The organism is Streptomyces sp. NPDC052101 (assembly GCF_040680235.1).
Lineage (GTDB): Bacteria > Actinomycetota > Actinomycetes > Streptomycetales > Streptomycetaceae > Streptomyces.
In genome coordinates this window covers 1-45041 of the sequence record NZ_JBFAWH010000043.1, presented here as the reverse complement: position 1 = coordinate 45041, position 45041 = coordinate 1, and the positions used below count along the sequence as shown (strand labels likewise).

Annotated in this window: 30 protein-coding genes and 2 pseudogenes; 13 read left to right on the top strand and 19 right to left on the bottom strand. The window is 69.4% G+C overall.

All coding sequences use genetic code 11. From position 1 onward, the window contains the following. Window positions 1–174: 174 nt before the first annotated feature. From AB0L75_RS39160 to AB0L75_RS39105, 12 genes and pseudogenes are all read right to left on the bottom strand, one after another. Window positions 175–540, bottom strand: a complete 366-nt coding sequence (locus AB0L75_RS39160; protein ID WP_365190965.1) for an ASCH domain-containing protein — start codon at window positions 538–540, stop codon at window positions 175–177. A 582-nt stretch (window positions 541–1122) separates the two neighbouring features. Next, window positions 1123–1359, bottom strand: a pseudogene (locus AB0L75_RS39155) (transposase); the annotation flags it as partial. Between the two features lie 494 nt (window positions 1360–1853). Continuing rightward, window positions 1854–4409, bottom strand: a complete 2556-nt coding sequence (locus tag AB0L75_RS39150) for an FtsX-like permease family protein (RefSeq protein WP_365190961.1) — start codon at window positions 4407–4409, stop codon at window positions 1854–1856. Continuing rightward, window positions 4409–5161, bottom strand: coding sequence for an ABC transporter ATP-binding protein (locus tag AB0L75_RS39145; protein ID WP_365190959.1), 753 nt, complete (start codon window positions 5159–5161; stop codon window positions 4409–4411). The genes AB0L75_RS39150 and AB0L75_RS39145 overlap by 1 nt, the downstream gene beginning before the upstream one ends. After that, window positions 5154–5744, bottom strand: coding sequence for a helix-turn-helix domain-containing protein (locus tag AB0L75_RS39140; RefSeq protein ID WP_365190958.1), 591 nt, complete (start codon window positions 5742–5744; stop codon window positions 5154–5156). The genes AB0L75_RS39145 and AB0L75_RS39140 overlap by 8 nt, the downstream gene beginning before the upstream one ends. A 120-nt stretch (window positions 5745–5864) precedes the next feature. Next, on the bottom strand, window positions 5865–7157 hold the full coding sequence (locus tag AB0L75_RS39135) for a cation:proton antiporter (protein WP_365190956.1): 1293 nt from the start codon (window positions 7155–7157) through the stop codon (window positions 5865–5867). Window positions 7158–7302: 145 nt separating this feature from the next. Beyond that, a complete protein-coding gene (locus AB0L75_RS39130) occupies window positions 7303–8331 on the bottom strand; it encodes an ornithine cyclodeaminase (RefSeq protein ID WP_365190954.1) in 1029 nt (342 codons plus the stop codon). Further along, on the bottom strand, window positions 8328–9578 hold the full coding sequence (locus AB0L75_RS39125; protein WP_365190953.1) for a cytochrome P450: 1251 nt from the start codon (window positions 9576–9578) through the stop codon (window positions 8328–8330). The genes AB0L75_RS39130 and AB0L75_RS39125 overlap by 4 nt, the downstream gene beginning before the upstream one ends. 37 nt (window positions 9579–9615) lie before the next feature. Beyond that, a complete protein-coding gene (locus AB0L75_RS39120; RefSeq protein WP_365190951.1) occupies window positions 9616–11208 on the bottom strand; it encodes a tryptophan halogenase family protein in 1593 nt (530 codons plus the stop codon). Window positions 11209–11256: 48 nt separating this feature from the next. Beyond that, a complete protein-coding gene (locus tag AB0L75_RS39115; protein ID WP_365190949.1) occupies window positions 11257–11832 on the bottom strand; it encodes a flavin reductase family protein in 576 nt (191 codons plus the stop codon). A 91-nt stretch (window positions 11833–11923) separates the two neighbouring features. Beyond that, entirely contained in the window at window positions 11924–13525 is a 1602-nt protein-coding gene (locus tag AB0L75_RS39110) for a tryptophan halogenase family protein (RefSeq protein WP_365190948.1), read from the bottom strand. Window positions 13526–13616: 91 nt separating this feature from the next. After that, a complete protein-coding gene (locus AB0L75_RS39105) occupies window positions 13617–14600 on the bottom strand; it encodes a TauD/TfdA family dioxygenase (RefSeq protein ID WP_365190947.1) in 984 nt (327 codons plus the stop codon). A gap of 185 nt (window positions 14601–14785) precedes the next feature. Between AB0L75_RS39105 and AB0L75_RS39100 the strand changes: the two genes are divergently transcribed. From AB0L75_RS39100 to AB0L75_RS39050, 11 genes are all read left to right on the top strand, one after another. Then, window positions 14786–15061, top strand: a complete 276-nt coding sequence (locus AB0L75_RS39100) for an acyl carrier protein (RefSeq protein WP_365190945.1) — start codon at window positions 14786–14788, stop codon at window positions 15059–15061. Next, the gene (locus AB0L75_RS39095) at window positions 15061–16332 is read left to right on the top strand and encodes a beta-ketoacyl-[acyl-carrier-protein] synthase family protein (RefSeq protein ID WP_365190943.1); all 1272 of its coding nucleotides are present in this window, start codon (window positions 15061–15063) and stop codon (window positions 16330–16332) included. The genes AB0L75_RS39100 and AB0L75_RS39095 overlap by 1 nt, the downstream gene beginning before the upstream one ends. A gap of 9 nt (window positions 16333–16341) precedes the next feature. Continuing rightward, window positions 16342–17463, top strand: a complete 1122-nt coding sequence (locus AB0L75_RS39090; RefSeq protein WP_365190941.1) for a beta-ketoacyl synthase N-terminal-like domain-containing protein — start codon at window positions 16342–16344, stop codon at window positions 17461–17463. 17 nt (window positions 17464–17480) lie between these two features. Further along, window positions 17481–18878, top strand: coding sequence for a condensation domain-containing protein (locus AB0L75_RS39085; protein WP_365190940.1), 1398 nt, complete (start codon window positions 17481–17483; stop codon window positions 18876–18878). Between the two features lie 11 nt (window positions 18879–18889). Further along, window positions 18890–19918 carry a 2,3-diaminopropionate biosynthesis protein SbnA gene (gene sbnA, locus AB0L75_RS39080; protein ID WP_365190938.1) on the top strand — a complete coding sequence of 343 codons (1029 nt, stop codon included), beginning with the start codon at window positions 18890–18892 and terminating at the stop codon, window positions 19916–19918. A 56-nt stretch (window positions 19919–19974) separates the two neighbouring features. Next, window positions 19975–20199 carry an MbtH family NRPS accessory protein gene (locus AB0L75_RS39075; protein WP_365190936.1) on the top strand — a complete coding sequence of 75 codons (225 nt, stop codon included), beginning with the start codon at window positions 19975–19977 and terminating at the stop codon, window positions 20197–20199. A 105-nt stretch (window positions 20200–20304) separates the two neighbouring features. Then, on the top strand, window positions 20305–25374 hold the full coding sequence (locus tag AB0L75_RS39070) for an amino acid adenylation domain-containing protein (RefSeq protein WP_365190935.1): 5070 nt from the start codon (window positions 20305–20307) through the stop codon (window positions 25372–25374). Next, window positions 25371–31910: an amino acid adenylation domain-containing protein gene (locus AB0L75_RS39065; RefSeq protein ID WP_365190933.1), complete on the top strand. Its 6540-nt coding sequence runs from the start codon at window positions 25371–25373 to the stop codon at window positions 31908–31910. Before AB0L75_RS39070 ends, AB0L75_RS39065 begins: the two co-directional genes overlap by 4 nt. Continuing rightward, window positions 31910–32902: an ornithine carbamoyltransferase gene (locus AB0L75_RS39060; protein ID WP_365190963.1), complete on the top strand. Its 993-nt coding sequence runs from the start codon at window positions 31910–31912 to the stop codon at window positions 32900–32902. Before AB0L75_RS39065 ends, AB0L75_RS39060 begins: the two co-directional genes overlap by 1 nt. Next, on the top strand, window positions 32899–34143 hold the full coding sequence (locus AB0L75_RS39055) for an MFS transporter (RefSeq protein WP_365190931.1): 1245 nt from the start codon (window positions 32899–32901) through the stop codon (window positions 34141–34143). The genes AB0L75_RS39060 and AB0L75_RS39055 overlap by 4 nt, the downstream gene beginning before the upstream one ends. A 101-nt stretch (window positions 34144–34244) precedes the next feature. Continuing rightward, entirely contained in the window at window positions 34245–34886 is a 642-nt protein-coding gene (locus AB0L75_RS39050) for an EboA domain-containing protein (RefSeq protein ID WP_365190929.1), read from the top strand. A 29-nt stretch (window positions 34887–34915) separates the two neighbouring features. On the opposite strand, the gene AB0L75_RS39045 is transcribed toward AB0L75_RS39050, so the two are convergent. From AB0L75_RS39045 to AB0L75_RS39020, 6 genes are all read right to left on the bottom strand, one after another. Beyond that, window positions 34916–35695 carry an ABC transporter ATP-binding protein gene (locus AB0L75_RS39045; protein WP_365190927.1) on the bottom strand — a complete coding sequence of 260 codons (780 nt, stop codon included), beginning with the start codon at window positions 35693–35695 and terminating at the stop codon, window positions 34916–34918. A 59-nt stretch (window positions 35696–35754) separates the two neighbouring features. After that, window positions 35755–37500 carry an AMP-binding protein gene (locus AB0L75_RS39040; RefSeq protein WP_365190925.1) on the bottom strand — a complete coding sequence of 582 codons (1746 nt, stop codon included), beginning with the start codon at window positions 37498–37500 and terminating at the stop codon, window positions 35755–35757. 40 nt (window positions 37501–37540) lie between these two features. Beyond that, the gene (locus AB0L75_RS39035) at window positions 37541–39436 is read right to left on the bottom strand and encodes a BTAD domain-containing putative transcriptional regulator (protein ID WP_365190924.1); all 1896 of its coding nucleotides are present in this window, start codon (window positions 39434–39436) and stop codon (window positions 37541–37543) included. 924 nt (window positions 39437–40360) lie between these two features. Then, window positions 40361–41548 carry an MAB_1171c family putative transporter gene (locus tag AB0L75_RS39030; protein ID WP_365190922.1) on the bottom strand — a complete coding sequence of 396 codons (1188 nt, stop codon included), beginning with the start codon at window positions 41546–41548 and terminating at the stop codon, window positions 40361–40363. Continuing rightward, window positions 41541–41966 (bottom strand): regulator component, encoded by a 426-nt coding sequence (locus tag AB0L75_RS39025; RefSeq protein WP_365190920.1) that lies wholly within the window; start codon window positions 41964–41966, stop codon window positions 41541–41543. The genes AB0L75_RS39030 and AB0L75_RS39025 overlap by 8 nt, the downstream gene beginning before the upstream one ends. Before the next feature lie 138 nt (window positions 41967–42104). Then, window positions 42105–42581, bottom strand: a complete 477-nt coding sequence (locus tag AB0L75_RS39020; protein WP_365190918.1) for a hypothetical protein — start codon at window positions 42579–42581, stop codon at window positions 42105–42107. Between the two features lie 247 nt (window positions 42582–42828). Here AB0L75_RS39020 and AB0L75_RS39015 point away from each other — a divergent pair, with 247 nt between their 5' ends. Together AB0L75_RS39015 and AB0L75_RS39010 are read left to right on the top strand one after the other, a co-directional pair. Beyond that, window positions 42829–42996, top strand: a complete 168-nt coding sequence (locus AB0L75_RS39015) for a hypothetical protein (protein WP_365190916.1) — start codon at window positions 42829–42831, stop codon at window positions 42994–42996. 8 nt (window positions 42997–43004) lie between these two features. Next, window positions 43005–43160: pseudogene (locus tag AB0L75_RS39010) on the top strand (ISL3 family transposase); the annotation flags it as partial. Between the two features lie 201 nt (window positions 43161–43361). On the opposite strand, the gene AB0L75_RS39005 reads toward AB0L75_RS39010, so the two are convergent. Continuing rightward, complete coding sequence (locus AB0L75_RS39005) at window positions 43362–44372, bottom strand: hypothetical protein (protein ID WP_365190914.1); 1011 nt, start codon at window positions 44370–44372, stop codon at window positions 43362–43364. Between the last annotated feature and the right edge of the window lie 669 nt (window positions 44373–45041).

Here is a 45041-nt window from a genome sequence, read left to right as displayed (position 1 = left end):
CCGCCTGGTCATCGACGGTCACGGACTCGGTCACGGTGTCAGTCACTTGATGTCTCTTCCATGATCATCAATTACACCGGTGAGCGTACAGACCCCCACTGAGCCCTGCGACACTGAAAAGCGCCCCGTCCCCGGCAGCTGCAATGCCGGGGACGGGGCGCTTCTGTGTGCGGGTCAGGCCGTGACGCGTTCGATCTCGATGGCGAGGACGCCCAGGGCCTCTTTCTCCGGGCCGTAGATGCGGCGGATGTTCGTCAACTGCTGCTCGCGCGGGGAGTCGGGGTTGACGTTCTCCGGTCCCTCGGTGTCGAGCATCTCCTCGAAAGAGGCGTAGCGGGCTACGCGGGCGACGCGGACCAGGCATTCGTCCTTGCCGCAGGCGAACTTGATGTGCTGGCCGGCGGCGAGATTGCGCAGGTTGGCGTACTGAACCCGGACCTCGATCGTCTTGCGGCCGGAGGCCACCAAGTCGAAGTAGCGGCGGTAGAGGTTCATGTGCCGGGCGCGGGGCTGGGCGGGGGCTGCAGTGCGGCGGGTCATGAGGCGGTCGATCTCCTGGGTGGTGTAGGAGCGGTAGAAGTGCTTGGGGTCGGCGAGCATGACGCCGACCAGCCAGACCATGGCGTCGACGTAGTCGTCCACGCTGCCATCCCAGGCGGTGGCATCGAGCATCCACGGCCTGGCCCCGGTCGGGGGCGGGACGGTGCCCTCGCGGATCAGCGATTTCGACAGCTTGGCGCCAGTGTCGGTGAGCACCATCGGCGTGAAGATGCGCGGCGGGGCGCCTGGGCCGGGCAGGGAGGCGAAGGCCTCGTCGACCAGCTGGCAGCCGTAGGCCCAGTCGCCGCCCTTGACCATGACGTTGAGGGTGCGCGGTGGTGAGGGCAGGCGCTCTTTGACGAGGTTGCGGTAGAGGGTGGCGAGGTCGATGTACGGCTCGGGCCGGTCGGGGGTGACCAGGACCTCGTACGGGCCGTGGTCGGTGCACACACCTTGAACACGGCGCCGCCGACAAGCCGCACTCGGCCGGTTGACACCCGTCGAATTCGAGACCGTCATGACCACCCCGGCCCTCCAGGCCGCGTGACCGAACCTGTCACCTGAACCTGCACCAGACCGGAGCTTCTCGATCGTGCCGTCGGCGGTCCAGGCGCTGAAGTGTGAGAAGACGGTGGTGTGGGGCGGGAAGTCGTGCGGGAGGTAGCGCCAGGGGATGCCGGTTCGGTTGACGTAGAGGATCGCGTTCATGACTTCACGCAGGTCGGCGACTTTGCCGCCGAGGTTGAGTGAGGTCCTCTGTCTCTCGGCTCGCCACGCAGTGAGCGTCGGTTCCATCAGGGCCCAGCGGGCGTCGGACAGATCGCTCGGATAGGACTTGCGAGGCGGCTAAGTTGTCATAACAGCACTGATACGGCTGGGAGTTGGAGCCCATACATCGCTCGTCCGGGTGACCGACGAGGGCGTTCCGCTCATATTCGAACCGGACAGGAGCTGTTGGGGCAGAACGTGACAGCACGTCCGATCGGCAGCAGGCATCGCGCCTGCATATTCAGGGCGAAGAGTGTCAATTAACCGATCTGGGACGGCCGACAAAACAACCAAACCTGCACGTCAGCAGTGTGAACGTCCTCTCAGGGTTCAGCCAGCGTAATGGGCGGCAGACGGGACAGAGGGCTTTGACCGTCCGGGCGGTGCCTGGGGCCGTCGTACTTTCACATAGAGCGCAGTCAAGCGGTCCAAGAGGGCCTCCAAGTCAGGCCTCACAACCCGATCCTGAAGACCCTCACCCGAACAACAAGCCCGTGGGCCGCACCTTCGCCGGGCCCGCCTCATGCTTCTTCTCGCTTCGGGCTTCAGTCTGCGATCGTGTCGGTGGGGCTTGCGCGCAGGGTGATCCTGCCGGGGAGCACCGTCGCGATGAGGGCCAGCGCCGCGGCTGCCGCCACGATCGTCAGATAGATCACGGGGGACATGGCCGGAGCCGCCTCACCTGTCATGCCGATACTGAAGGACGTGAGCGTGGCCAACGAGATCATCGTACCGAGCACGATCGCGGTGAGCGCCACGGTCAGGGCCTCCAGGCGGAGCATCCGCAGGACCTGTCGCCGGGTCATGCCGGCCAGGCGCAGGAGGGCGAACTCGCGTGACCGGTCGGCGGTGGACATGGCCAGGGTGTTGACTGAGGCGATGGCGGTGAAGGCCACGATGAGCCCCATGGCCACGTAGTTGACCTCGGCGTTCTCCTCGTGCGTCGTCGCCTGACGGTCCGCCATACGCCCGCTGCCGGTGACCACCGCGCCGGGGAAGTCCTTCACGACCCCTGCCAGTTGCTCCCGTACCGTGTCCCGCTTGGCACCGCCGCCGGCCGCGACGAGCACGGAGTCGCTGAGCGGATTGTCGATGTGCCCGGCCACGAGATCATGTGCCATGGTCAGGTCTCCGAAGCCGAGACCCCGCTTGTACACCGCGACGACGCTCACGGTGGCGGGAGTGCCGTCGCCCAGCACCAGCTTCATCGTGTCGCCGGGATGAAGGCCCTTGCTGTTGGCGACCACATCACTGACGGCGACTGCGTGGCCGCCGAGTCGGTCCAATGAGCCCTCGGTGACCTTCAGGTCCATGGTCGAGGCAAGACCGCGGGGGGTTACGCCCTGGACGGAGTACTTGTCCAAGCCGGGCGTGCGGACGGACGTGTGCACGATCTCGGTCACGGCCCTCACGCCGGGCAGGCTCCGTATCCGGTCGGCTACGGCGCCGGGCACGCCGGGTCCTGTGGAGTCGACCACCCAGTCCGCTGTGACACCGTTGCGGACCTGATGCTCGGCCGCGTTGCCCAGGGTGGTCTGGACGAAGATGATGGTGGACGCCATGCCGACCAGGAGGGTGAGCGGTGTGATCACGGCGGCCAGCCGCTTGGCGTTGGCGCGGGCGTTGTGCGCCGCGAGGTACCCGGCGACCCTGGACAGCCGCAGCGGAACGCCCAGGACGGCCAGTGCGCCCTTGGCCGTCAGCGGGCCGAGCAGCGCGAGCCCGATCGAGATCACGAGGACCACGAGGTAGGTCACCGGCATCGAGGTCGGTTCCGTGTGCAGTGCGGCCAGGACCACGAGCAGGACGATCCCGCCGGCCAGTGCGATTGCCCCGGCCGCGAGCCGCCCCCAGGGCAGGCGGTCGCCCTCGATGGCGGCTTCGGACATCGCCTCGGCCGGACGGATCCGGGAGATGCGGCGCGCCGAGATACGCGCCGCCGCCCAGGCGGCGAACAGTGTCGCGGCCATCGCCGCCAACACCGGGAAGGGGCTGCGGACGAGCTTGAGGGTCTCCGGGATCGTCCCGAAGTCCACGAACTTTCCGTGCAGCCAGGACGCCAGCGGCAGACCGGCCGCCGCGCCGAGCAGACCGGCGGCGAAGCCGACGCACACCGCCTCCCGGCCGATCAGCCGGCGCACTTGCTTGGGGGTTGCCGCCACGGCCCGCAACAGGGCGATCTCCTGGCGGCGTTGCTGGATGGACAGGGCGAACGTGCCGGACACGACCAGGACCGCCACGAGCAGCCCGATGGCGCCGATCGCGCCTCCCATGCTGATCAGCTTGACCCGGGCCTTGGCTGCCCCGAGGAACTCCACCCGGCCGCGGTCACCGCCGGTGGACACCTGCTCGTGGGGCGAGTCACCGAGGGCCGTCCGCACCGCCTTGGCCAACTCCGCTGTGCTCACACCCTCCTTGGGCAGCACGCCGATCACGGCTTCCTGGCCTAAGTGGCCGGCCAGTCGGCGGGCCTCGTCCGAGGAGAAGAAGACCGCGGCCTGTTCCTTCAGATCACCGCCTGGGGTGGTGGCGATCCCCGTCACCGTGTACGTCGAAGGCGAGCCGGTGGCCTGAACGGTCACCTTGTCGCCGGGGGCCAGGCCTGCGCGGGAGGCCAGCCCCCGGTCGATGACGATCTCATGGGCGGTCCGCGGAGGCGCCCCCTTGTCGATGCGGAACGGTGTCAGCTGGGCAGACGCCCACGCGTGCCCCGACGACTCCTTGCCGTCCGGGCCGCTGAGGATCCTGCCGTTCGATCCGACCACGTACGCGGGGAAGTCGAGTTCCGGCACTACCGCCCGCACCCCGGGGGCCGTCTCGATCCGCTCTCGGGTGGCGGAGGGCAGCCACACCCTTTCGTCGAGTGGCTTGGCCTTGTCCTTGGTCTTGCCCTTCTTCTTCGTGACGTGGTGGACGTTCTGGTCTGCCGCCACGATGACGGGCGTGCCGGAGTACCGCTCGGTACCGATCTCGCCGCGCAGTCCGGTCTCCAGCAGATCACCGCAGGCGGTCACCAGAGCCGCGGCGCACATCAGCGCCAGGAACGCCCCGATGAACCCCGCCTTGCGGGCCTTCAAGGACTGCAGTGCGTAACGCAGCATCAGGCCCACGCTCCGAGGTGTGTCATGCGGTCGGCGACGCGGTCGGCGGACGGCGACTGCATCCGGTCGGCGATGCGGCCGTCCGCGAGGAAGAGCACCGTGTCCGCGTAGGACGCCGCGACCGGATCATGGGTGACCATCACCACCGTCTGGCCGGTGGCGTCAACGCACGAGCGCAGCAGGGTGAGGATGTCCCTGGCGGTGACCGTGTCCAGCGCGCCGGTCGGCTCGTCACCGAAGATGACATGAGGGCGCGTGATCAACGCGCGAGCGATGGCGACCCGCTGCTGCTGGCCGCCGGAGAGCTGGGACGGCCGCGTGTTGGCCTTTCCCGTGAGACCTACCCGGGCCAGCACCTCCTCCAGCCAGCGCCTGTCGACCCGTTCACCGGACAGCCTCAGTGGCAGGATGATGTTGTCCCGGACTGTCAGTGACGGCACGAGGTTGTATGCCTGGAAGACGAATCCGACGTGCTTGCGGCGCAGCTTCGTCAGCTGGGTCTCGTTCATGCCGCTGAGCGCGATGCCGCCGATCCAGCATGCGCCGGAGGTGAGGCTGTCCAGGCCCGCCGCGCAGTGCAGAAACGTGCTCTTGCCCGATCCCGACGGGCCCATGACCGCGGTGAAGGTGCCGGGTGGGATGGCGACGGACACCGTGTCGAGCGCCCGGACGTCACGCCCTCTGCGGTCTGCGCTGCCGTAGATCTTGGTCACCGAATCGAGCCGGACGGCCTGGGGCGTGCCGCTAAGCAACGTCTTCTCCTGACTGGTTCGGGGCCGGAAAGGCCAGGAATCGGGTGAGCACGGTCCGTGCCCCCGCCGGGGCTCCCTCAGGCCGCTTGTACCGGTTGAGGAGCGCGATGTACTCCTCGAAGAGGTCGTGCAGCTCTGTGAGGGTCACCTGGACGGTTCCGCGTGAGTAGGGGAAGGCGTCCAGCCACTCCCCCAGGTCGTCGTCTTGCTGCTGCAGTTGTTCGAACAGCCGTAGATCCGCGGTGTAGGCGAGCCGGTTCATCTCGTCGACGACGACACGGGTCTGCGGATCCTGCGCGCTGCGCGTCGGTAGCCGTAGGTCGCCCGAGACCGCACGCCACCAGCGCTCGCGACCGCGTCCCTTGCCCTTGCTCCCGGATGCGGCGTCGGCCCGGATCTCCTCGACGAAACCGTGCCGGGCGAGTTCTCGCAGGTGGTAGCTGGTCGCGCCGGTGTTGAGATCGAGGGCACGGGCGAGGGTGGCGGACGTGGCCGGGCCGTGCATGGCCAGCTGTTCGAGCATCTGCTGGCGTCTGGGATGTGCGAGAGCCTTCAGCCCGCTGAGGGAGGGGGTGAACGTCATGTCCACAGATTGCTGTGCACAGACCTTTGTGCACGATCCTGCAGGCACCCCGGGCCATGGTGGGGATATCCCTACCATGGCCCGGGGCCACCGGCCGGCCCGGCACTGCCACGGCGCCGGTCACCTTTCCGCCACGGTGCTCGGCTGCCGCCTCGATGGTGGTTGCGCTGCGCGGAGGCGGGCTCGTGCCCGGTCGAGCAGGGACAGGAGAGGGCCCGTCAGGGTGGTGGTGGCGAGGGCCATCACCACCAGTGCCAGGAACATGGACGGTGTCACCATTCCGGCGCTGTAGCCGACCTGAAGGACGATCAACTCGGTAAGACCCCGCGTGTTCAGCAGGACACCGAGGCGTGCCGCTGTCCATCGGGACTCCCCGCCCAGGAGGGCCCCGAGACAGCCGCCGCCGATCTTGCCCAGGGTGCCCAGTACGGTGGTGAGGATCAGCAGTGTCCAGGGCGCCGAGCTGAGGCTCTTGGTGAACACGGTGACACCGGTGACCACGAAGAACACCGGTACGAGTTGCCGGCCCAATCCTGTCACGGAGGTCACGGCCGTGGTCCAGGCCGACGACGTGCCCGTGGGCATCGCAAGGCCGAAGAGTACTGCTCCGAAGATCATCGACAGGCCGAGTGATTCCGATATCAGTGCCGCCGCGATGGCACCGGCACCGACCGCGGCGGCTCCCGAGCGCGGGAACCGGGTGACCCACGCTCGGGCGGGCTCGGTGTGCAGGAGAGGTCCGAGCAGCAGCATGGTCACAGCCACTGCGGCCGTGATCGTCAGCACCCGCAGCGTGCCGGTCACGCTGCCCTTGTCGAGTCCGACCGCGACGGACAGCAGGATCCAGCCCACGCCGTCGAGAATGATCGCGCAGGTGAGGGCGAGCTGTCCCTCACGTGAGGTCGTCAGGCCACGGTCCGACAGGAGGCGCGCCAGCACCGGCACCGCTGTGATCGACATGGCCACCGCGGTGAACAGCGCGAACGCGGGCAGGGGGGAGGTGCCGCGCAGCGTCGGGTCGTCGACCAGCAGCACCCAACCGACCAGCAGCGCGCCCGTGCACAACGGGGGTACCAACGCACCGAAGACGATCCAGGACATCGTGCGGCGGCCGGGTCCAAAGGCTCCTGTGCGCAATTCGTGGGTGAGACCGACCAGGAGCAGCGCGAGCCCGGCCTCGCCGATCGTTTTCAGCGCGTGCAACACGTCGCCGGGCAGTAGCCGCCCGAATACGTCCGTGCCGACCAGTGCCTTGACGGCCGGCCCGGCGAGCAGGCCACCGGTGATCTCGCCGATCACCTCCGGCTGCCGTAGTCGCCGGGCCGCGCCGCGGCCGAGCCAGGCCAGTGCCAGCACGGCTACCAGGCATACGGCTACGTGCGTCAGGAACAGCGGTGCGTCTCCCACACTCATGGGGGGTGTCCTTCACTTAGGGCACTTGCGTCGAATTCGGCAGACGGCCGCAGAGCCGGAGGGGATGGGCGGGCTCCCGGTTCGGACGAATGAGCTGCCGGACACCCGACACCCCTCAGGCCGCCTTCACGGTGCGGCCGCGGTGTCAGCGGGCCAGCAGGGTGCCGGTCCCGTTCGTCCGTGCGGCCGCGTACACCAGCGCGGCGAGCGCGACATCATGGACGCCCATGCCGAAGGGGTTGACGACGATGCGGTCCGCGGCGCTGACGGGCCGCCTGTAACCGCCGGAGAACAACGTGGCGAGATCGGCATCGACCTGTCGCCCACCCCGGGGCGGCGCCACATCCGGCCCGGTCACCCGGCCCGCGTGCGCGAGCCTGCCCAGCAGGCGGGACTCGTCCTCGGCGACCAGCGGCCAGTCGTCGACCAGCAGGTGGTCGCAGCCCAGCAGGAGTTCCTCGGTCGCGTCGTCCAGCGAGACGTTCACGAACACCGCGCCGCTGGGCAGCCACTCCAGGGGAACGTACGCGGTCGTGGTCGTTGTCGCGGCAATGGTCACGTCCCCGGCGCGTACCGCGTCCCGTGGGGTGACCGCGACCTCGACGGCGGCGTCCGGCAGCGCCCGCACCACCCGGTCGGCGAAAGCCGCCGCACGCCCGGCGTCCCTGTCGTGGACGGTGACCGCGACCGGGTGGGCGCGGGCGGCGAACAGTTCCAGATGGGTGTATGCCTGCCGACCCGCGCCGAGGAACGCCAGGTGACGGATGTCGGCGAGGTCACGGACCCCGCGCACCGCGGCCAGCGAGACCGCGGCGGTACGCAGGGCGCTGAGCCGACCGCCCTCCATGACGCACACCGGCATGGCGGTGTCCGGGTCGAACAGGAGGATCAGCCCGTGGGCGCGGGGAAGGCCACGGTCCGGGTTGCCCACACAGGCGTTGATGATCTTGCAGCCGTAGGAGTCACCGTGCCAGGCAGGCAGCACCAGGCTCCGCGCGCCGGTGCCGTCGGATGCCCTCCAGCGCAGGGCGGCCTCGGGAGTGATCCCGGCCTTCCCCGCGTGCACAGCGAGGAAGCTGTCCGTGACGACCTGGAGTGGGTCGATCGTCCGGCTCAGATCGGCAACCTGCGCGGCGTCCAGGTACAGCAGTTCTTCCGGGTGGGGAACGGTCATCGGTACTGCCTTCCGCGCGTCGGTTCGGGTGTGAGCGTGACCCGAAGCCCGCTGTAGCCGTGGACGAAGTTGGAGAACAGGCGCTGGGGCGCCTCCTGGAGCCGGATCTCGCTCACCTGGGTGCGTAATGCCTCGGCCATGGCGCTGACATGGGCCCGGCCCAGGAACGCGCCGAGGCAGAAGTGCGGGCCGTGTCCGAAGGCGATGTGCTTGTTCGGCGTACGCGCCGGATCGAAGGCATACGGGTCGGTGAACACGTCCTCGTCGAAGTTGGCGGAGCTGTTCCACAGGCTCACCACATCGCCCGCCCGGATCATCCGGTCGCGTATCCGGACGTCGACGAGGGCGCGCCGGCCGAAGTGCATCGCGGGTGTCGTCCAGCGAAGCACCTCCTCGGTGGTGCTCTCCACACTCACCTCGCCTTCCTTGAACCGGCGCCACTGCTCAGGGTGCTGGCTGAAGGCGATGAGACCACCGACCGACGAGAACCTGCTGGATTCGTCGCCTCCCAGGATGAGGCTGTAGCAGTTGAAAACGATCTCCTCTTCGGAGAGCGGCTCTCCGTCGATGGTGGCCGTCGCCAGAGCGCTGATGACATCGTCGCCGGGGTTGCGGCGCCGACGGGCGGCGAGTTGGGAGAAGTAGAGCAGGATCTCGTTGCGCGCCAGCGTCTCGTCCAGTTCGCTGCTGTCGGAGCTGTGGCGGGAGAGGGTCATGGTGTTCCACTCGACCAGCTGCTCCCGGTCGGCGGTCGGGATGTCCATCAGGTCGCCGATGGTGTTGATGGGGATGCGGTCGGCGACGTCCGCGACGAAGTCCAGGTCGCCGCGGTCCACTGCGTACGCGACCAGCTCGTCGGTACGTCGCCGTATGCCCTCCACGACAGGTTCGAGCACGCGCGGCGCGAACATTTTGAGCATCAGGTTGCGGATCTCGCGGTGCCGGGGTCCGTCGGTGACGGCCAGCATCTTCCGGGATGCGGAGTCCTCGCCCTTGAGCAGGGTCGTCAGGACGTTGCCCTGTTCGGACGTGAACCGCTCGTTGTCCCGGTACGCGGCGACGATGTCGCCGTACTTGGACAACACCCAGAAGCCGGGCGCCCGCCGCGTCGCGGGGTGCCAGTGCACGGGGCTGTGCTCGCGGTAGACCCGCCACATCTGATGCGGGTCGTGGTCAAGAAACGTCTGCGGGTCGGTGAGATCCAGGGCTTCGGGATCGACCGCCGCCGACTGCGACTGGAGGGGCATGGTGTGTTCTTCTCCGGGCGGAAGGGCCAAGACGACGTCACTTGCCGTGGAGTTTGCAGAGGTACTCGTACGTTGAGGGCAAGGTGCCCAGCAGTTCGTCTCGCCTGCGCCGGATGTCCGCGAAAACCGTCTCGGCCGACTCGATCGACGACGGCCGGTGGTTCAGTGCGGGCAGCGAGTGGTCTGGCAGCAGCCCGAGCCCGGCGAACACGCAGTAGTAGTTCGCGTTGCTCCAGAAGTTGCGGAACTCGGCTTCGAAGTTGCCGTAGTAGTTGCTCTCGTCGGTGACGGGCAGGCTCACCCCCAGACCCGACTTGTATACGGCGACCTTCTCCTGAAAGTCGCTCGCGAGTTCCAGCTCCTTGCATGCCTGCCAGAACGGTGTGTCGTTGCGCGGTGCGAAGCTGAAGTGAGCTTGGATGAAGTCCCGGGTGTCGTCGAACATCGTCTCGATCTCACGGTTGAACTGGCCGATCAGGACCGGATCGAAGCGCTTGTCCGGAAAGTGCTTGACCAGCTGGTAGAGCGCCGCGTAGACGAAGTAGATGCCGGTGGACTCCAACGGTTCCAGGAAACACGAGGAGAGGCCGATACCGACGCAGTTCTTCACCCAGGCGCGGCGGTTGCGGCCGACCCGGAACTTGATGTGGTTCAGCGGCTGCTGCTCCGGGTCGAGGTTCCACATCCGGCAGAACTCCTCCGTCGCCTCGTCCTGTGAGGCGAAGCGGCTGGAGTACACGTAGCCGGTTCCGAACCGGCCGAGCATGGGAATCTTCCAGGCCCAGCCCGAGGACATCGCGATAGCCGAGGTGAAGGGCTCGACCCCCTGGGTCGCGTCGTCGTGCGGCACCTGCGTGGCGACGGCCCGGTCGTTCAGCAGGTGGTCGCTCATGTCCAGGAACGGCTCTTTCATCACCTGGTTGATGAGCAGGCTGCGAAAGCCGGAGCAGTCGACGAACAGGTCGGCCTCGATCCTGCGTCCGGCTTCCGTGCTGACCGCGACGATGTGACCGGACTGGTCGATCTCCGCCCCGGTGAACCTGTCCTCGATGTGCACCGCGCCCTGCTTCTCGGTGGAGAACCGGCGCAGGAAGTCCGCTACCAGATTGGCGTCGAAATGCCATGCGTAACTGGCCCACCTGGTCCCGTCGAGGTAGCGGGGGGACAGGTTCTGGTCGAATACCGCCGGCTGCGGGTAGCACGCGCGGTCGAAGGGTTCGTCTGTGGCGCCGCTCAGCCTCTTGTGTGTCCAGTAGTGCGACAGCGGCAGGCTGTCATGGGCCGGCAGCAGCCCGAAGAGGTGGTCGAAGTGGTCCACGCCGTTGCCGAATGGCCGCGCCTTGGCCGCACCCGTGCCGGGCGTCCGCCAATTGACGAACCGTATGCCCATCTTGAAGCTGGCGTTGCACTCGGTCATCCACTCCTCCTCGGACAGGCCGAGGAAGTCGAAGAAGACCTTTTGGAGGTTCGGGATCGTGGCCTCGCCGACGCCGATCTTCGGAACGCCCGGCGCTTCCAGGACCGTGATCGAAACCGTCGGCCCGAGTGCTCTTCCCAGGTACGAGGCGGCCATCCAGCCGGCCGTACCGCCCCCAAGTACGAGTATTTTCTTGATGCCGTTGTCATCCATGGCGGTCAGGTCTCCAAGCAGTCGGTGGACGGGGCCCCGGTCCGGTCTTCATCTCTGTTCTTCGGTCACCGCATCGGCCGATGCCGACCAACTGGCGTATCGGCGCAGCCCATACAGGAGGGGAGTCGGTGTCAGATCGCGCGAGACGACGTTCTCGACCTCGGCGAAGACGGCGGTGTGGTCTCCGATCGGGGTGGTGCTCGACACGGCGCAGTCGGCCGTGGCGTGGGCGTCGGTGCCCAGGTGCGGGCCTCTGGCCCGCACCGGAAGATGCCAGTCGACGGCGTCGAACCGATGGGGGTCCCCGCGGCTGAAGAAGCGCGAGACGGCCTCGGCCCCGTCGTGGAGCAGATTGAGCGCGAAGCCGCCGTGCTGTCGCACGGCGGCCAGGGTCGGACTGGCGCTGCGCAGGCACACGACGAGAGTGGGCGGTTCGAGTGCGACGCTGCACAGCGACGTGCAGGTCATGCCCCACGGCCGCAGATCGGCGTCGAGGGAGGTGATGATGGCGACGCCGGTGGGAAAGGCGGCCATGAAGGGACGCAGATCCGCGAGCGTCTTGGCCTCGGCCGGCTGCTCGGCGGAGGCGGCCCCCGGCATGGAGGCAGGTACCAAGCGGGACATTCAGGGCTCCTCCCGTCGGTGGGATGTCATGAGGAACAGCGGCGAACGCACCGGCCGCACGACCGGGAGGGGGCCGGCCACCGTCGGCGGCTCAGCGCTCGTGCAGCCGGCACAGGTACTCGTACATGCTGGGCAGGGTCTCCAGGAGGTGCTGCTGCCGCTTCCTGACCTCGTCGAACAGCGGCTCCGCGGTCTCGACGGACCGGGTCCGGTGCGCCAGCGACGGCAGCGGGGCGTCCGGGAGGAAGCCCAGACCCGCGAACATGCAGTAGTAGCTGCCGTTGGTCCAGAAGTTGCGGAACTCGGCTTCGAAGTTGCCGTAGTAGGTGCTCTCGTCGGTGATCGGCGGATTGACCGGCAGTCCGGCCTGATAGGCCGCGATCTTCTCCCGGATGCTGTCGGCGAGCGTCAGCTCCTTGTTGGCCTTCCAGAACTCGGTGTCCGACCTGGGGGCGAAGTAGAAGTGCGTCTGGACGAAGTCCCGGCAGTCGTCGAACATCACCTCGATCTCGCGGTTGAAGCCGTCGATCAGGGCCTCGTTGAACGAACGGTCCGGGAAGTGCTTGGCGAGCTGGTAGAGCGCGGCGGTGATGAAGTAGATCCCGGTCGACTCCAGCGGCTCCAGGAAACACGATGAGAGGCCTACGCTGACGACGTTCTTCACCCAGGCGCGGCGGTTGCGGCCGACCCGGAACCTGATGTGGTTCAGCGGCTGCTGCTGCGGGTCCAGGTTCCACATCCGGCAGAACTCCTCCGTCGCCTCGTCCTGTGAGGCGAAGCGACTGGAGTACACATAGCCGGTCCCGAACCGCCCGAGCATGGGAATCTTCCACGTCCAGCCGGAGGACATGGCGATGGCCGAGGTGTACGGTTCGATGCCCTCCGACTGATCGTCGTACGGCAGCGCGGTGGCCACCGCACTGTCGCAGAGCAGGTGGTCGCTCATGTCGATGAAGGGCTCCGCCATCGCCTTGTTGATCAGCAGGCCGCGGAAGCCGGAGCAGTCGATGAACAGGTCGCCGTCGATCCGCTCACCGCCCTTGGTACGCAGTGCCTCGACGAAACCGCGCTCGTCCGTGACCACCTCCGTCATCTCGTCTGCCACGCGCCGCACCCCCAGCCGCTGAGTCGCGAGGCGGCACAGGAAGTCGGCGACCAGCTGCGCGTCGAAGTGCCAGGCGTACCGTGTGGAGGGTGTGCCGTCCGACCAGCGTGGTGACTTCTTGGCATCCATCACCGCAGGCTCGGGGAAGCACGCGTAGTCGAAGGGTTCGTCGGTCCGGCCGTGATGGAAGTCGTTGTACCAGTAGTGGGACAACGGCACCTGATCGTGATCCGGAAGCAGCCCGAAGGTGTGGTAAAAGCTGTCATCGCCGCCGCCGGGCAGCGGACGCGGCTCGGGTCGGCCGCTGCCGTCCGTACGCCAGTTGATGAACCGGATCCCCATCTTGAAGCTCGCGTTGCACTCGCGCATCCACTCTTCCTCGCCGACGCCGAGGAAGTCGAAGAACACCTTCTGGAGATTGGGAATGGTGGCCTCGCCGACCCCGATGCGGGGGATCGACGGCGCCTCCAGCACGGTGATGTCGGCCGTACCCTCCAGGGCTTTGCCGAGGTAGGCGGCGGTCATCCAGCCGGCGGTGCCGCCGCCGAGAATGACGACGCTCCGAATGCGATTGCCGTGGTTCTCCATAGGGGTTCCTCGTCTCGCTTCGGCCGACGGAAGGTGTCCCGCGTGCGGCCGGTGGCGGTAGTGGTGTCGGTGATGGGGTCGCCGTCCTGAATCAGCGCAGGACGGCCCCGTCGGCCTCTCGGGCGGGCCGGGAGCGGCGGTAGTCCAGGCAGGCGTAGACCCGGTGCAGCCACCGGTCGCTGCCGTCGTAGCGGGGCGTGAAGGGGGTCCGTCCGTGTACGGCGAGCCGGTTGTCGACCACCGCGAGGTCACCGGCGCGCAGGGGGTGCGCGACGGTGGTGCGCGAGAGCGCCTCGCTCAACTCGGTCATGGCGGCCGCGGCCTGCTCGTCGAGGGGATGGGTGGCGGCGAAGTCCACTACCAGATCCGGGTCTTCCGCGGCTCCGTTGAGCAGCGCGTGGTTCGGGGTGACGGTTCCCAACTCGCCGAAGGACGGGGGTGGTTCGGTCATGAAGCGCTCCTCGGACAGGACACGGCGCGTGGCTTGGGCCAGCAGTGGCAGAGCGCGGCGGATGGACGCGGTGCACAGCCGCGCGGCCCCGGAGGGGTCCTCTCGTACGCCCAACAGACCTACGTAGTCGGGGCGGTCGGGGTGGAAGGCGTTCTCCGAGTGCATCTCGAGCCGGACGGATCCGGCGTTGCTCTGCTGCCGTTCCCTGCCGGGCACCGGGACGACGTTCTGCACCAGGGCGCCCCCCTTCTCGTTGCGGTAGGCGATCACCTCGCCGAGCTGGAGCATGGCGAGGGTGATGACCGCGGCGGACGTGGTGGGGCTGCGCTCGACGGAGTCGGCTTCCGTGGGGGTGGGGGGCAGGGCCGGACCGACGGGGAGGTTGCCGATCAGGAGCAGGGCGTCGGGGCCGGCGTCGTGCCGGAACGAGCGCAGTGCGGTGAGGAGTTCGCCGGGGAGGCGAGTGGACGCCGCGCGCGCCGCGTCCAGCCACTTGGCGCTGTCCAACGGCTCTCGCGTGGTCTCCACAAGCTCCTTGGCTACGGCGGCGACCTGGGCACGCTGGATGTCGTCCAGTCTCAGCGTCGTCGCGTGCAGAGGTGGAAGTATGTCGGTGTCAGCCATGATGACCTACCTCTTTTTCATCCGCATATCCGCGCTCGCATTCCGATGTGCTGTCAGGTTGCCGGGCCCGGCTATAAAGCATCTATAACTGATGCGGAATCGCCGCCGCCGTAGAAAATGTATAGAACCGCTGTGCACACTCCGCTGAGCAGCCCCACCACGCACCCACTCAGCGGGAGAGACGCATGGCAACCTCCGAGACGGCGAGGCTCCTGGACGAGAAACGCCGACGTATCAAGGAACTGGTTTGCGGCATTCTGGAGCTGAATCCCGAAGACATCACCGATGACAGCCTCTTCAAGGCCGAACACGGTGCGGATTCGCTGGGCCTGCTGGAGGTTCATGCCGGCCTGGAGCAGGAGTACGGCATCTCGCTGGAACACCTGGAACTGGCCGACATGACGAACCTTGAGGCGCTCTACGTGGCTGTGGCCACGGCCCGGGGACCGGTCGAGCAGTGATGCGCCCCACGCGAGGGCCCCGGCGTCGAGTGGTGATCACCGGCATGGGGGTCATCAGCTGCATCGGCACCGGAGTCGACGCGTTCGCCGAGGGCCTGAAGGCCGGCCGCAGCGGTGCCAAGCCGATCACGGCCTTCGACACCTCGGGCTTCGCCCACTCCATCGGCTGTGAGATCACCGACGCGGATCCCGCCGACTGGTTGCGCACCCTGCCCGCCGACGAACTCGGGCGGGCGGCGCGGTTCGCCGCGGCCGCGAGCCGTATGGCGGTGGCCGACGCCGGACTCACCGAGGAGGACGTGCAGGCCCGTCGCGCGCTGGTTGCCGTGGGAACCAGTGACGGCGAGAGCAGGGACCTGGACCACTTGGTCGCCGCCCAGATCGCCGGGGGTACCGACACGATGGATCCGACGGTGGCCGGCAGGGTCTCCCTGAGCCGTCTGTCCGTGGGAGTGGCGCGCGAACTCGGCCTGGAGGACGTGGAGGCTGTCACGGTGCCGACGGCCTGCGCCGCCGGAAACTACGCCATCGGAGCCGGTTACGACGGCATCAGCGCGGGTGATGTGGAGATGGCGCTGTGCGGTGGCACCGACGCTGTCTGCCGCAAGACCTTCACGGGGTTCTACCGGCTGCGCACCATCGCGCCGCAGGTGTGCCGTCCCTTCGACCTCCACCGTGAGGGGATGCTGGTCGGTGAGGGCTCCGGCGTGCTGCTGATGGAGAGCCTGGAGTCCGCGCTGGCGCGCGGAGCGCACGTGTACGCGGAGGTCCTGGGCTACGGGCTCTCCTGCGACGCCCGCCACCCGGTGGCCCCGGACCGCGACAGCATCGCCCGCAGCATCCGGGCCGCACACCGGCAGGCCGGCATCACTGCGGCGGATGTGGACCTCATCTCGGCGCACGGCACGGGGACCCGGGCCAACGACGCGACCGAAGTCAGTGCGATTCGCGAGGTGTTCGGCGAGGACATGCCGCGGACCGTGTCCATCAAGTCGATGGTCGGCCACGCTATGGGCGCCGCCAGCGCGCTGGCGGCGGTCGCGTGCGCCATCGCCCTGCGGCAGGGCTTCATCCCGCCCACCATCAACCACGTCGAGACCGACCCGGAATGCGCCGTGGACTGCGTGCCCAACAAGGCCGTCGAGGCGGACCTGAGAGTCGCGGAGAACCACGGGCTCGCGTTCGGCGGCAACAACGCCGTCCTCGTCCTCGCCAGATACGACGAGCGGGACATGCCGGCGCTCACGCGCACGGCTCTCGCGGACGACTGAGGAGCAGCAATGGCTGACATCCTGGGCGGATGGGTCATCTCCGAGATGGCTGTGGCCTCGCCGTACGGGCTCGGGGAGGACGCGTTCGCCGAAGGCATCCTCGCCGGACGGCGGGCACCGGCTCCCCTCGACGCCGGTGACTGGCCGGTCCCGTACACCGAGGCGGGGCTGATTCCCGGGTTCGACGTGGTGAAAGCGCTCGGCCCCAAGGGCACCCGTTCCATGGACCGGCTCACCGGCATCGTCGTCGCGACTACGGGGCTGCTGCTGGAGAGGTGCGGCACCGCGGTCGCGGATGCCGCGGAGGAGACCGGGCTGGTGCTGGGAACCCCGGGGAGTGTTCAGAGCGTCATGGCCTTCACACACGACGCCCTCTCCGGGGAACGGCCCTTCAACGTCAATCCGGCCCATTTCCCCAATACCGTGCTGAACCACCCCGCCGGACGCAGTGCCATCTGGCACGGCCTCAAAGGCCCGAACGTGAGCGTCTCCGGTGGTGCCGCGAGCGGACTGCACGCCCTCAACTACGCGTCCCGGCTGCTGCGCGGGAGCCATGCCGGCACGGTGCTGTGCGGCGCCGCGGAGGAGTTCTCCGTGCAGCGGGCCCGCTTGGAGCACGTGCTCACCGAGGGCGCGGGCGCGCCACTCGGCGAGGGTGCCGCGTTCTTCCTCCTGGAGTCCGTCCGCAGCGCGCGGCGCGGGGGACGCACTCCCCGGGCGGAACTGCTCGGATGCCGGTTCCGGGTCTTCACCCGGCCTGAGCTGGCCGGCAAGGCACTGGTCGCATGCGTCACCGACCTGCTCCAGGAGACGGGCACGGACGCCGAGGAGATCGGCGCGGTCGCGCCGACGGGGGCACCCGGATTCCCGGGAGAGCAGGAGGCGACGGCCCTGGAGGAGGTCCTGGGCCCGAGAGGCACCGACGGGCGGGCCCGCCTGGAGTTGCACGGCCTGCTCGGTGGCACCGGAGCGGCCTCGGCGGCCCTCCAGTTCGCCGGGCTGCTCACTCTCGCCGCCCATGCACCGTGGGGCACCCGGCGCCTGGCGCTGGTGACGGCCGTCGACGGGGAGGGCATCGCTGCCTGCGCGCTGTTCCGGTCAGCCACGGCAGACGGGAACGGTCCGCGATGACCTTGACGACACCGCCCATGCCCCTTTCCGCGGTCCAGGAAGCCCTGTGGGCCGCGTACCGGATCGCACCGCGCAGTCCGGCCTACAACACCGTGCTGCGGCTGCGCGTGCGCGGGGGCGTCGACATCGATCTCCTCAAGCGGGCGGTCCGGGCAGTGCAGGAACGTCACGAACAGCTGCGCTCGCTGTTCACCGAGGTCGAGGGCCGGCCCTGCCGGATCCTGCTGGAGGAGGCCCCCGGGTGCTTCGCGCTGCACGACCTCACCGGAGTCGGCGAAGGCCAGTTGCTCACCGCATCCCGGCAGGCCTGCCTGGCGCCGTTCCAGCTGGAGACCTCGGGACCGCTGCGCGTCGTGCTGGTGCGCCGAAGCCCGCATGACGGCGTCCTGGTGATCGCGGTCCACCACATCGTCAACGACTTCGTCTCACGCGCCTTGATCGTGCGTGACCTCCTCGGTGCCTACACCGACCTGGCTGCGGGCGCAGATCCGCAACTGCCGCCCCCGACGGCCTCCTACGCCGACCACGTCGAACAGGAACGCCGATACGTGGGGTCCGCCGCCGGGCAGGAGACGGCTGCTCGGTGGGGCCGGCTCCTCGCCGGCGCGGTCCCGGCGGAGTTCCCCCTGGACCGTCCGCGGCCTGCGGTGCGTTCCTATGAGGGCGACACGGTGCAGCGACAACTGCCCGCCGACCTCGTGTCCTCGCTGACGCGCTGCGCCGAATCCGTGGGGGTGACGCCCTTCGCGTTCGTGCTGGCCGCCTTCCAGGCGCTGTTCCATCGCTGGACGGGGCAGGACGACTTCCTGCTGGGTGTCCCCGCCACCACGCGGGTCGGCCGCCGTGTCAGTGAGGTCGTGGGCTGCTTCACCAACACCTTGCCCGTGCGGGCGAGATGTCACCCAGGTCTCACGTTCGACGACCTGGCGGTGGCGGCCGACCGTGAGGTGCTGCGCGGGCTGAGGGACGGCCGTTATCCCAGCGCTCTTCTGAGCCTTCCCACCGGTGCCGGACGAGACGCGGGGCGGGCGCCCCTTTACCACATGGCGTTGTTCATGGTGGACCTGGAGAAGATGTACAGGTCGGTGCCGCGCCCCCCGGAAGGCGTCATGGAGGGGCCTTCGGCCCACTACGCGGGGCTTCGGGTCGCCATGATCGACACACCGCAACAGGAAGGGCAGATGGATCTCATGATCCGTCTGGAGCGGGGCAGGACGACGATATCCGCGGCGTACTCCTACAGCACGGATGTTTTCGACCGAGGGTCCGTCGAACGCCTCGCGGACGGATTCGAGCGGATTCTGCGCGCGGTTGTCCGGACCCCGGGGATGCCGGTGGCCGAGATTCCGCTGACGGACGCGGACGACCTGGCGGAGCTGCTGGAGCTGGGCATCAGCGACGGGCATCGGATGTGAAAGGGGGGAGTATGGCGGTGACGGGACTCAGAGGAATCCTTTCAGCCGTGGGCAATACACCACTGGTCGAGCTGGAAAGGCTGTTGGACGGATATCCACTTCGGGTGTTCGCCAAGATTGAGCGCGGCAACCCTGGTGGCAGTGTCAAGGACCGCTCCGCACTCGGCATGCTCATGCACGCCATTCAGGCGGGTGAACTCGTACCCGGAAAGTCCACGGTCATCGAGTCGAGTTCCGGGAACCTGGCCATCGGAATAGCCCAGATCTGCCGCTACTTCGGCATCCGGTTCATCTGTGTCGTGGACGCGCGGACCACCGAGCAGAATCTGGCGATCCTGCGCGCGTACCAGGCCGAGATCGAGATCGTCACCGAACCGGACCCCGTCTCGGGTGAGTACCTGCCGCAGCGGCTGCGCCGGGTCGAGGAGCTGATGGGCACGGTGCCGTCCGCATACCGGCCCGATCAGTATGCCAACCCGGCCAACCGGCGGGCGCACCTGGAGACCATGCGGGAGATCGATCAGGCCCTGGACGGTGCCGTCGACTATGTCTTCTGCGCAGTGGGCACGGCCGGGACCCTGGGTGGGTGTGCGGACTACGTGCGGTACCACTCCCTCCCCACCACAGTCGTGGCTGTGGACGCCGTCGGAAGCGTGCTGTTCGACTCCCCGGTCAGATGCCAGCGCCTCATCCCCGGGCACGGTGCCTCGGTCGTGCCGGCTCTGCTCGCGGTTTCGGACGCCGACCGGGTGGTCCACGTCGACGACCTGGGAGCGGTGGTGGGCTGCCGCCGGCTGATGCAGCGGGAAGCCGTGCTCGCCGGCGGGTCATCGGGAGCCGTCGCCACGGCGCTGGAGAAGATCGCCCCTGACATCCCGGCGGGCTCCACGTGCGTTCTGGTGCTGCCGGACGGTGGCGATCGCTATCTGGACACCGTGTACTCCGACACCTGGGTACACAGCCACTTCGGTGACGTCGCGCACCTGTGGCAGGACTTCGACCCCGCGAACCCGCGACCTCGGGAAACCGTCCGCTGCTGATCACCGCTCAGCGCGTACCGGACCGCAGAACCCCACACCGACTCAGGAGTCAACTCATGAACGACGGCACCGCCGCCGCTGCCGAGCGAACCCACTGCGTGGTCCGCAATGACGAGGAGCAGTACTCGATCTGGTGGGCCGACCGGGCGCTGCCCGACGGGTGGCACCCGGAGGGAACCGAGGGCAGCCGGGAGCAGTGCCTGGCCCGGATCGAAGAAGTGTGGACCGACATGCGGCCGCTGAGCCTGCGGCGCCGCATGGAAGCAGAGACCGCCGGATAAGGCGCCGCCCCGCCGCTCCCCTCGTCATGCCCGCTGGGGCGATCTTCTCAAGGAGTACCTGTGAACGACTGTGCCTTGTCGAGGCAATCACCTGCGGAGAGCGGCGTGCCGAGTGCACCGGACACCCGACCGCTGCACGAGTTGTTCGCCGCTCAGGCGGCCCGCACTCCTGACGCGATCGCGGTCGAGACCGCCGCTCCCGGCGCGCTGGGCGCCCTCACGTACAGCGCCCTGGAGCAGCGGGCCGAACGCGTGGCGCATCGGCTTCACGCGCTCGGCGTCGGCCCCGGCGCTGTCGTCGGCGTGTGCCTGCGGCGCGGACCGGACCTGCTCGCGGCTCTCCTGGGCGTGTGGAAGGCGGGAGCGGCCTATCTGCCGCTGGATCCCGGCCACCCCGCCGAGCGGCTGCGCTGGTGCGTCTTGGACACCCGGGCCTCGGTGGTCCTCACCCTCGGAGACGCTGCGGAGGCTCTGCCGAGCCTGGACGGCACCCCTGTCGTCGCGCTGGACGATGCCGGTGCGGAGGAGGGCAGGCAGGGGGGCCTTGGCTTCGCGTCCCAGGCGGGTCCCGCGGATCCGGCCCGGCCGGCGTACGTGCTCTACACCTCGGGGTCCACCGGCCGTCCCAAAGGCGTCGTGGTGCCGCACGCGGGCATCGCCAACCGTGTGCGCTGGCTGGTGGACCGCCACGGGCTGGGCACCGGTGACCGCGTGCTGCAGAAGACCACGATCGGTTTCGACGCGGCCGCACTGGAGCTGTTCGCCCCGCTGATCAGCGGAGGCCGCGTCGTGCTCGCCCCCGAGGGCGCCGAAGGCGACCCGGCCGCGCTGGTCCGCGCCGTAGCCGACGGGCGAATAACGGTTCTGCAGGCGGTTCCCTCGGTGTTGCGAGCCCTCGCGGACGCGCCCGGTTGGGCCGACTGCGGCGCGCTGAGGCTGATCTTCAGCGCCGGCGAACCGCTGCAGGCGGAACTCTGCCACCGCCTGCTGGCGCGCGCCGCTCAGGCACGGATCTGGAACACCTACGGCCCGACGGAGTGCTCGGTCGACATCACCGAGCACGAGTTCGACCCGGCCCAGGCCACGGGTCCGGTGCCCATCGGCCGCCCCCTCGCGCACCTGCGGGTGCTGATCCTCGATCCGCGCGGCCTGCCGGCACCGCGAGGCGGCGTCGGCGAACTGCACGTGGGCGGCGTCGGCCTCGCGCACGGCTACCTCGGTCGCCCCGGGCTGACCGCCGAGCGTTTCGTTCCCGACCCCTACGGGCCTCCCGGCTCCCGGCTGTACCGCACCGGCGACCGCGCGCGGTGGCGCGCGGACGGCGCGTTGGAGTACCTGGGGCGCCTGGACCAGCAGGTGAAGGTCAACGGTGTGCGCATCGAGCCGGGCGAGGTGGAGGCCGCGCTGGCCGCCCATCCCCGGCTGGAGGCCGCCGTGGTGGCGGCCCTCCCGGGCCGCGAGGGCGGCCAGCGGCTCGCCGCCTGGGTACAGGCGCGCGGCACCCGGCCCCTTCCCCAGGAGCTGCGTGCCTTCCTCCGCCGCACTCTGCCGGAACCGCTCATCCCGTCCCTCTTCATAGCCGTCGACGCCTTCCCGCGGACCCTCAACGGGAAGATCGACCGGTCGGCGCTGCCCGAACCCCGGCACGGTGAACCGCTGCACGCCGAGCACATCGCCGCACGCGACGAGGGCGAGCGGGCGGTCGTCCAGGTGTGGGCGCAGATGCTGGACATCCCGGGCGACACGATCGGCGTGCACGACGACTTCTTCCAGCATGGCGGCTCGTCACTGCTGCTCACCCAGCTCGCCGAACGGCTCTTCACGGCCACCGGCCGGCGGGTCGCACTGCGCGCCCTGCTGACCGCGTCGACGGTCGAGCAACAAGCGGCTCTGCTGGCAGCGGCTTCCACGGCAGGCCCCGACGGCGCCGACGCGACGCTCTCGGCAAGCTCCGCGGCGATCACGCCGGTCCCGCGTGACCAGCCGCTACCGCTCTCGTACGGCCAGGAGGGGATGTGGCTGTCCGAGCAGATGCAGCCCGGCAGCCCCGAATGGGTCGCGCCGCTGTGGATCCGCCTGCCCGCGGGCTGGACCGAGGAGACCGTCCGCGCGGCCCTGGCGGCACTCGTCGAGCGCCACGAGGCCCTGCGCACGCGCTACGCCGTGCGCGACGGCGATCCCGTCCAGATCATCGACCCGGCCGACGACAGGCCCGAGCTGCGCGTCGTCGACGCGGCAGGGTCCCACGAGGTACGCACGGCGCTGGAGGCGGAGTTCGCCCGCGGCTTCGACCTGGAGCGGGGACCGGTGTGGCGGGCACTGCTGGTGCGTACCCCCGGCAACGAGCCCGCACTCGTTCTGAGCATCCATCACATCGCCTGCGACGGCTGGTCGTCGGTGGTCCTGGAGCGCGACCTGCTGGCCCTGGGCGAGGCCGTACGCGGCGGTGCGCCCGCGGACCTGCCACCGGTGCCGGTGCAGTACGCCGACCACGCGGTCTGGCAGCGCCGCCGCCTGGACGCGGACGTCCTCGACGAGGAGTTCGCCCACTGGCGTGCCGTACTCGACGGCAGCCCGGCGCTGGACCTGCCCGCCGACCGCCCCCGCCCCAGCGAACGCGACGCACGGGGTGCCGCGCACACCTTCACCGTGCCGGCCCGCGTCGTCGAACAGGCCGAGGCGCTCGGCCGCGGCGTCGACGCCACGCTGCACCAGACGTTGCTCACCGCGTACGCCGTCCTGCTGGCGCGTCTCACCGGCTGCATGGACCTGGCCATCGGCATCTCGGTCGCCGGTCGGCATCGCCCAGAAGTAGCGCAGACCGTGGGTGTCTTCCTCAACACCCTCGTCCTGCGCTGCAGACTGGACGGCGACGACACCGCCGCCGAGGCCGTGGCGAAGGTCAGGGAGACCACCCGGGACGCCCTCGCCCACCAGGAGATGCCGTTCAGCCGGCTCGTACAGGAGCTGGTACCGGAACGCGATCCGTCGCGCACCCCCCTCTACCAGGTGATGTTCAACTTCCAGGAGGAGGGCCGCACCTCCACCAACGCCTCCGGAACCGATCTGGACACCGTCCGTGACGCCTGGCAGAGCGCCCGTACCGACCTCACCCTCGTGGTCCAGCGCGAGAGCGACGGCGGCCTGCTGTGTGTGATGGAGTACGCGACCGCGCTGTTCGACGCGACCACAGTGGAGCGGTTCGCCGCCTACTGGGCGCAGCTCCTGGAGTCGTTGGCGGCCGCTCCCCGCGCGAACCTGACCGAGGCGAGGCTGCTCCCTCCTGGCGAATCCGCCCGGCTGCTGGCCCTCGGCGCCCCCGAACCGCGTGGCGAGGGTGCGCTCGTACCGGACATCTGCGTTCACACGGCGTTCGAAGAGACCGTACGCAGGATGCCGGACGCCGTCGCCGTCGTCCACGACTCGGCGGTGTGGTCGTACGCCGATCTGGAAGCCCGCGCCAACCGGATCGCGCACCGGCTGCTCGAACTGGGCGCCGGACCGGAGACCACCGTGGCCACCATGCTCGACCGGGTCCCGGACCTGATCGCCTGCCTGCTGGGAGTCTGGAAGGCCGGAGCCGTCCACGTTCCCCTCGATACGACGGTCCCCGACGAGCGCCTGGCCCACATCATGGCCGACGCGGGCGTCGGCGTCGTCGTGTCGGACCTCCAGGGCACCGGGCGCCTCGGCCGGCTCCGGAACGTCCCGGCGCTGGCCTTGGACGACGACACCGCCCTGGCCGCGGCCGGCACCACCCCGCCGGTGTCCGACCTGACCTCCTGCCACCTGGCGTACATCCTCTACACCTCGGGCTCCACGGGCCGGCCCAAGGGGGTCGAGGTCCAGCACGGCTCCCTGCTGCGGATGCTGCTGGCCTCACAGGACCATCTGGACTTCGGTCGAAGGCCGGACGACGCGTGGCTCGCCTTGGCCCAGCCCACGTACGACATCTCCTTCACCGAGCTGGTCATGCCGCTCGTCGCAGGGGGCCGTGTCGTCCTCGCCGACCAGGAGCAGAGCGCCGACCCGGCGGCCCAGCTGGAGCTGATCGAAAAGCACCGGGTGACCCACCTGCAGGTCTCCCCGTCGCACTGGCGCATGCTCATCGACGCCGGTCTGGAGGAACGCTCACTGGTCGGCCTGACCGGGGGCGAGCCGTGCCCACCCGCGCTCGCCCGCGAGCTGGCCCGCCGCCTCACCCGCTTCATCAACGAATACGGCCTCACCGAGACCACCATCGCCACCACCCGCTGCGACGTGGGCACCGACGCGCGCGCCGTCCCGATCGGGCGCCCCTACCCGCACACCACCGCTCGCGTGCTCGACTCCCATCTGGGCCTGGTGCCCGTGGGGGTGATCGGCGAGCTGTGCATCGGAGGCGCCGGGGTGGCCCGCGGCTACACCGGACAACCGCGGTTGACGGCCGAGCGGTTCGTGCCCGATCCGTTCGGGCCGACGGGTGCCCGGCTCTACCGCACCGGTGACCTCGCCCGCGTACTGCCCGACGGCACGCTGGCCTTCGCCGGACGCACCGACGACCAGGTCAAGATCCGCGGCCGGCGGGTGGAGACCGGGGAGGTGCAGTCCGTACTGGCCGAACACCCCGGCCTCGCCGACGTCGCCGTCACCGTCCACGGCACCGGCGACGAGGCGCGGCTCATCGCCTACTGCGTACCCGCCGGTGACCGGCTCCCTCCTGAGGCCGAACTGATCGAGCACTGTGCCCGGTACGTGCCGGAGCACATGCTGCCCGCGCTGGTCGTACAACTGGAAGCGTTGCCGCTGACCCGGCACAACAAGGTCGACGCCGCCGCGCTTCCGGCTCCGGAGATGGCCGATATGTCGCACGATGTTCCCTACGTCGCTCCACGAGGACCGGCGGAGGAGACGATCGCCAGGGTCTGGGCCGACGTACTGGCCGGGCCGGACGGACACACGCCGCGCATCGGCGCCCAGCACGACTTCTTCCGGATCGGCGGCGACTCGATGGGAGCCGCCCGCGTCGTCGCCAGCCTGCGTGAGGAGTTCGATATCGACCTGCCGCTGCGTGTCCTGTTCACGCAGTCGACGGTGGCCGAACTCGCCGTGGCGGTCGAGGAGGCGCTACGGGCCGACATCGCGGCACTCAGCGAGGCCGAAGTGGCCGACGCCTACAGGGAGTACCACCCGTGACCACACCCTCCGAACACGACGCGGTCCCCGACCGCGGCACCGACCGGCGTGAAGAGCTCCTCCGACGCCGCCTCAGCGGCGGCGGACCCCGCCGCGTCATCCCGCGCGTCTCCCGCCGCACCACGCTCGCCCTGTCCCCCGGCCAGCGCCAGCTGTGGTTCCTGCACCAACTCGACCCGGCCTCCCCCGCCTACCTGCTGCCCCTCGTCCACCGGTTGCGTGGACCGCTGGACACCGACGCGCTGGACCACGCCCTTCGAGCCCTCACCGAACGACACGAGATCCTGCGCACCCGTTTCGGCCTCGTCGGCACCGAACCCCACCAGATCATCGATCCGCCGGGGCGCGTGGACTTCCACCGTACGGAGCGCATCGGACTCGACGACGACGAGCGCGACCGCGTGGCGGCGGAGTTCGCGGAGCGGGAATCGCTGACCCCCGTCGATCTGGCCGCCTGTCCGCCACTGCGCGTGCGCCAGGTCGCCTTCGCCCCGGACGACCACCTGCTGGTGATGGTCTTCCACCACATCGCGTGCGACGCGTCCACCCGCCCACTGCTCATGGCCGAACTCGCCGAGCTCTACCGCGCGCGGATCGAGCACCGGGCCCCTGCGCTGCCCGCGCCCACCCAGTACGCCGACTACGCGGCCTGGCTGAACACACGGCAGGACAGCCCCGAGGCACGCCGAGACCTCGACTGGTGGGTCGAGCAGCTGGGCGGAGCCGCCCCGCTCGATCTGCCGGTCGACCGCCCCCGGCCGGCCGTACCCTCGTGGGAGGGTAGGGAGGACCGGTTCACCGTGTCGGCCGCGACCACGGGGCGGCTGCGCGAGTTCGCCCGTGATCGCGGCGCTTCCCTGTTCATGGTGACGCTGACCGCCTTCCAGGTCCTGCTGTCCCGCTACACGGGCACACGGGACGTCACCGTGGGCACCGCCGTGTCCCTGCGAGACCGGCCGGAGCTGGTGGCCATGGCCGGTTACGCCTACAACAGCCTGGCCCTGCGGGCGCATTGGGACGGACACGCCTCCTTCGCGCAGCTCGTCGACGACAACCGGGAACGGCTCCTGACCGCCTTCGACCGCCGGAGCACCGCCTTGGACCGGCTCGCCGAAGAGCTGGCACCCGAACGTGCCCCCGGAGCCACACCGCTGTTCCAGGTGATGTTCGACCTCGCGGCCGAGGACGGCGCAGACGCGCTCGGGCTGCCACACATCGAGGCAGTGCCCATCCGCCCGATCTGCCGCATCTCCCGCTTCGACCTCACCATGCACCTGGAGGAGCGCTCGGACGGCTCCCTGGAAGGCTTCGTGGAGTACCCCACGGCCCTCTTCGACGCGTCGACCATCCGCCGCATGACGGGCCACTACACGCGGCTGCTGACCGCCGCCGTCGCCACGCCCGGGCTACCCGTCGCCGCTGTGGACATCTTCGATCAGCAAGAGCGCGCACTGCTCCTGGACGGGCCGCGCCAACCCGTGGGAACCCGGGCCGCCCTCGATGCCGGCGCGCTGCGCCCGATCCACGAGGAGATCACCCGTCAGGCGCTGGCTACGCCCGAGGCGGTCGCCGTGGTACACGGGGAGCGCCGGGTCACCTACCGGGAACTGGACGCCTTGGCCGGCCGCATGGCCGGGCGGCTGCGTGCGCTCGGTGCGGGACCCGAGGAGGCCGTCGGTGTCCTGCTGGACCGGACACCGGAGATGGTCGCCTGCCTCCTGGGCATCTGGCGGGCCGGTGCCGCCTATGTGCCACTGGACCCCGGATATCCGGACGAGCGGCTGGCGTACATCCTGGCCGACACCGCCACCCGGGTCGTCGTGACCGAACGCCGCCACACCGACCGGACGAACGGCGTCGACGCCCAGGTCGTCGTGATCGACGACCCGGCCGAACAGGGTGCCCTGCGTCGCTGCGCGGCCCCGCCACCTCCGGCGGGCGGCTTCGACCTCGACAGCCTGGCGTACGTCATCTACACCTCGGGGTCCACCGGTCGACCCAAGGGCGTGTTGGTCTCCCACCGGGGCCTGGCCAACTACGTGGGGTGGACGGTGGACGCGTACGCGAGCGCGGGGGAAGGCGGTGCCCCGCTGTTCTCCTCCATCGCCTTCGACCTGGGCGTACCCAATCTCTACACCCCGCTGATGGTCGGTCAGCCGGTCCACCTGATCGACCAGGACTTCGACGTCGCCGATCTGGGCCGCCTGCTCCTGGCGGGGGCGCCGTACGCGTTCGTCAAACTCACCCCCGGCCACCTCGACCTGCTGCTTCAGCAGCTGCCGCCGGACCGGGTCTCCCGGCTGGCCGGCCTCGTCATCGCCGCGGGCGACTCCTTCACGAGTCGGCTCGCCGAACGCTGGGCGCGGGCCGCGGGACCGCAGGGGACCGCGCTCGCGGCCGAATACGGCCCCACCGAGATCACCGTGGGCAACTCGGCCTACTTCATCGAAGGGCCGCCGCAGACCGAACTGGTCTCCATCGGCCGTGCGATCCCGCATACGACCATGCTCGTCCTCGACGACGACCTGCGGCCGGTGCCGGTCGGCTGCGTGGGCGAGGTCTGCATCGGGGGTGTCGGCCTGGCCCGGGGTTACGTCGGCAGGCCCGGGCAGACGGCGCAGCGGTTCGTACCGGACCCGTACGGGCCCGCGGGGTCCCGGCTCTACCGCACCGGTGACCTCGCCCGCGTGCTGCCCGACGGCAATGTGGACTTCGTCTCCCGGACGGACCATCAGGTCAAGTTGCGCGGCTACCGGGTGGAGCTCGGCGAGGTCGAGAGCGTGCTCGCCGGCGACCCCTCGGTAGCCGAGGCGGTGGCCGTCATACGGGAGGACCAGCCAGGCGACAGGAGGCTCGTCAGCTACCTGGTGCCCACCCACGACGCCGATCCGTCCGCACTGGAGCCGGCCCGCTTGCAGGCCCGCCTCGCCGAGTCGCTGCCCTCCTACATGGTTCCCGCGGCCTTCGTCATCCTCCAGGCCCTGCCGCTGACCTCCAACGGGAAGCTGGACCGCGGCGCGCTGCCGGCGCCGGGCCGCGGCGCCACGGCCGTGGGGGACCACGTGGCGCCCCGCTCGGCGGCGGAACGCGCGATGGCGGAGGTGTGGACGCGGACCCTGGGGGTGGAGGACATCGGGGTCCACGACAACTTCTTCGATCTCGGTGGTGACTCCCTTCGCGCCGTCGCCCTGGCCGGAGCGCTCCGCGAAGGGGGGCTGGCGGTGACGGTCCGGGACATCATCGAACACCGCACGGTGGCACGGTTGTGTGAAGCCCTCGACCACGGGCAGGGCCGACAGGCCGCGGCCCCGCTGCAGCAAGTGGCCCCCTTCGCCCTGATCGGGCAGGACGATCGGCGCGCCCTGCCCGCCGACGCCGTCGACGCGTACCCCCTTTCCCGCGTCCAGGCCGGGATGTTCGTGGAGATGTTCGGCGGCAGCGGGCAGAACCACTACCACAACGTCACGTCATTCCGGATCCGCGACAAGATCCCGTTCGATCCCCACGCCTTCCGCTCGGCCGCCGACGTCGTTGTGGCGCGCCACGAGGTGATGCGAACCTCCTTCGCCCTCACGGGTTTCTCCCAGCCACTGCAGATCGTGCACGGGCACGCGAGGATGCCGGTCGTCCACCACGACGTGACGCATCTGCCGGAGCCCCAACGGCAGCAGGCCCTGGTGGACTTCTGCGACCGGGACCGACGGGAACTGTTCGACATCTCCGTCGCGCCCCTGATGCGGATGGCCGTACACGTCGTCGACGACGAGAGCTGGTGGCTGTCGATCACCGAGTGCCACCCCATCATCGAGGGCTGGAGCTACCACTCCCAGCTCATGGAGATGCTCCGCGCCTACGAACGGATCCGCGACGGGCAGGAGCCGGCCCTCGCACCGGTGCCGCACACGGTCCGCTTCGCGGACTTCATCGCCGCGGAGCTGCGCTCCCTGGCGTCGGACGAGGACCGCGCCTTCTGGCACCGCCTCATCGACGGCCACGAGCAGTTCCGGATCCCCCGGGAGTGGACGGGCGGCTCCGGCTCGGACCGCGAGCGGTACCGCATCGACATCCCGCTGCACGAACTCGAACCCGGCCTGCGTTCCCTCGCCTCGGCGACCGGAACCTCGTACAAGAGTGTCCTGCACGCCGCGCACGCCAAGGTGCTCGGTCTGCTCACCCGGGCCGGGACATTCCGCGGGGGCATGGTCATCGATGCCAGGCCCGAGGCGTCCGGTGCCGATCAGGTGTCGGGCATGTACCTGAACTCGGTGCCCTTCCCCTACGACCGCACGGCCCGCACCTGGGGCGAACTGGTCCAGCAGGTCTTCGACCGGGAGGTCGGGCTGTGGCAGCACCGCCGCTTCCCGATGCCCTCCATGCGCCGCGCCGCCGACGAGGGGCACCTCGTCGACGTGCTCTTCCACTACCTGGACTTCCACCAGATCGACACCGACCTCGTCGACATCGCGGCCAGCCGTGACGACAGCCCGAACGAGTTCCCCCTCGTGGTCGGCACACCCTCGGCAGGTCACCTCAGCATCGCCTCGGACACCCGCACCCTGCGCCGTGAACACGGCGAGCGACTCGCCCGCCTCTATCGCGCGGTGCTGTCGGACATGGCCGCCGAAGGCCCCGCCGGTGAGGCGCTGAAGGGATACGCGTACGGCCTGGAGGCGGACTCGGCGACCGGCACCGCGCGCACGGGCCCCGAACCGGTCGACGCGCTGGCCGCATTCGAGGCACAGGCCCGGCGGACCCCCGACGCCATCGCCGTTGTCGCAGGGGGCGAGCGGCTGACGTTCGGCCAAGTCGACGTCCGTGCCAATCGACTGGCCCGCCGGTTGATCGCGCTGGGCGTCGGCGTGGAGAGCAGGGTCGGTGTCCTGCTGGACCGGGGACCGGACCTCGTGGTGGCCATGCTGGCGGCATGGAAAGCGGCCGCGGCCTACGTTCCGATCGACCCGTGTGCCCCGCAGCCGCGCCTGCACACCCAGCTCGCCTCCGGCGAATGCGGCATCGTCATCACCGAGAGCGCTCACGCCATGCGCGTTGAGCCGCTGCGGTCACTGGTCCTCGACACGCAGGAAGAACGGGCGGCACAGCAGGCAGAGCCACCGGATCCGCCCGCCCGCGACGGCGCGGCGCGCGACGGCCGACGGCTCGCCTACATCCTGCACACCTCCGGCTCGACGGGAACGCCGAAGGCCGTCATGGTCAGCCACCATGCCCTCGCCCACTATCTGGACTGGGCCACCGATGCCTATCTCACCGGCCACCCGGGAGGCGCGCCGGCCTTCACCTCCGTCGGCTCCGACCTGGGCGTGACCGCCCTGTTCGCGCCGCTGATGAGGGGGCGGCCGGTCCACCTGCTCCCGCAGCGGTTCGACCTGGCGCAGCTGGGACAGCTGCTCACCGAGCATGCCCCCTACGCGTATGTCGGACTCACCCCCGGCCACCTCGCCCTGCTGGAGGAGCAACTGAGCGACGCGCAGCTGGCCGGGCTGACCGCGGTGCTCGCCTGTGCGGGCGACGCCTATCCGAGCGCCCAGGCCAACCGGGTGCGGGCACGACTGGCCCGTCAGGGCAGCCGGACCCGGCTCGTGTCCGAGTACGGGCCCGCCGAGGCCACCGTGGCCGCCGCCGCCCACTTCCTCGACGGGCCCTCGCGGCGTCCCCTGGTGCGGCTGGGGCACGCACTGCCCGGCACGACGCTGCGGGTTCTGGACGAGAACGCCACGCCCGTCCCCCTCGGGGTCGTCGGGGAGGTGCACATCGGCGGCCCCGGCCTGGCCCGCGGCTACGCCGGGCAGCCCGCGCTGACCGCGGAACGCTTCCTGCCCGATCCGTACGGTCCGCCGGGAGCACGGCTGTACCGCACCGGGGACCTCGCGCGCGTGCTGCCCGACGGTGAACTGGAGTTCTGCGGCCGCGCCGATGACCAGATCAAGGTGCGCGGACACCGGGTGGAACCCGCGGAGATCGAGGCCGCACTCCGCGCCGACCCGACCGTGCACGACGCGCTGGTCGCCTCCGTGCCCTCGCCGTCCGGGGCCCCGCGCCTCGTCGCGTGGGTGGTCCCCGCCGAGGGGCCGGCCGTGCCGCCGGCGCCTGCCCGGCTCCGCGACCGGCTGCGGGCAGTGCTGCCGGCACCACTGGTCCCAGCGTCCTTCGAGACGGTCGCCGCACTGCCGCTGACCGAGCACGGCAAGCGGGACCGCCGGGCCATGACGCCCCCCGCCTCGGGGTCCCGAGCGGACACCGCGGTCAGCCCGCCCTTCCGGGCCCCGCGCACACCCACACAGCGGCAGCTGGCCAAGGCGTGGGAGCAGACGCTCGGCATCGACCGGGTCGGCCTCGACGACGCGTTCCTCGATCTCGGCGGCGACTCGCTGATGGTGCTGTCCGTCCTGTCCGCCGCCCGTCGGCTCGGGCTGGACGTGGACTTGGCCACCGCCCTGAAACACCCGACGATCGCCGCGCTCGCCGCGGCCCTGGACGGCGCCCGGGCTGCGGTCGGTGGCGCCCCTACGGAAGGCTGATTCCTGTGGAAGAGCGCCCAGCGCGCCATCTGATCTCCCTCGAAGACCTGAGCGATGCGGATCTGCGCGCGCTGGTGGAACGCGGAGTGCGCTATGCCGTGGAGGGCGCGGGGGCACAGCACCCGCTTGAGGGACTGGTGGCGGGCATCTACTTCACCAAGACGTCGACCCGGACGCGCACGGCGTTCTCCACGGCGGTGCTCCGGCTGGGGGGATCCGTCGTCACCTACGGTCCCGGCGACCTCCAGACCAACACGGGCGAGACCGCCGAGGACACCGGCCGGATCATGTCCCGGATGCTGGACCTGCTGGTGACCCGCACCGCCGGTGACCCGCAGGAGATGCGGATGTGGGCCCGCCAGAGCCGGATGGCGGTGGTCAACGCCATGAGCGCCGAAGAGCACCCCACACAGGCGCTGGCCGATCTGACCACGCTGACCCGGCACTTCGGGCGCGTGGAGGGACTTCGAGTCCTGTACGTGGGCGAGGGCAACAACACGGCGGCCGCACTCGCCCTGGCTCTCAGCCGCTATCCGGATGTACGACTCGAACTGCGCACCCCGCCTGGTTACGGGCTGTCGGCCACGATCGCGCAGACGGCTCGGCGGCAGGCGTCCCGAAGCGGGGCAGCGGTGCAGGAGCGGCACGACATGGATGCGCTCCCGCCCGGTTTCGACGTCATCTACACCACGCGGTGGCAGACCACGGGCACCACCAAACCGGATCCGCGTTGGCACGAGACCTTCGCGCCGTTCCGGGTCGGTCAGGAGCTGTGGCACGGCAGCCCGCAAGCCGTCTTCATGCACGACCTACCGGCCCACCGGGGGGAGGAAGTCACCGCCGACGTCCTGGACGGGCCGATGAGTATCGCGTTCGACCAGGCGGAGAACAAGGCGTACAGCGCGATGGCCGTCCTCGACTGGTGCCGCCCTGTCCGGCCGCGCCATGCGGACGGGGAGCCGCGCACGGCCATAGGTACGGGGAGGACATGACACTCGCCGAGACACCGACCGATCCTCCCGTCCCGCTCCGGCACAACCGTGACTTCCACATGCTGTGGGGCGGGGCCGGGCTCGTGGTCCTCGGCGGCCGGACCACTGCTTTCGCCTATCCCCTGACGGTCCTGTGGACCACCGGCTCCGCCCGGACGGCCGGGCTGGTCGGGTTCGCCCTGCTGCTGCCCTACCTGCTGATCCAGCTCCCGGGGGGAGCAGTGGTGGACCGCTGCGACCGCAGACGGCTGATGCTGCTGTGCGCCACCGGCTCGGCGCTGGTGGCAGCGGGGGTCGCGGCGGCGCTGTTGTCGGGCGCTGTGTGGCTTCCGCACCTGCTGGCGTCGGCGTTTGCGGAGGGCTGTCTGCTGACGCTGTACCAGCTGGCGGAGCGGGCCGCCGTACCCGCGGTGGTAACGCCGGAGCAGCTTCCCTCCGCCCTGGTGCGCAACGAGGCGCGGACCAGGGCCGCATCGGTGCTGGGCCAGCCGGTGGGAAGTGGACTGGCCGGTGTGGCCGCCGGTCTGCCGTTCGTCTTCGCCTCCGTCGCACACGCCGCCTCGCTGGGGTTCCTGGCCCGAGCGCGCGGACCGTTCCAGGAGGTGAGCGAGGTTCCGCGGCGCACCATCGCCTCCGAGGTGAGGGAGGGGCTGAGGTGGCTGTGGGGGCAGCACTTCCTGCGCGCGGTGATCGCGGCCATCGCCGTGACCAACGTGCTGTTCCAGGGGCTCAATCTCTCGGTGATGGCCGCCATGAAGGGCGACGGGCGGTCGGCCCTGTCCATCGGACTGGTGACCATGCTCAGCGGCGCCGGCGGACTGGTGGGGTCGCTGAGCGCCGGCAGGTGGATGCGGCGGTGCACCCTGCGCACGCTGGTGGTGGGCGGGCTGGTGGCCTGGACGGCCCTGATGGTTCCCGTGGCAGGCCTTCACCAACCGGTGGTGCTCGGCGCCCTGTTCGCAGCCAGTGGATACGTGGGCGGCGTCTTCAACGTCGTCGCCGGGGTCCTGCTGACCGGCACCGCGCCCAGCCACATGCAGGGGCGGGCCAACAGCGTGGTCATCCTGGTCAGTTCCGGGGCCATGGCGACGGGACCGCTGATCGCCGGAAACCTCCTGGAAGCCGTCGGCTCCGCCCGTACGATCCTGATCTTCAGCGTGGTCATGGGCATCACCGCCCTGCTGACCGCGCTCTCCCCCGGGGTTCGCGCCGGCGCGGCCCTTCCGGTGCCGAAAGAGTGACAGCGCACGGCGGGTGCGTTTCCGGCGTGGCCACCGAGAAGAAACGCACCCGTGCGGGGAGGACGGCCCCACCCCCGGACAAGCGCAGGAGGTGACGTCACGTGGAGGCGACCACCGCCAGCCCCGTACACGACCCTCTCGTCATCCATACCCTGAACGCCACGCTCCGCTCCACGCTCACGCCCGGCGCGCTCGACTGGCTGGAGGAGTCCAGCACCCTCGTCGCCAAGGACATCACGCTGCTCGGCGACCACTACCGCCAGGCCGACCCTCGGTGCGGCCGACGACCACTGCCCGGCTGGAGAGGCTGGAGCCGCACCGACGGCGCTCGCGCCCGGCTCCTGATGAGTGCCGAGCCGGACGGCCCTGAACTGGTCGCCACGGCCGGCTCGCTCTACCTGCGCGGAGACCCGGCCGAGCGGCGTGGCATCCTGCACGCCTTACCGTTCCTCGCCATCGGAAACAGAGCACTGCCCATCGTCGACGACGCGCTGGACACCGACGACAGCCGCCTGGTCCGCGCCGCGCTGGGCCCCTACGCGGGAGCGTACCTGGACCAGACCCGTTGGCGGCAGGCCGTTGTCAAGTGCCTGACCATGGGCATTCCCCTGATCGGTGTCGCTGGACTCGACAAGCGCCGCGATGCCGAACTGGCCCGGATGGGGGAGGCGTTCGCCCGACGGCAGCGCACCGCGGGCAGACCCGTCCCCCCTGACGTCTGGCTCATCACCCGCCCCCGTTGAACTCCACCGAGCGACGACACGGCTCCGTGCTACGCCCAGGCCCCAAGGCGTGTCATCCGCTCTGCGACACCGTCCGCGGTCGGCGCGTCCGTGCGGCCTACGAAACAGCCGTCGACCAGGAAGAGGACGGTGTCGGCGAAGGAGGCGGCGACGGGGTCATGGGTGACCATCACCACGGTCTGGCCGGTTTCGTCGACGCAGGTCCGAAGGAGGTCCAGTGTCTGCCTGGCCATGATGGTGTCGAGCGAACCGGTGGGCTCGTCACCGAGGACGACGTCGGGCCGCGTGACCAGTGCCCGCGCGATGGCGACGCGCTGCTGTTGTCCACCGGAGAGCTGGGCCGGACGATGATCCGCCCGGTCGCCCAGGCCGACTCGGTGCAGGACGTCCGTCACCCACGTCCGGTCATGCCGTGTCCCGGCCAACCGCAGAGGCAGTGTCACGTTGTCCCAGACACTCAGGGCGGGGATCAGGTTGAACGACTGGAACACAAAGCCGACGCGCTGTCGGCGTAGGCGTGTGAGCTGCTTCTCGTCCAGGCGGTCGAGCCGCGCGTCGCCGATCCATGAGGACCCCGACGTCGGGGTGTCCAGCCCGGCCGCACACCGCAGAAGGCAGCTCTTGCCCGATCCCGACGGCCCCATGATGGCCGTGAAGGTCGAGCGCGGAATACGGACGGAGACATTGTCGAGTGCGCGTACCTCATGCCCGGCGTGCCCGTAGATCTTGCTGACACCTTCCAGACGAAGGGCATGGGTGGAGGCGAAACCCTCCGCAGTCCCCCGCTGGTCGCCGCGATGTGTCCTCATGGACCCCTGCTCCTGACTTCGTCATCGACATGTCGAACGCCGGACGTGCTGTGCGAACTTCACAGGACGTCATGGGGACGGAACGTGCGGCGGAGGTCGGGATGCAGGTCTTCATACAGCGGTTCCAAGGCGTCATGGATGAACAACTCGCGCACACGTGCCCGTGACACACCTCCGGTGTCCGTCCTCGGCACATCGCCCGGGCGGACGAGGACGAGGCCGCCCATGGCGATCCCATGGGAACCGGCGATGGCCTCCCGGATGGTGACGGCCAGGTCGGACAGGTTCTCCATGGAGGAGGCGGCGGGTTCGCACTCGTGCACGGCGACGACCTCCTGGCCTGGCACCGCGACGGTGAACACACTGCCGGCCAAACCGCTGAGGCCCTTGTCCAGGGACTCGATGAAATGCTCAAGATGCTGCGGGTACAGACGTCGCCCCTGCAGAACGAGAACGTCCTCCAGGCGCCCGGACATGAAGATCTCTCCGTCCAGCACCGCTCCCAGGTCCCCGGTCCGCAGAAAGCCCCCCTGCCCGTCTGCGGTGACCGCCCGGAAGGTGGCTACGGTGGCGTCCTGCTTGTTCCAGAACCCTCGGCCCAGGCTCCTTCCCCGTAACCAGATCTCGCCGATCCTCCCGTCGGGCACGACGCGGAACGTGTGCGGGTCAACGACGCGCACATCGACGCCGGCGGGCGAGCCCAGGCCGACGAGGCGCGGTGCATCGGCGTCGGTACCCCTGGTGAGAACATCGGCCTCCAACGCCCGCCGGTCGGCCTTCATGATCGACGCGGTCGTTCCGGGGGCCGACACCGCCACGAGGCCCGTCGTCCCCGCAGATCCATAGCCCGCCCGCCACGCCGAGGGCCGAAAGCCCGAAGAAGCGAAGCGCTCCTCGAACCGGGTCCGTGTGCCTGCCCCGGCCGGTGTGTCCAGGGTGCAGGCGTGCCGCCAACCTGACAGGTCCAGCGCCGCGGCCTGTTCCAAGGTCACCTCCGCCGCGCACAGGTCGTACGCGAATCCCGGTGCGATGCCGACCTCGGCGCGCCATCGGCTCATGGTCCGCAGCCACAGGAACGGCTCACGCAAGAACGTCTCCGGAGACATCAAGACCGCGGTGGTGCCCGCATAGAGGGCGGTCAGCAACGACTCGACGAGTCCTGTTCCCCGCTGTATCGGCAACCAGTTGGCGAACACGCTGTCCGGGGTCAGCCCAAGGGCCCGACTGTGGCTGTCCAGTGCGTGGACCAGGTTGTCGTGACCGATCATCACCCCGTACGGCTCGGCGCCGGCTCCCCACGAGTTGCGCAGCAGAGCGAACGGTTCGCGGGAGATCAGCGGTCGGCACCATTGGTCGGGCGATCCGGTGACGGTGTCTGTGGCGGTGCACAGTATCCGGTCCAGTCCCTGCTGGCCCGCCCAGTCCGCCACCGTCCCGAGGTGACTGCTCTGTGTGAGAACCATGCGCGGGTCGACGTCGAGGGCGATGCCGGTCGCTTCTTTCAGATGGTGCGGCCGACCGTCCGGCATCGGAGCGGGTACCGGGACCACCCCCGCGTACAGGCAGCCCAACAGGCTCCTGATGAATTCCAGACCGCTCGGGTACAGCAGGAGCGCGCGATCCCCGCTCGAACAGCGCTCCCGGAGCCATGCGGCCCGTGCACGCGCCGCCCGATCGAGCTCCCCGTAGGTGATGGATGTCTCGTGCGCCCGGTCCCCATCGTCGTCGTGCACGAAGACGGCCGCCGTGCGGCCGGGGCTCCTGCTGGCGTGGCCCATGACGACGTCCACCATGTTGTCTCGCATATCCGCCCTTCTCACCGGTCGGCTCCGTCCAGTCGTCCGGCTACCGATGCCGACCGCCCGCGTACTCCCGTCGCCCGTAGGTGACACAGGTGGGTCCGTTCAGCCGCTCCAGCGCCTCCCGGCGTTCCCTGACGGTCCCGTCGGCTGCCGCGCGTTCGCGGACGTAGCAGCGCATGAGACCGTGCAGGGTGTAGGCGAACTGTCCGGTGCTGTCGTCCTTGACCAGATCCACCACATGGGCGTCCACCAGCTGGTCGATGGCGTCATCCGCGGCATCCAGGGGAAGGTCGAGGAGCAGGGCCGCCGTCCATGTGGAGAAGGTGGCGGACTCCACGAGGGACAGCAGGCGCAAAGCGCGCCGGGCCGAAGGCGTCAGCCGCTCATAGCTGGAGGCGAGGACCTCGCTCAGCGCCAGGTCCGCGATCCGCAGTTCGCTGACGCGGCGGAACGTTTCGGCCAGCCGCTTGGTCAACCGGTCCAGTGGCCACTGCGGGCGGGCCGCCAAGCGCGAGCCGGCGATCCGAAGAGCGAGCGGCAGCCGAGCACAGCATTCGATGAGGGCCTGAGTCTGCTGCGGGCAGGCCGCCAAGCGCTCCGCGCCGACAATGCTCTGCAGCAGCTGTTGGGCTTCGGCCGATGAGAACGCTCCCAGCGTGACGGGCCGGACTCCCGGCAGGGCGGACAGACGTGTCCGGCTGGTCAGCAGCACACCGCACCCGGCAACACCCGGCAACAGCGGGCGAACCTGTGCGTCGTCGGCCACGTCGTCGAGGATGAGCATGGCCCTGCGGCCGAGGAGTCGGCTGCGGTACAGCTCGCTGCGTCTTTCCTCGTCGACGGTGGGGTCGGTTCCGCCCATCCCGAGGAGCACAAGGACCTTGTCCATCGCCTCCGCGGGCGTCAGGGGGTTCGGGCTGCTGCCGCGCAGGTCCACGAACAGCTGGCCGTCGGGATAGTGGCCCGAGAGCAGTTGGGCGACCTGAAGGGCGACCGCCGTCTTGCCCACTCCCGGCATGCCGACGACGGCCCCCACCGCGGGCGGGCTCGTTCTGCTCGCAGGGGCTGACATCAACTCCCTGAGTTCCGACACCTGTGCCTGCCTGCCGGTGAAGTCAGCCGGCGCCGCGGGCGGCGGGCCGGGTGCGCCGCCGTTCCTCGTGCTGAGGTGCTGGCGCTGCGCGGGGTGGGCGAGCGCCGGATCGTTCACCAGAATGGACTGGTGGAGATTGCGCAGGCCAGGCCCGGGATCAACGCCCAGCGACTTCGCGAGTACATGCCGCGTCTCATGGAAGACCGCAAGCGCCTCGCCCTGCCTGTCGCACCGGTACAGCGCGGTCATCAACTGGCAGCGGAGACGTTCTCGCAGGGGATGTGCCGTGATCAGTTCGATGAGTTCGGCGATGAGTTCGGCGTGGCGGCCTAACGCGAGATCCGCGTCGATACGCTCCTCAAGCACCGCGAGGCGTAGTTCCTCCAGGTGCGGACGCTCGCTGTCGGCGAGGGGGGCGGTGACGCCGCCCAGCACCGGTCCCCTCCATGTCGTCTGCGCGGCCCGCAGGAGTTGGGCCGCGGAGGCGGCGTCGCCGGCTTTGGCGGCCAGTCGGCCCTGCGCGGCAAGCCGCTCGAACTCCAGGAAATCAACGGTCACCTGGTGGTCGAAGGCGTCCTCGTTCGCCGGCGTCTCCGAGGGCGTGCTCAGCAGGTATCCGGGAGGCTGCCGGATCACCTGCGCAGCAGGCCCGATGAGGTTCCTCAGCCGCGACATATACGTATGGATCTGGGCGGTGAGCGTGGCAGGCGGCATCTCGCCCCATAACCACGAAGCCAGCTGCGAGTCGCTGACCACGCGGCCCCGGGCCAGCACCAGCGCAGCGAAGGCCGTACGGAGTTTGGGGCCGCCGAGCGCGACCCTCCTCTGGCCTTCCCACACCTCCACCGGACCAAGAATCTGAAACCTCATATTCCGCCCCCGTCATACTCCACGCGCGGTCATGCGGGGCCGGTTCGTCTCATCGGCGCCACTGAAGCGTTGACACCGAGAGTCAAACGATCACCTCACCTACCCCAACTGGCGCTGTCTACAACTCTTCCCGTACGTCATGTCTGCCGCCTCCCGATGTGAGGTCTCGGGAGACGCTCGAACGTCTGCGCTTCGGGCATGGTCGACACATTCGGCGGAAGGTCCGCCCTGTCCCGGTCCCCCGGTCAGGCAGGCTCCGGTCCGTTCTCCGATCGGTGAGGTCGCGGCCCGTACGGAACCTCACGTCAGGAGTCGGCACGTTGATGGGCCGTCGACCATCTGGGGTTCGCCGGCTGCCATGGGGCCGGATTTGGGTCCCTGGTTCAGGCCACAAACGCTACCCAGCGGATGACTCTGCGTCAATTGATCCGCTGAGGTGGTCCCGGCGGCCCGAGAATCCCCTGTGCTCGGTCCGGCCTTCGCCAGGGTGGAGACATGGGCCGGCAGGAGATGACGAAGGGAGGCCGCAGACGCAAGACCCCGATGCCGCCAGGACGGGATGTGTATCGAATGTGCTGGTCACAGCCATCGTTCAGGGCCAGTGCGAGGACGGCCGCCGGGTAGCGGACTGCGACTTGATACCCGTCGACGTCCACACGCCGACCTCGCAGTGCACGTCGCTGGGCCGACCGTCTGAGGGATCCCTCGTGCGATGTGACGCTTGAAGCAGCGGATGGCTTCACGGCAGGTCCCTGTGGTCGCCTCCGGCCGACGGTCCGAGTCTTTGCAGCGCGTCGAACGGGAGACCGGGGCGCTCGCGTATCCGCCCGCGTCGGTGACCCGGTTGCCGCATGGCTCGCTTCGCCGAGGAAGCGAATCCGCAAGGTGGCCGTTCGACTCTCAATTCGCGCCACGCCGCGACGGGCGCTCCGCTGATTCGCGTTGAGGGGCCGGTTCGTGACACACAAGCGCTTTGGCCATGGAAGGCCACATCCGGGCGACCTCCAGTAGCGTCGCCGGGCTGCCATGGATCACACCAGGCAGTGGGCAGGGGTCGGACGGTGACGCACCGGTGAGTTTGGCACGCCGGGCCTGGCCTAGTGTGCCGGCGAGTGCGGCTGCGGCAAGCCGGTCGCTGCGGACTCCTGCCTGCCGGGCGTGCCGGTGCGCCTGCTGGTAGGCGCCGGGCTGGACGTATCGCTGCAGCTCCAAGAGCGCGTCATACGTCTCGATGGTCTGTCTGTGCGCCTGCAGCGCCAGCGGCGAACGCGGTCGCAGTACCTCCTGCAGGCGCGTCCGCTGCGGTTCGGCGAGAGCCACCTGCGGCACCGCCGTCACAAGGTCGCGCCATAGCGGCCACAACTGCCAGGTGGTCCGCAGCACGGCCGTTGAGCGGACGGTCGCCCTCACGATGGGAACCACGAGCGATGCCGCCCGGAACATGCCGTGGAAGCCCATGATCACCGATAGGTACGGGAGCATGGAGGTTGTGTGGCCACACAGTCCCCAGAAGTAGCCGCACCAGAAGACGACGGATAGCAGGCTTCCCACCGCGAACAGCCGCAGCGACCAGGCGAAATCGCGGTCGTCCGTCCGCAGGCTGAACCGCCAGCAGACCACGAGTGCGACAGCGTCGCTGGCAAGATGGGCAAGGATGAGGATCAGCCAGTAGACGAAGAACGGATCCGCGGGTCCGAGTAAGCGCATCGTCGATTCGCGCGAGTGATGCATGACTGGTAGCAGGTCCAAGGCCGGCAGCGAGCTGAGGGCCCCCGTCAGCCCCACCACTACGGAGATGTACAGACCGCGCGTACGCCTAGGATCGATCATGAAAAGCAGGACCAGGCCGGCGCTGAGGACGCCGAGCTCATTGCGGGCCAGGCTGGCCATGTGCAAGTCGATGCCAAGGGCTTGCAGGAACCTGAGAATCCCGGGCTGGAACAAGGTGATGGCGATGGTCGCAGTCAGGACCGCGAGCCACAGCCCTCGCTGGCGGGGCTGACGCAGCGCGGGCACAGCCCGCAGGGCGAGGGCGCCCCACAGGGCGAACACACTGCAGAGGCCGACCTGATCCGCCAGCTCACTCACGGTCATCGGTTATCAGTCCCAGAAAGGAGCCGATGCGTTCCAGGGGACCAGCCGACCGACGGGGGTTGCCAGCGCTCTGTATCAGACTGGCGATCATCTCTGCTTCCTGTTCTTCGGCAGTCGTGTAACTGGTGCGGGCCATCAGCCGCTTGACGAGATGTGACTGCAGATCGTTGAACACAGGACCGGCGAATGCGCCGCCCATGTCCATGACGCCTCCGTGGTCACACAGCACATGGGCGAGTTCGTGCAGGATGATGTGTTGCTGGTGGAAGGGTACGGTCCGGGTCTCGTAGAACACGTAATCCGCGTCGTCGGTGCCCAGCCACAGCCCGCACGCTCCGGCGGACGCCACTTGGTCGGGTAACTCCCTCAGAATGAGCGGACGCCCTCTGAGTTCCTCCACCCGCTCCCGCACCGCGTCCAGGGTGAGCGAACGATGTACACGGAGATCACGCAGGATCGCCGTACAGCGACCTTGTAAATCGCTGTACTCGTCCCTTCTCCTCACCCGGCGTCTCTCTTGACCGCGCCGGCCGTGGCTGCCACGACGCACTCAGCTGTCCTGTTCGGCAGAAGCGGGTCGGGCTTCTCCGCCACCGGATTCGCCGGACATCGCGTTCACCAGTGCCAGCAGGGCGTCGAGCCCTGCCTCCGACAGTCCGTCAGCGCGAAAGGCCAGCTTGCGTACCTTGTTGTTTCCCAGGGCCACGGCAAACTCCATCTGGCGTCTGACTCTGTCGGAGACCTCCTCATCGGTGAAGTAGTCCGGGGTGACCCCGAAGTGCTCTGCCAGCACCCGCAGATGCTCCCGAGTCACGTTGTGCTTTCGGCCTGTCGCGAGTTCCCAGAGGTAGGTCGCCGAAAAAGTACGTCCGGTACTCTCGTGAATCTCCGCGGCGATCTTGCTGTAGGGAGGCCTGCTGCCCCGATAGTACGCGTTGATGATGTCTTCGAGCCGTCGAGCCAACGACGACGGATCGGTGGCGCCGCTGCCAGCGCTGCTACTCCGGGCCAAGTCTTCCAACTCCACGCGAGGGTACTCAGGGTGGACAGTGCGTACCCCAATCGTAAGCCGCTGCCTGCGACCTGACCAGAAGGGACCGAGCGTTGAACGCCCCGGAAGCGGCTCGGTCCTGTACCGCGTTCCCCGCCGTCTACGGCCGCGAAAGGGCCTCGTCGTGTCCCGCGTCTCGCCTGCCCCGCACGCTGGCTCATCGACTTGGAGAGCCGTCCCGCCAGGCGGTGGCGGCGTGAAGGCTGACTGCATGAGGAACGGCATGGCTCTGGCTGTCGTGCGGGATCTGCGGCCGGAGCTTCGGCTGGAGACCGCCGAGGAGATCGCCGCCTTCGAGCAGGACCTGCTGGCCGAGTTCGTCCTCGCCCGCGCGGATACCTGCTGCTGGAGCGGATCCGGCAGGCCGAGCAGGACGCACCGAAGCCCATGAAAGGCTTCGCCAGCTTCCTCCGCCAGGACCTCGACACCGTCACCGCCGGCCTCACCCGTCCATGGAGCTCCGGCGTCGTCGAAGGACACGTGAACCGGGTGAAAACACTCGAGCGAGCCATGTACGGCAGGGCCTCGTTCGAACTGCTCCGGACCCGCATCCTTATTCAGCCGTGGCTGTCGGAAGTGCGACCAACCATCACACCGAGTTCTCACGGATCAGTTCGATCCAGGCCGAAGGCAGGTGCTCCCCTTCAGCCCGGCCGTAAACCGCCGGCCAGACACAATCAGCAGGCGCACAGGGGTTGGCGAGGCTCAGCCCACGTGCGGCGGACAAGGACACCGCACTGCGATATCCGGTCTCGATCAGCGTGCCGTGCGTACCGGAAGACCAGACGTGGCCGAGACACTGGGGGTACCGGTGCCCGTGTCGCGGCAGTCCTTCGGGACCGCCGGGAACGCTGTGACCGTCTCCGGCGCACCCTTGCCGCCCTCGACACGGGTGACAAGCTTGGGTGCCGTCGTGTTCGCACCCGTTATCCGCGCCAGGATGCCGGCGTCAGCGGGCAGCGCGGGGTGGTCTTTGTCCAGCGGCATCAGCACCGTCCTCTCCTTGCCGTCGTCGTAGACCGACGTGAAGGAGACCCGGGGCCCGCTGGGGCGGTTGCTCATGTGCGCCAGGGTGCCCGCCCCGATGGACTGCACGCGGGTCGCGGTGCACTTGTCCGCCGGGGGCTCACCGCCCGTGGCGGCCTGCGGGTCGAAGGAGGTGATGATGCCGTCCGCGCTCAGGACGACGTAGATTGCCTTTCCGCCCGGGTCGACGATCTCCTCCCCGGCGTAGACGTGGGACAGCCTGCCGTGGCCGTCGTCGACCGCGTGCGTCTGAAGGGTCAGGAAGGCACCGCCCGCAGGCCGCTTCAGTTTCGCCCGCCACTGGTTCTTGCCGGTCTGCTCGACGATCGCGGTGTAGCCGCGGGCGATCGTGAACGTGCCGGGCCCGCGGAACTGGTTCTTGCCCGAGACTGCGATCCAGTCCCCGAAGTGCCCCTGCGGGGTGAGGAATGTGTACTCGCCGTTGTCCTGGAGCGCCGCGGTCTCACCGTTCGCGTCGATGACGCTGGTGCCGTAGTAGGTGACGATCCGGCCCCAGTAGTGGGAGGCCGAGACACGGTAGATCTCCACGTATCCGCCACCGGAGGCGAGCTGCTCGGTACGGACCATGGTGCCGCCTGGGTTCTGCCCGGCCACGACACCCTGGTGCGCGGCGGGTGCGGCCATGGCGGCAGGCACAGCGCCCACGACCGGGACGAGGACGGCGACCGTGGCGGCGCACAGCAGGCCGAGGCGCCGAGCGCTCGGACGAGTCAAGGACATGATTCCCCCTGGAATGTGTAACGGTCGGTGGTTCATCCCCTCGCGCGCTGTGCCTTCCGGCGCCGGAGCGGGCCATCCGGTCACGATGTCCCTCGGTCGCCGCAACACTGGTCAGGCGCGCGATGTGATCATCCTCGCCTGCCATCTTGTGATGGCCTGTGCCGGAATCGTCACTGCCGCGTCACAGGCGGGCGGATGCTCGACCGCCGGCCGCGGCTTCAGTGGTGGCGGGAAGCGCCTGGCATGGTGCGGCGTCGTCGTGTGTGCAACTGCAGGATCCCGGTCCATGTCCCGGCCACTGCAGAGAACACCCTGCTGAAACGATCCCGCGTTCCCGCCGCTGACCTGGGGATTGACGGAACTGCGGCCAGAGCCAGATTCAAATATCCCCATCAACGGCACACCCCCGGACCGCAAGTGCTTCACGAACGCCGACGAAAACGTGCTACGCATCCTCGTCGACACAGCCGAGCGAGCTGGCCGGGCACAGGCCCAGGTGTGGGCGCTGGTCGAAGCGACCGCCGACCCCGAACCGCCCCTGGTGATCTGGCCGGCCCGTACGCTCGATGACTGCTCAGAGGTCGTTTTCTCCCGATGTTTCATCCCGGGATGCGGATTTGATCCGGTGATGTCGGGTCGCGCCAGGAGATGGTGGCCTCGCCGGTCAGA

Excerpts from the sequence above, each read along its gene's own strand:
- AB0L75_RS39160 (WP_365190965.1), bottom strand. The coding sequence starts at position 540 with ATGACCCGCCGCACTGCAGCCCCCGCCCAGCCCCGCGCCCGGCACATG.
- AB0L75_RS39150 (WP_365190961.1), bottom strand. The coding sequence starts at position 4,409 with ATGCTGCGTTACGCACTGCAGTCCTTGAAGGCCCGCAAGGCGGGGTTC.
- AB0L75_RS39140 (WP_365190958.1), bottom strand. The coding sequence starts at position 5,744 with ATGACGTTCACCCCCTCCCTCAGCGGGCTGAAGGCTCTCGCACATCCC.
- AB0L75_RS39135 (WP_365190956.1), bottom strand. The coding sequence starts at position 7,157 with ATGAGTGTGGGAGACGCACCGCTGTTCCTGACGCACGTAGCCGTATGC.
- AB0L75_RS39130 (WP_365190954.1), bottom strand. The coding sequence starts at position 8,331 with ATGACCGTTCCCCACCCGGAAGAACTGCTGTACCTGGACGCCGCGCAG.
- AB0L75_RS39125 (WP_365190953.1), bottom strand. The coding sequence starts at position 9,578 with ATGCCCCTCCAGTCGCAGTCGGCGGCGGTCGATCCCGAAGCCCTGGAT.
- AB0L75_RS39120 (WP_365190951.1), bottom strand. The coding sequence starts at position 11,208 with ATGGATGACAACGGCATCAAGAAAATACTCGTACTTGGGGGCGGTACG.
- AB0L75_RS39115 (WP_365190949.1), bottom strand. The coding sequence starts at position 11,832 with ATGTCCCGCTTGGTACCTGCCTCCATGCCGGGGGCCGCCTCCGCCGAG.
- AB0L75_RS39110 (WP_365190948.1), bottom strand. The coding sequence starts at position 13,525 with ATGGAGAACCACGGCAATCGCATTCGGAGCGTCGTCATTCTCGGCGGC.
- AB0L75_RS39105 (WP_365190947.1), bottom strand. The coding sequence starts at position 14,600 with ATGGCTGACACCGACATACTTCCACCTCTGCACGCGACGACGCTGAGA.
- AB0L75_RS39100 (WP_365190945.1), top strand. The coding sequence starts at position 14,786 with ATGGCAACCTCCGAGACGGCGAGGCTCCTGGACGAGAAACGCCGACGT.
- AB0L75_RS39095 (WP_365190943.1), top strand. The coding sequence starts at position 15,061 with ATGCGCCCCACGCGAGGGCCCCGGCGTCGAGTGGTGATCACCGGCATG.
- AB0L75_RS39090 (WP_365190941.1), top strand. The coding sequence starts at position 16,342 with ATGGCTGACATCCTGGGCGGATGGGTCATCTCCGAGATGGCTGTGGCC.
- AB0L75_RS39085 (WP_365190940.1), top strand. The coding sequence starts at position 17,481 with ATGCCCCTTTCCGCGGTCCAGGAAGCCCTGTGGGCCGCGTACCGGATC.
- sbnA (WP_365190938.1), top strand. The coding sequence starts at position 18,890 with ATGGCGGTGACGGGACTCAGAGGAATCCTTTCAGCCGTGGGCAATACA.
- AB0L75_RS39075 (WP_365190936.1), top strand. The coding sequence starts at position 19,975 with ATGAACGACGGCACCGCCGCCGCTGCCGAGCGAACCCACTGCGTGGTC.
- AB0L75_RS39055 (WP_365190931.1), top strand. The coding sequence starts at position 32,899 with ATGACACTCGCCGAGACACCGACCGATCCTCCCGTCCCGCTCCGGCAC.
- AB0L75_RS39045 (WP_365190927.1), bottom strand. The coding sequence starts at position 35,695 with ATGAGGACACATCGCGGCGACCAGCGGGGGACTGCGGAGGGTTTCGCC.
- AB0L75_RS39040 (WP_365190925.1), bottom strand. The coding sequence starts at position 37,500 with ATGCGAGACAACATGGTGGACGTCGTCATGGGCCACGCCAGCAGGAGC.
- AB0L75_RS39015 (WP_365190916.1), top strand. The coding sequence starts at position 42,829 with ATGGCTCTGGCTGTCGTGCGGGATCTGCGGCCGGAGCTTCGGCTGGAG.
- AB0L75_RS39005 (WP_365190914.1), bottom strand. The coding sequence starts at position 44,372 with ATGTCCTTGACTCGTCCGAGCGCTCGGCGCCTCGGCCTGCTGTGCGCC.